General features: G+C 73.9%; 49 protein-coding genes and 2 pseudogenes (1 of these 51 only partly in view). 15 read left to right on the forward strand and 36 right to left on the reverse strand.

Annotated features, from left to right (window positions below; all coding sequences use genetic code 11):
* A protein-coding gene (locus tag BXA10_RS04350; protein ID WP_245828125.1) for an MFS transporter crosses the window boundary here: on the forward strand, positions 1-637 show its 3' portion. It extends 818 nt beyond the left edge of the window; 637 of the gene's 1,455 nt are visible here — the last part of the coding sequence; its start codon lies beyond the left edge, outside the window; the stop codon is at positions 635-637.
* Positions 638-750: 113 nt separating this feature from the next.
* On the opposite strand, the gene BXA10_RS31990 is transcribed toward BXA10_RS04350, so the two are convergent.
* The 5 genes from BXA10_RS31990 to gltB all read right to left on the reverse strand — a co-directional run bounded on the left by BXA10_RS31990 (position 751) and on the right by gltB (position 12,034).
* Positions 751-1,383 (reverse strand): hypothetical protein, encoded by a 633-nt coding sequence (locus BXA10_RS31990; protein WP_245828126.1) that lies wholly within the window; start codon positions 1,381-1,383, stop codon positions 751-753.
* A gap of 3 nt (positions 1,384-1,386) precedes the next feature.
* Entirely contained in the window at positions 1,387-3,894 is a 2,508-nt protein-coding gene (locus BXA10_RS04360; protein ID WP_076467772.1) for an FtsK/SpoIIIE domain-containing protein, read from the reverse strand.
* Between the two features lie 211 nt (positions 3,895-4,105).
* Positions 4,106-5,638, reverse strand: a complete 1,533-nt coding sequence (locus BXA10_RS04365; RefSeq protein ID WP_245828127.1) for an MFS transporter — start codon at positions 5,636-5,638, stop codon at positions 4,106-4,108.
* A 188-nt stretch (positions 5,639-5,826) separates the two neighbouring features.
* Positions 5,827-7,335 (reverse strand): glutamate synthase subunit beta, encoded by a 1,509-nt coding sequence (locus BXA10_RS04370; protein ID WP_076467774.1) that lies wholly within the window; start codon positions 7,333-7,335, stop codon positions 5,827-5,829.
* Positions 7,328-12,034: a glutamate synthase large subunit gene (gltB, locus tag BXA10_RS04375; RefSeq protein ID WP_076467776.1), complete on the reverse strand. Its 4,707-nt coding sequence runs from the start codon at positions 12,032-12,034 to the stop codon at positions 7,328-7,330. The genes BXA10_RS04370 and gltB overlap by 8 nt, the downstream gene beginning before the upstream one ends.
* Before the next feature lie 146 nt (positions 12,035-12,180).
* Here gltB and BXA10_RS04380 point away from each other — a divergent pair, with 146 nt between their 5' ends.
* Positions 12,181-13,026: a GNAT family N-acetyltransferase gene (locus BXA10_RS04380; protein WP_076467778.1), complete on the forward strand. Its 846-nt coding sequence runs from the start codon at positions 12,181-12,183 to the stop codon at positions 13,024-13,026.
* 103 nt (positions 13,027-13,129) lie between these two features.
* On the opposite strand, the gene BXA10_RS04385 is transcribed toward BXA10_RS04380, so the two are convergent.
* Together BXA10_RS04385 and lgt are read right to left on the reverse strand one after the other, a co-directional pair.
* The gene (locus BXA10_RS04385; RefSeq protein WP_076467780.1) at positions 13,130-14,317 is read right to left on the reverse strand and encodes an FAD-dependent oxidoreductase; all 1,188 of its coding nucleotides are present in this window, start codon (positions 14,315-14,317) and stop codon (positions 13,130-13,132) included.
* A 17-nt stretch (positions 14,318-14,334) separates the two neighbouring features.
* The gene (lgt, locus tag BXA10_RS04390; RefSeq protein ID WP_076467782.1) at positions 14,335-15,516 is read right to left on the reverse strand and encodes a prolipoprotein diacylglyceryl transferase; all 1,182 of its coding nucleotides are present in this window, start codon (positions 15,514-15,516) and stop codon (positions 14,335-14,337) included.
* Between the two features lie 102 nt (positions 15,517-15,618).
* Between lgt and BXA10_RS04395 the strand changes: the two genes are divergently transcribed.
* Positions 15,619-16,119, forward strand: a complete 501-nt coding sequence (locus BXA10_RS04395; protein WP_076467784.1) for an NUDIX hydrolase — start codon at positions 15,619-15,621, stop codon at positions 16,117-16,119.
* 138 nt (positions 16,120-16,257) lie between these two features.
* On the opposite strand, the gene BXA10_RS04400 is transcribed toward BXA10_RS04395, so the two are convergent.
* On the reverse strand, positions 16,258-16,740 hold the full coding sequence (locus BXA10_RS04400; RefSeq protein WP_076467786.1) for an RrF2 family transcriptional regulator: 483 nt from the start codon (positions 16,738-16,740) through the stop codon (positions 16,258-16,260).
* A gap of 109 nt (positions 16,741-16,849) precedes the next feature.
* Between BXA10_RS04400 and BXA10_RS04405 the strand changes: the two genes are divergently transcribed.
* Positions 16,850-18,193 (forward strand): NAD(P)/FAD-dependent oxidoreductase, encoded by a 1,344-nt coding sequence (locus tag BXA10_RS04405; protein ID WP_245828128.1) that lies wholly within the window; start codon positions 16,850-16,852, stop codon positions 18,191-18,193.
* Positions 18,194-18,292: 99 nt separating this feature from the next.
* Here BXA10_RS04405 and trpA read toward each other — a convergent pair whose 3' ends face one another.
* From trpA to trpC, 3 genes are read right to left on the reverse strand one after another with little or no spacing between them, the layout of a single operon-like run.
* Entirely contained in the window at positions 18,293-19,096 is an 804-nt protein-coding gene (trpA, locus tag BXA10_RS04410; RefSeq protein ID WP_076467788.1) for a tryptophan synthase subunit alpha, read from the reverse strand.
* A complete protein-coding gene (gene trpB, locus BXA10_RS04415) occupies positions 19,096-20,331 on the reverse strand; it encodes a tryptophan synthase subunit beta (RefSeq protein WP_076467789.1) in 1,236 nt (411 codons plus the stop codon). Before trpB ends, trpA begins: the two co-directional genes overlap by 1 nt.
* 37 nt (positions 20,332-20,368) lie before the next feature.
* Positions 20,369-21,172: an indole-3-glycerol phosphate synthase TrpC gene (gene trpC, locus BXA10_RS04420; protein ID WP_175649107.1), complete on the reverse strand. Its 804-nt coding sequence runs from the start codon at positions 21,170-21,172 to the stop codon at positions 20,369-20,371.
* A 474-nt stretch (positions 21,173-21,646) separates the two neighbouring features.
* Between trpC and BXA10_RS04425 the strand changes: the two genes are divergently transcribed.
* The gene (locus BXA10_RS04425) at positions 21,647-21,913 is read left to right on the forward strand and encodes a hypothetical protein (RefSeq protein WP_076468271.1); all 267 of its coding nucleotides are present in this window, start codon (positions 21,647-21,649) and stop codon (positions 21,911-21,913) included.
* On the opposite strand, the gene BXA10_RS04430 is transcribed toward BXA10_RS04425, so the two are convergent.
* The 5 genes and pseudogenes from BXA10_RS04430 to BXA10_RS04445 form a co-directional block, all read right to left on the reverse strand.
* Positions 21,906-22,487 (reverse strand): Trp biosynthesis-associated membrane protein, encoded by a 582-nt coding sequence (locus BXA10_RS04430; RefSeq protein ID WP_076467792.1) that lies wholly within the window; start codon positions 22,485-22,487, stop codon positions 21,906-21,908. The genes BXA10_RS04425 and BXA10_RS04430 overlap by 8 nt on opposite strands.
* Positions 22,488-22,601: 114 nt before the next feature.
* Positions 22,602-24,155, reverse strand: coding sequence for an anthranilate synthase component I (locus BXA10_RS04435; RefSeq protein WP_076467794.1), 1,554 nt, complete (start codon positions 24,153-24,155; stop codon positions 22,602-22,604).
* Between the two features lie 43 nt (positions 24,156-24,198).
* Entirely contained in the window at positions 24,199-24,630 is a 432-nt protein-coding gene (gene hisI, locus BXA10_RS31995; RefSeq protein ID WP_076468273.1) for a phosphoribosyl-AMP cyclohydrolase, read from the reverse strand.
* Between the two features lie 186 nt (positions 24,631-24,816).
* A pseudogene (locus BXA10_RS32000) lies at positions 24,817-25,506 on the reverse strand (phosphoribosyl-AMP cyclohydrolase); the annotation flags it as partial.
* An 88-nt stretch (positions 25,507-25,594) separates the two neighbouring features.
* The gene (locus BXA10_RS04445) at positions 25,595-26,002 is read right to left on the reverse strand and encodes a MerR family transcriptional regulator (protein ID WP_076467796.1); all 408 of its coding nucleotides are present in this window, start codon (positions 26,000-26,002) and stop codon (positions 25,595-25,597) included.
* Positions 26,003-26,126: 124 nt separating this feature from the next.
* Between BXA10_RS04445 and BXA10_RS04450 the strand changes: the two genes are divergently transcribed.
* From BXA10_RS04450 to BXA10_RS04460, 3 genes are all read left to right on the forward strand, one after another.
* A complete protein-coding gene (locus tag BXA10_RS04450) occupies positions 26,127-26,888 on the forward strand; it encodes an ABC transporter ATP-binding protein (protein ID WP_076467798.1) in 762 nt (253 codons plus the stop codon).
* A complete protein-coding gene (locus BXA10_RS04455; RefSeq protein ID WP_076467800.1) occupies positions 26,885-27,640 on the forward strand; it encodes an ABC transporter permease in 756 nt (251 codons plus the stop codon). The genes BXA10_RS04450 and BXA10_RS04455 overlap by 4 nt, the downstream gene beginning before the upstream one ends.
* Positions 27,641-27,708: 68 nt before the next feature.
* The gene (locus tag BXA10_RS04460; RefSeq protein ID WP_076468275.1) at positions 27,709-28,308 is read left to right on the forward strand and encodes a TetR/AcrR family transcriptional regulator; all 600 of its coding nucleotides are present in this window, start codon (positions 27,709-27,711) and stop codon (positions 28,306-28,308) included.
* Between the two features lie 56 nt (positions 28,309-28,364).
* Here BXA10_RS04460 and BXA10_RS32005 read toward each other — a convergent pair whose 3' ends face one another.
* A complete protein-coding gene (locus tag BXA10_RS32005) occupies positions 28,365-31,001 on the reverse strand; it encodes a discoidin domain-containing protein (protein ID WP_245828129.1) in 2,637 nt (878 codons plus the stop codon).
* Positions 31,002-31,128: 127 nt separating this feature from the next.
* Positions 31,129-32,409: pseudogene (locus BXA10_RS32680) on the reverse strand (discoidin domain-containing protein); the annotation flags it as partial.
* A gap of 150 nt (positions 32,410-32,559) precedes the next feature.
* Here BXA10_RS32680 and BXA10_RS04470 point away from each other — a divergent pair.
* On the forward strand, positions 32,560-33,534 hold the full coding sequence (locus tag BXA10_RS04470) for a LacI family DNA-binding transcriptional regulator (RefSeq protein WP_076468276.1): 975 nt from the start codon (positions 32,560-32,562) through the stop codon (positions 33,532-33,534).
* Between the two features lie 109 nt (positions 33,535-33,643).
* Here the strand turns inward: BXA10_RS04470 and BXA10_RS04475 are convergent, their stop codons facing one another.
* Both BXA10_RS04475 and BXA10_RS04480 read right to left on the reverse strand, forming a co-directional pair.
* A complete protein-coding gene (locus BXA10_RS04475) occupies positions 33,644-35,440 on the reverse strand; it encodes an ABC transporter ATP-binding protein (RefSeq protein ID WP_076467802.1) in 1,797 nt (598 codons plus the stop codon).
* Positions 35,437-37,317, reverse strand: coding sequence for an ABC transporter ATP-binding protein (locus BXA10_RS04480; protein ID WP_076467804.1), 1,881 nt, complete (start codon positions 37,315-37,317; stop codon positions 35,437-35,439). Before BXA10_RS04480 ends, BXA10_RS04475 begins: the two co-directional genes overlap by 4 nt.
* A 215-nt stretch (positions 37,318-37,532) precedes the next feature.
* Between BXA10_RS04480 and BXA10_RS04485 the strand changes: the two genes are divergently transcribed.
* From BXA10_RS04485 to BXA10_RS04495, 3 genes are all read left to right on the forward strand, one after another.
* On the forward strand, positions 37,533-38,162 hold the full coding sequence (locus tag BXA10_RS04485) for a TIGR03085 family metal-binding protein (RefSeq protein WP_076467806.1): 630 nt from the start codon (positions 37,533-37,535) through the stop codon (positions 38,160-38,162).
* Positions 38,163-38,286: 124 nt separating this feature from the next.
* Positions 38,287-39,228 (forward strand): terpene synthase family protein, encoded by a 942-nt coding sequence (locus BXA10_RS04490; RefSeq protein WP_076467807.1) that lies wholly within the window; start codon positions 38,287-38,289, stop codon positions 39,226-39,228.
* 125 nt (positions 39,229-39,353) lie between these two features.
* Positions 39,354-41,180, forward strand: coding sequence for an AMP-dependent synthetase/ligase (locus BXA10_RS04495; protein ID WP_076467809.1), 1,827 nt, complete (start codon positions 39,354-39,356; stop codon positions 41,178-41,180).
* A gap of 54 nt (positions 41,181-41,234) precedes the next feature.
* On the opposite strand, the gene yczR is transcribed toward BXA10_RS04495, so the two are convergent.
* The gene (gene yczR, locus BXA10_RS04500; protein WP_076467811.1) at positions 41,235-42,692 is read right to left on the reverse strand and encodes a MocR-like transcription factor YczR; all 1,458 of its coding nucleotides are present in this window, start codon (positions 42,690-42,692) and stop codon (positions 41,235-41,237) included.
* 58 nt (positions 42,693-42,750) lie between these two features.
* On the opposite strand from yczR, the gene yczE reads away from it, so the two are divergent.
* Both yczE and BXA10_RS04510 read left to right on the forward strand, forming a co-directional pair.
* Positions 42,751-43,404 carry a membrane protein YczE gene (yczE, locus tag BXA10_RS04505; protein ID WP_076467813.1) on the forward strand — a complete coding sequence of 218 codons (654 nt, stop codon included), beginning with the start codon at positions 42,751-42,753 and terminating at the stop codon, positions 43,402-43,404.
* 107 nt (positions 43,405-43,511) lie between these two features.
* The gene (locus tag BXA10_RS04510; protein ID WP_076467815.1) at positions 43,512-43,973 is read left to right on the forward strand and encodes a hypothetical protein; all 462 of its coding nucleotides are present in this window, start codon (positions 43,512-43,514) and stop codon (positions 43,971-43,973) included.
* Positions 43,974-44,003: 30 nt separating this feature from the next.
* On the opposite strand, the gene hisF is transcribed toward BXA10_RS04510, so the two are convergent.
* The 14 genes from hisF to hisD form a co-directional block, all read right to left on the reverse strand.
* Positions 44,004-44,771 (reverse strand): imidazole glycerol phosphate synthase subunit HisF, encoded by a 768-nt coding sequence (hisF, locus tag BXA10_RS04515; protein ID WP_076467817.1) that lies wholly within the window; start codon positions 44,769-44,771, stop codon positions 44,004-44,006.
* A 139-nt stretch (positions 44,772-44,910) separates the two neighbouring features.
* Positions 44,911-45,915 carry an NADP-dependent oxidoreductase gene (locus tag BXA10_RS04520; protein ID WP_076467819.1) on the reverse strand — a complete coding sequence of 335 codons (1,005 nt, stop codon included), beginning with the start codon at positions 45,913-45,915 and terminating at the stop codon, positions 44,911-44,913.
* A complete protein-coding gene (locus BXA10_RS04525) occupies positions 45,912-46,337 on the reverse strand; it encodes an organic hydroperoxide resistance protein (protein ID WP_076467821.1) in 426 nt (141 codons plus the stop codon). The genes BXA10_RS04520 and BXA10_RS04525 overlap by 4 nt, the downstream gene beginning before the upstream one ends.
* A 6-nt stretch (positions 46,338-46,343) precedes the next feature.
* Positions 46,344-46,790, reverse strand: a complete 447-nt coding sequence (locus BXA10_RS04530) for a MarR family winged helix-turn-helix transcriptional regulator (RefSeq protein WP_076467823.1) — start codon at positions 46,788-46,790, stop codon at positions 46,344-46,346.
* Between the two features lie 125 nt (positions 46,791-46,915).
* Complete coding sequence (locus BXA10_RS04535; RefSeq protein ID WP_245828130.1) at positions 46,916-47,461, reverse strand: hypothetical protein; 546 nt, start codon at positions 47,459-47,461, stop codon at positions 46,916-46,918.
* A 52-nt stretch (positions 47,462-47,513) separates the two neighbouring features.
* On the reverse strand, positions 47,514-47,786 hold the full coding sequence (locus BXA10_RS04540; RefSeq protein ID WP_076467827.1) for a hypothetical protein: 273 nt from the start codon (positions 47,784-47,786) through the stop codon (positions 47,514-47,516).
* A gap of 202 nt (positions 47,787-47,988) precedes the next feature.
* A complete protein-coding gene (locus BXA10_RS04545; protein ID WP_076467829.1) occupies positions 47,989-50,739 on the reverse strand; it encodes a helix-turn-helix transcriptional regulator in 2,751 nt (916 codons plus the stop codon).
* A gap of 152 nt (positions 50,740-50,891) precedes the next feature.
* Positions 50,892-51,632 carry a bifunctional 1-(5-phosphoribosyl)-5-((5-phosphoribosylamino)methylideneamino)imidazole-4-carboxamide isomerase/phosphoribosylanthranilate isomerase PriA gene (priA, locus tag BXA10_RS04550; protein ID WP_076467830.1) on the reverse strand — a complete coding sequence of 247 codons (741 nt, stop codon included), beginning with the start codon at positions 51,630-51,632 and terminating at the stop codon, positions 50,892-50,894.
* Positions 51,633-51,647: 15 nt separating this feature from the next.
* On the reverse strand, positions 51,648-51,971 hold the full coding sequence (locus BXA10_RS04555) for a hypothetical protein (RefSeq protein ID WP_076467832.1): 324 nt from the start codon (positions 51,969-51,971) through the stop codon (positions 51,648-51,650).
* A gap of 43 nt (positions 51,972-52,014) precedes the next feature.
* Positions 52,015-52,641, reverse strand: a complete 627-nt coding sequence (gene hisH, locus BXA10_RS04560) for an imidazole glycerol phosphate synthase subunit HisH (RefSeq protein ID WP_245828131.1) — start codon at positions 52,639-52,641, stop codon at positions 52,015-52,017.
* Positions 52,638-52,811, reverse strand: a complete 174-nt coding sequence (locus BXA10_RS31345) for a hypothetical protein (protein ID WP_175649111.1) — start codon at positions 52,809-52,811, stop codon at positions 52,638-52,640. Before BXA10_RS31345 ends, hisH begins: the two co-directional genes overlap by 4 nt.
* Before the next feature lie 46 nt (positions 52,812-52,857).
* Positions 52,858-53,469 (reverse strand): imidazoleglycerol-phosphate dehydratase HisB, encoded by a 612-nt coding sequence (gene hisB, locus BXA10_RS04570; protein WP_076467836.1) that lies wholly within the window; start codon positions 53,467-53,469, stop codon positions 52,858-52,860.
* Between the two features lie 34 nt (positions 53,470-53,503).
* A complete protein-coding gene (locus tag BXA10_RS04575; RefSeq protein WP_076467837.1) occupies positions 53,504-54,574 on the reverse strand; it encodes a histidinol-phosphate transaminase in 1,071 nt (356 codons plus the stop codon).
* 52 nt (positions 54,575-54,626) lie between these two features.
* Positions 54,627-55,949 carry a histidinol dehydrogenase gene (hisD, locus tag BXA10_RS04580; protein ID WP_076467839.1) on the reverse strand — a complete coding sequence of 441 codons (1,323 nt, stop codon included), beginning with the start codon at positions 55,947-55,949 and terminating at the stop codon, positions 54,627-54,629.
* Between the two features lie 107 nt (positions 55,950-56,056).
* On the opposite strand from hisD, the gene BXA10_RS04585 reads away from it, so the two are divergent.
* Entirely contained in the window at positions 56,057-56,758 is a 702-nt protein-coding gene (locus BXA10_RS04585; RefSeq protein WP_076467841.1) for an LON peptidase substrate-binding domain-containing protein, read from the forward strand.
* On the opposite strand, the gene BXA10_RS32550 is transcribed toward BXA10_RS04585, so the two are convergent.
* Positions 56,673-57,629 (reverse strand): DUF2567 domain-containing protein, encoded by a 957-nt coding sequence (locus BXA10_RS32550; RefSeq protein WP_342742853.1) that lies wholly within the window; start codon positions 57,627-57,629, stop codon positions 56,673-56,675. The genes BXA10_RS04585 and BXA10_RS32550 overlap by 86 nt on opposite strands.
* Positions 57,630-57,671: the final 42 nt, after the last annotated feature.

The following is a 57,671-nucleotide window of genomic DNA, read 5'->3' on the forward strand; positions in this document are numbered from 1 at the left end:
GCTCTACGGCGGGTCGATGTTCGCCATCTACGCCTTCGTACCCCAGTTCGTGCAGACCCCGACCAGCGCCGGCTACGGCTTCGGCGCGAGCGTCACCCAGGCCGGACTGCTCATGCTGCCGATGCTGGTCGGCATGTTCGTCGCCGGAATCGCCGCCGGCCGGCTGGAGGCCCGGTTCAGCGCCAAGGCGCAGCTGGCCACCGGCGCGGTCTTCAACGTGGCCGCCTCGGCCATGCTGGCCGTCGCCCACGACACCCGCCTGGAGATCGGTGTGGCCGGCGGTCTCGTCGGCATCGGCATCGGGCTGGCGTTCGCGTCAATGGCCAACCTGATCGTGGCCAACGTGTCACCCAGCCAGACCGGCGTGGCCACCGGAATGAACGCGAACATCCGCACCATCGGTGGCGCGATCGGCGCGGCCGTGGTGAGCAGCGTGATCACCGCCCACCCGCAGGCGAGCGGCCTGCCCCGGGAAGCCGGCTTCACCACCGGCTTCCTGCTGCTGACCGCCATCGCTCTGGCCGCCGCGGTGGCCGCGATGATCGTCCCCTCGGGACGGCGCACGACGGGCCGTCGCCGGCCCGCCCGGCCCACCGGTTCCGAAGTGTCCGGCGGGCTCGCGGCCGCGGGTCGCTGACCCGCCGCCAGGTCGACCCGGCCGCAGGGAAGAGGTGGCCTCCGCCACGGCGCGAGGTCACCCCTTCCCCGCGGCCGCCGCGTCGTTTCCGCCCGCCGCGGTCCGCCCCGCGCTCAGCGCAGGAAGCGGAGCATGAAGAGGTAGCCGCAGAAGACCAGCGGCACCAGCAGGAAGCAGACCGCCACGCCCAGCGCCGGGTAACGGGCGGACGCACCCTGGGCCAGCGGCGCGCGCCCCCACCGGCCCAGCGCGAGCCAACCGGAGATCAACGCCACGGCGGGCAGCCCGGCGCCGAGCGCCCCGACATCCGCGGCGACCACCATCACGAATCCGAGCACCGCGCCCGCCCCCGCCGAGGCCAGGTACACGGCGGCCGCCCGGGCCACCGGCGACCAGGCCGGCAGCAGCGCCGGCCGCCGGGCCAGCAGCTCCGCCTGCTGCCCGTGCCGGTCCGCCTCGTCGGCGTAGCGCCGGGCCAGCTCCAGCTCCACCGCCGGGTCGACCTCCGCGGCACTCCACCGCTCGGACGCGGAATCGACCTCGGTCGGCGCGGAGACCGTGACCGGCTCCCCGATCGCACGGCCCAGCTGGTCGAGACGTGTCCCCTGACCGGCCAGCCGACGGTCGAGGAAGTCGGCGGCGGTGTGCAGGTCACGGCGGCGCTCGGCGGCGGCAACGCCCCGTTCACCGGCCCGCCGCCGCTCGGCGAGCTGCCGGGCCAGGTCCGCGTACTCCTCGAAGGTCATCGTTCAGTCCGCACCGGCGAGGTCGTGCGCGGACCGGGCGAACGGCACGATCAGCCGGACCCGTCGGTCGTGCCGGTCCACCAGCAGTGCCCGGTCGAGGCAGGGCGGGTACGCGACGTCCCGCAGCCCGAGGTGCCGCTCCAGCTCGTCGGCGGGAACATCCAGCGTGACCAGGCAGGCGACCCCGTGGCCGTCGTCGGCCTCGCCGACGTCGTCGGCGAGCCGGTTCGCGCCGCGCCACCAGCCGAGCAGGTGCACCCCTCGGCCCGGGCCGTGGCGAAGCACGGCCCGTAGATCGTCGCGCCCGCGGCGAGCGGTCCGCGGGTCCGCCGGGTCGAGCACGGTCGAGGCGCCGTCCATGCCGAACGCGACGAGGAACGTGCGGCCCGCCGGAGCCGGCGCGGCCGGATCGGCCAGCGTCCGGAGCTGATCCCGCAGGCCGGTCGCGTCGAGCTGGTCGACCCGGTGGCCGGCGGCGGTCAGCGCGGCGGTGGTCTCGCCGGCCACCGGGTCGGCCCCGGCCACCAGCGGGGCGATCAGGAACCGGCACTCCCCCGGCAGGTGCTGGCGGGCCAGGCTCAGCGCCGCGGCGCGGAGCAGGTCCGCGCCGGCCGCCGAGGCGCCCACCACGCCCAGATGCCGGCCGGGCGTGGTGTCCATGATGAACAGCGCGCTGCTGACGTGCACGTCGACGGTCCGGCCGACCAGGGCCAGCGGGCGGCGCCCACCCGGGCGCAGCCCCGAGTAGGTGGCGTCCTCCTCGATCCGGGCGTTCTCGTACCCCCGGAACACCGCGGGTGGTCGTGTCCCGGCCGGCCGGGCCTGCCACAGCTCGCGCCGCAGCCGGGTGAGGGCTTCGGCAGCGGCATCGGCGTCGGGAAGACGGACGACGGTGTCGGCGCCGGCCGCGCCCCCGGCGACGTTCACCGCGGCCGTGCCCGCCGCGAGCGCCTCTGCCGCCTGGTTGTGCGGGTCGAGCACGCCGCCGGCGCCGGAGAGCGCGACCCGGCCGACGAGCGCCGCGCCGCTTGCCCCGAGCGCCTCGACGCCCGTGGCGCCGCGGCCGGCCAGCACCAGGTGCACGCCGCACGCGCCGCCCTTGCGCACCAGTTCGGCCAGCAGGGTCGCCGACTCGCGGGCCGCTCCGTCGTGGCCCGCGAGCAGGACGTCGAATCCGTCGAACACCGTCACGATCCGCGGCAGCGGGGGGTCGGTAGGCAGGTCGGCGAACCGGGTGACGCCGTGCCGCTTCAACGCGGTGGCGCGACGGCGCAGTTCCCGGCGCAGCTCGCGCAGCACGGACACGGCGTACTCGCGGTCCGACTCGATGCCGATCGCCCGGGCGTGCGGCAGCCAGGACTGGTCGTGCCCGGTCGGCCCGAACTCGGCGAAGCTCACCCCGTCGGGAAGACCGAGCAGGTAGAGCTGGAGCTGGGCGGGGGCGTAGCGGGCGACCAACCCGTGCAGCACAGCGGCCAGGAAGGACGCGGTCGCGCCGACGTCGCCACCGCCGACCAGCCAGTGCGGTGTGGTGTCGTCGAAGGAGACGGACACCGGGGTCCGCCCGCTGCGGCCCACGGCGGTACGCAGGCCGCTGCCGGCCGGCTCCGCCCACCGCCGGTCGGGGAGCAGTTCGGCGAACCGCCGCGCGTCCGCGAGCCGGGCGGCTGCGGCGAGCCGCTCGGCGAGCGCTCGCACCGAGGCGGCCGCCGGGTCGTCGTCGAGCCGCACCGGGGCGGCGAGCCCGCCGTCGTCGTCGCTGAACGGGGTGCCGGGCGGGTCACCGACGTACGCGTACCGCTCGGTCATCCGCACGACGGTGGTGGAGGCCAGCGACGGCGGCGGTTCGCCGGCCGACCGGGGTGGGTGGCCGGCGGCCAGGACGCAGACCCCGCCCTGCGCGCCGGCGTGGGTGAGCGCGGCGAGCCGGGCCAGTTCCCGTGGTGGCGCGCCGGCGGCCACCACCAGCAGCAGCCCGCCGCCGGGAGCGCGCCGGGCGGTTCGCACGTGCCGCTCGGCGGCGTCGAGCAGGGCGGTGACCTCGGCGTCGGTAGTGGCGGGCGGGGCGAGCACGCCGACGTCGACCAGCGGACGCAGCGGCCCGAACGTGGCGGTGGACGCGGCGGTGTCGATGCCGACGACCCGCACCTCGCCGGCCGGGGCGGCGGCCAGCAGCCGCAGCACCAGCGACCGCAGCAGCCCGGCCACCCGGGGGTCGCGGGCGTCGGTGTCGATGGCCAGGTGGCGGCCGCCACCGAGCGGGACCAGCGCCGGGAACGCGCCCTCCGGGGTGGACGCCTCCCCGAGACGGATCGCGACCGCCGTGTCGGTGGGCGTTGCCCCGGCGAGCGCGGCGCCCACCTCGTTGAGCCGGCCGACCAGTTCGCCGACGCCCGGTGGGGCGGCCGGCACGGGCACGGCCCGCAGCGCGTGGCGGGCGGCGTCGAGGTGCGCGCGCGCCGCGTGGTGCGCCGCGACCGCCTGCCGGTACGCCGGCGCGAGCCTGCCCACTGTCCGCCTCCCAGGTCACGGGCCATCCGCGAGGACCATAACGGACGGTGGTGAGACCGTGACAGCACCGCGCGGCACGCGTCGTGACGGCCGGCACCCGTTCGCCGCGGCCGCAGCCGCGATCGCTTCGGTCACTGCCGCCGGCCATGACGATTTCCCCCCGTGGTCGTCCGGGTCACCGGCGTCGGACGGCTACCGGGTCGCGCTCACCTCAGGAACCGGGCCGGCCGAGGGCGCCGGCCGGCACGGCGGGCTCCCCGAGCGGCGAGGCCTGATGCGCCGACGACGGTCGGTGCGGGACGTGCGAAGGCTGCGCGGGCGCCGGTCGACCGGCGGCGGGGCGGGGCGGCACCGGCCGGCGGGTGGAGCCGACGGCACCGGCCGGGCGCGGGGCCGGGAAGACCGGCCGCACCGCGCGGGCCAGGGTCGACGCGGGGCGTACGACGCGGGCCGCCGTCCAGGCGACCCGGCGCATCGGACGCCGCACCGCGGGTCCGGCCAGCGCCCCGGCCACCCGGCCCCGAAGCACCCGGCCCCGGAGACCGTCCAGGGCCGCACCGGCGGCGAGGGTGCCGACGGCCGCGCCGACGCCGGCCAGCACCAGCGTCTGCCGGGGGCCGACATGCTCGGAGAGCCAGCCGAGCAGCGGTGCGCCGACGGCCGAGGAGACCGAGCCGGTGACCGCCAGCGCGGCCAGCACCCGCCCGCGCATCAGGTAGTCGGTGTCGAGTTGGGCCCGGGTGCCGACGGTGGTGTCGATGATCACCGCGGCGGCGGCGATCGGCAGGATCACCGCGGCGAAGCTCAGGGTTCCCGGCGCGAGCCCGGCGACGATCTGCAACCCGCTCGCGAGCAGACCCGCGCCGATCAGGACGCCGTAGCCCAGGCTGCGGCTGCGAGCGGCGACGAGCGCGCCGAGCACGGTGCCCACCGCGAAGACGGTGGAGAGGAAGCCGTAGCCGCCGGCGCCACCGCCCAGCGGCCCGTCGCTCATCGCGGCCATGGTCACCTGATAGTTGCGGCCGAGGCTGCCGAGCACGAACGACAGGGCGAGCGCGACGAGCACCACCGGCTGGCCGAGCAGGTAACGGAAGCCGGCCCGGATGCCGCCGTCGTCCGTACGTCCCGGCTCGGCTGGCTGTTCGCCGACGTGCCGCTCGCGCTCGCGTACCAGGAACAGGGCCGCCACCACCGCCACGAAGCTCACGGCGTTGATCACGAACAGCAGCGCGGGGCCGACGGCGGCGACTACGACGGCGCCGGCGCTCATGCCGAGGATGCGGCCGGCGGAGTTGGTGAGCGAGCCGAGCGCGAGGGCGTTTCCGAGGCTCTCCCGGTCCACCAGCGTGGAGGACCACCGGCCCATCACCGGACCCTCGATCGCCGAGACCGCGCCGGCGGCGAGCGAGATCGCGTAGATCGCCGGCAGCCCGCCGGTGCCGGTCAGGGCGACGAACGCCAGGCTCGCCGCCAGCGCCGCGTGCGCCCCCTGCGCTCCGATCAGCAGCGGTTTCGCGGGCAGCCGGTCGGCCAGGGCGCCGCCCCAGACGCTGAGCAGCAGCGTGGGGATGGCCTGCAGGAGGATGGCGAAGCCCATGGAGGTCGCCGAGCCGGTACGCGCCAGCACGTACCAGTTGACTCCGAGCACCTGCATCCAGGTGCCGATCACCGACACGAACCCGGCGACGGCCCAGATCCGGTAGTTCCGGTGACGCAACGCGGCGAACGTGGCACCAAACGCCACGGCACAACCTCCCGACCAGACAGCGTCATGACAGGGCCGGGACGCACGCGATCGGCCGTCGCCAAGTGTGGCGACGGTTGGCCCGATTTGCCCGTCTTCGTGAGCGGGTTCACGCGGCCCGCCCCGGTCCACGAGGAACCGGGGCGGTGCCGGGGCCGATGTGGCGGCTGAGGTGGCCCGGCCCCGCGTCAGCGGGCGGCGAGCGGCTGGGCGGCCGGGTCGACCGGGGCCGGCAGCGTCCCGCCGCCACCGAGGTACGCGTGGACGGCCGCAGCCGCCGCCCGCCCCTCGGCGATCGCCCAGACGATCAGCGAGGCTCCCCGGTGCATGTCACCGGCGACGAAGACCCCGTCGGCGTCGGTCTGCCAGTCCGGCCGCGCGTCCACCGCGCCACGCGCGTTGCGGCGCACCCCGAACTGGGCCAGCAGCGGCTGCTGCTCGGTCCCCTCGAAGCCGATCGCCAGCAGCACCAGGTCGGCGGGCAGCTCCCGCTCGGTACCGGGCACCGGGGTGACGATGCGCCGGCCGTCCCGCTTCTCCACGGTCACCTCGACGATCCGGACGGCCCGTACCTGCCCGGTGCCGTCGTCGACGAACTCCTGCACCGCGACCGCGAAGACCCGCTCGCCACCCTCCTCGTGCGCCGGGTAGCTGCGCAGGATCCACGGCCAGGTCGGCCACGGGTCGCGAGCCTCGTCGCGGGCCAGCGGCGGCTGCGGGTAGAGGTCGAGCTGGTGCACGCCGGCCGCCCCCTGCCGGTGGGCCACCCCGAGGCAGTCCGCGGCCGTGTCGCCACCGCCGATGATCACGATGTGCTTGCCGGCGGCGTCGATCGGCGTACCGTCGGGCAGCACGGCCTTCGCCGGCCGGCCGCCGCCGGCCGCCGCGACCACCCGGTTCGACGCGACCAGGTGCTCCATGGCCTGGTGTACGCCGCGAAGCCCCCGCCCCGGAGTCTCCGGGACGTCCCGGCCGGCCAGCGCGCCGCAGGCCAGGAGCACCGCGTCGTGCCGGTCCCGCAGCTGCTCGGCGGTCACGTCCACCCCGACGGCGACGCCGGTGCGGAACTCGACGCCCTCGGCGGCGAGCTGCGCCAGCCGTCGGTCGATGTGCTGCTTCTCCAGCTTGAAGTCCGGGATGCCGTACCGGAGCAGACCGCCGAGCGCGTCGTCCCGCTCGTACACCGTGACGGCGTGCCCCGCGCGCGCAAGCTGCTGCGCCGCGGCGAGCCCGGCGGGGCCGGAGCCGACCACGGCCACCGAGCGGCCGGTGGCCCGCGCCGCCGGTCGCGGCCGCAGCCCGTCCCGGGCCACCGCCGCGTCGGCGATCTCCACCTCGACCTGCTTGATCGTCACCGGGTCACCCCCGCCGATGCCGAGCACGCAGGCGGCCTCGCACGGGGCCGGGCAGAGCCGGCCGGTGAACTCGGGGAAGTTGTTGGTCGCGTGCAGCGACGCCACCGCGGCGTCCCAGTTGCCGGTACGGACCAGGTCGTTCCAGTCCGGGATGCGGTTGCCCAGCGGGCAGCCGTCGTGGCAGAAGGGAATGCCGCAGTCCATGCACCGGGTGGCCTGCTCGCGGATCAGCTCCTCGCCGGCCGGCGGGTACACCTCGCGCCAGTCGGAGATCCGCACCGGCACCGGCCGGCGGGCCGGCATCCGCCGCGGATAGCGCAGGAAACCGTTCGGGTCAGGCACGAGCCACCTCCTGGGCGGCCGCCCGCGGCGCGGGCGGCACCGGCATGGACGAGGGCGCGGGTTGCGCCGCCGGAGCGGCTGACGCCGCCAGCGCGCTCATCACCGCGTCGTCGACGTCACGGCCGGCGGCTTCGGCGGCCCGCATGATCTCCAGCACCCGGCGGTAGTCCCGGGGCACCACGGCGACGAACTCCGCCACCGCCTCCGGCCAGCGTTTGAGCAGCTCGGCGGCGATCGCCGAGTCGGTCTCGGCGAAGTGCCGCTGCACCAGCTCGTGCAGCACCGCCTGCTCCTCCTCGCGCAACGGCGTGAGGTCGACCATCTCGGCATTGACCTGGGCCCGGTCGAGCCGATGGACGAACGCGGTGCCACCGGACATACCGGCGGCGAAGTTGCGTCCGGTCGGACCGAGCACGACCACCGTCCCGCCGGTCATGTACTCGCAGCCGTGGTCGCCGACACCCTCGACGACGGCCACCGCGCCCGAGTTGCGCACCGCGAAGCGCTCCCCCACCCGGCCGCGCAGGAACAGCTCACCGCCGGTTGCGCCGTACAGGATGGTGTTGCCCGCGACGATCTGGTCCTCGGCCCGCTGCCCGGCTGCGGCGTCCGGGTCGACGAACGGAGCGGCCGGATCCGGACGGACGATGATCCGGCCGCCGGAGAGCCCCTTGCCGACGTAGTCGTTGGCGTCGCCGGTCAGCCGCAGGGTCACCCCACGCGGCAGGAACGCGCCGAAGGACTGCCCGGCGGTGCCGTGCAGCGCGACCTCCACGGTGTCGTCGGGCAGCCCGGCGCCACCACGACGGCGCACCACCTCCCCACCCAGCATCGCGCCGACGCTGCGGTGGTCGTTGCGGATGGCCAGCTCGACGCGGACCGGTGTGCCGTCGCGCAGCGCCGGCTCGGCGAGCCCGATCAGCTCGTTGTCCAGCGCCCGGTCCAGGCCGTGGTCCTGCGCTCGTACGCCGCGGCGGGCCGCGTCCGCCGGCAGCTCGGGCAGGTGCAGCACCGGCGCGAGGTCGAGCCCCTGCGCCTTCCAGTTCTCGATGGCCGGCACCACGTCGAGCAGCTCGCTGTGCCCGATCGCCTCGTCGATCGAGCGGAAACCCAGCTCGGCGAGGTAGCCGCGGACCTCCTCGGCGAGGAAGAGGAAGAAGTTCTCCACGAACTCCGGCGTGCCGGTGAACCGCTCCCGCAGCACCGGGTTCTGGGTGGCGATACCCACCGGGCAGGTGTCCAGGTGGCAGACCCGCATCATCACGCAGCCCGCGACGATCAGCGGCGCGGTGGCGAAACCGAACTCCTCGGCGCCGAGCAGCGCCGCGACAAGCACGTCCCGGCCGGTCTTGAGCTGGCCGTCGACCTGGACGGTGACCCGGTCGCGGAGGTTGTTCAGCAGCAGCGTCTGCTGTGCCTCGGCGAGCCCCAGCTCCCACGGCGTACCGGCGTGCTTCAGCGAGTTCAGCGGTGACGCGCCGGTGCCGCCGTCGTGGCCGGAGATCAGGATGACGTCCGCCTTGAGCTTCGCCACCCCCGCCGCCACGGTGCCGACGCCCACCTCGCTGACCAGCTTGACGTGCACCCGGGCCGCGGGGTTGACGCACTTCAGGTCGTGCACCAACTGGGCGAGGTCCTCGATGGAGTAGATGTCGTGGTGCGGCGGCGGTGAGATCAAGCCGACGCCGGGAGTGGCGTGCCGGGTCCGGGCGATCCACGGCCACACCTTGTTGCCCGGCAGCTGCCCGCCCTCACCGGGCTTCGCCCCCTGAGCCATCTTGATCTGGAGGTCGTCCGCGTTCACCAGGTACTCGGTGGTCACCCCGAACCGGCCGCTGGCGATCTGCTTCACCGCCGAACGGCGGGCCGGGTCGTGGAGCCGTTCGGCGTCCTCGCCGCCCTCGCCGGTGTTGGACTTGCCGCCGAGGCGGTTCATGGCGACCGCCAGGGTCTCGTGCGCCTCCGCCGAGATCGAGCCGTACGACATCGCACCCGTGGCGAAACGCTTCACGATCTCGGTGGCCGGTTCCACCTCGTCCAGCGGCACTGGCGGGCGCACGTCGGCGCGCAGGGCGAACAGGCCACGCAGGGAGCCCGAGTCGGCCGCCAGCGCATCGACCTTCGCGGTGTACCGCTTGAAGATGTCGTACTGGCGGCTGCGGGTGGCGTGCTGCAGCAGGAAGACCGTCTCGGGGTTGAACAGGTGCAGCTCGCCCTCGCGGCGCCACTGGTACTCGCCGCCGACCTCCAGCCGCTCGGCGGCGGGGGCGCCGGGCGCCGGCCAGGCGAGGGCGTGGCGGGCGGCGACCTCGGCGTGGATACCGGCCAGCCCGATGCCGCCGATCTTGCTGGGCGTACCCCGGAAGTAGCGCTCGACCAGGCGGGTGTCCAGCCCGACCGCCTCGAAGACCTGCGCGCCGCAGTACGACGAGACCGTCGAGATGCCCATCTTCGACATGATCTTCAGGACGCCCTTGCCGAGCGCCTTGACGTAGTTGCGGACCGCGGTGGCGGGCTCCACCCCGACCAGCGCCCGCGTGGAGATCATGTCCTCCACCGACTCGAAGGCCAGGTACGGGTTGACCGCCGCCGCGCCGTAGCCGATGAGCACCGCCGCGTGGTGCACCTCGCGGCAGTCACCGGACTCCACGACCAGCGCCACCTGGGTACGGGTCTGCTCCCGGACGAGGTGCTGGTGCACCGCCGCGGTCAGCAGCAGCGACGGGATCGGCGCCAGGTCCGCGTTGGAGTCGCGGTCGGAGAGGACGAGGATCCGTACGCCGTCCTCGATCGCCTCGGAGACGTGCCGGCAGATCTCGGTCAGCCGCGCCTTGATCCCGGCCGCGCCCTCCCGGATGCGATAGAGCCCGGAGACCCGGACGGCCTTGAAGCCGGGCAGGTCGCCGTCCTCGTCGATGGAGAGGATCTTGGCCAGCTCGTCGTTGTCGATCACCGGGTACGGCAGCACGATCTGCCGGCAGCTCGCCGGACCCGGATCGAGCAGGTTCCCCTCCGGCCCGATCCGGGAGCTGAGGCTGGTGACCAGCTCCTCCCGGATGGCGTCCAGCGGCGGGTTGGTGACCTGCGCGAAGAGCTGATGGAAGTAGTCGTAGAGCAGCCGCGGCCGGGTGGACAGCGGCGCGATCGGGGTGTCCGTGCCCATCGAGCCGATCGGCTCGGCCCCGGTACGCGCCATCGGGGCGAGCAGGATCTTCAGCTCCTCCTCCGTGTAGCCGAAGGTCTGCTGGCGGCGGCGTACCGAGTCGTGGGTGTAGACGATGTGCTCGCGGGCCGGCAGGTCGGTCAGCTCGATGAGCCCGGCGTGCAGCCACTCCCCGTACGGCTGCGCGGCGGCCAACCCGGCCTTGATCTCGTCGTCGTGCACGATCCGCCCGGCGGCGGTGTCGACGAGGAACATCCTCCCGGGCTGGAGCCGCCCCTTCGCGACCACCCGGGCCGGGTCGAGGTCGAGCACGCCCGCCTCACTGCCGAGCACCACGAGCCCGTCGTCGGTACGCCACCAGCGCCCCGGACGCAGCCCGTTGCGGTCCAGCACCGCGCCGACGATCTCGCCGTCGGTGAAGGCGACCGAGGCGGGCCCGTCCCACGGCTCCATCAGGCTGGCGTGGAAGCGGTAGAAATCGCGCTTGTCCGGGCGCATGCCCGGGTCGTTCTCCCACGCCTCGGGGATCATCATCAGCACCGCGTGCGGCAGGCTCCGCCCCGCGAGGTGCAGCAGCTCGAGGACCTCGTCGAAGTTCGCCGAGTCGGAGGCACCCGGAGTGCAGACCGGGAAGATCCGCCGGATGTTGCCGGGCAGGTCCGGGCTGCGCAGCAGAGCCTCACGTGCCTGCATCCAGTTCCGGTTACCGCGGATGGTGTTGATCTCGCCGTTGTGGGCGATGAACCGGTACGGGTGCGCCAGCGGCCAGGACGGGAACGTGTTGGTGGAGAACCGGGAGTGCACGAGCGCGATGGCGCTCGCCAGCCGCTCGTCGGTCAGCTCGGGATAGAACGCCGGCAGCTGGTCGGGGGTGAGCATCCCCTTCCAGACCATCGTGCGCGCCGACAGCGACGGGAAGTACGCCGGCACGCCCCGCTCGGCGGTCTCCCGCTCGGCCTGCTTGCGCAGACAGAACGCCACCCGGTCCAGCTCGACCCCGTGCAACGGCGAGCCGGCCGGCCCGGCCGGTGCGTCGGTGAGCCGACGGGCGGCCAGGAAGAGCTGCCGGATCCGGGGCATCGCGGCGAGAGCCGTCTCGCCGAGCCCGCTCGGGTCCACCGGCACATCGCGCCAGCCGAGCACCTCGGCCCCTTCGACCAGGGCGTACTTCTCGACGACGCGACGGGCGAGGGCCTCGGCCGCGTCGCTGTCGGGCAGGAAGACCAGGCCCGTGGCGTAGTCGCCGGCCGGCGGCAGCGGGAAGTCCACCACGGCACGCAGGAACGCGTCCGGCACCTGGATCATGATGCCCGCGCCGTCGCCGGTGTTCGGCTCGGCGCCGCGCGCGCCCCGGTGATCGAGCCGGCACAACGCGGCGAGACCGTTCGCGACGACCGTGTGCGAGCGCCGGCCGTGCAGGTCGGCCACGAAGGCCACGCCGCAGGCGTCGTGCTCGAACGCGGGGTCGTACAGCCCGGCCGTGGGCCCCCCGGGGCCGTGAGTCGGGACCGGCTGCTGCGGGTACGGAAGGGCCACCGGGCCTCCTGTCGTCACTCAGGGTGGATCATGGTGGGGACGACGTCGGCCCGCGTGGGTCTATTGAGTCTACGTTAGGGCGCGACGCGCAAGGCCAGTCCAGATTGATCACACCTTCCAGAGTCTGGGACAGGTAGTCTCGCGCGGTGGATCCTGCGCACAAGGGCCTCTTCGACCGGCTCGAACACTTCTACGACGCGGTGCCCCGTGACGCGGCTCGTGTCGAGGAGCACGGCGCTCTGGTGCTCTTCGTCCGCGACGGAGCCGGATTCCCGTTCTACGCCCGCCCCCGGCTGGGCACGCCCGACCCGCCCTCGCTGGCCGACGTCAATACGGTCCGGGAACGGCAACGGGAACTGGGCCTGCCCGAGGCGTTCGAGTGGGTGCACGAGATCACGCCGGAGTTCCTGCCGGTGGCCCGCTCGGCAGGGTTGTCCGTGCTGGAGGCGCCCCTGATGGTGCTCGACCCGCAGGCGCTGCCCGACCCGGCGACGCTCGGTGACGTACCGGTGCGGGTACTCGAACCGGACGCGCCCGACTTCGCCGCCGCCGTGGCCGCCCGGCGGGCCGTCGCCGCCGTGGCGTTCGCGTACGGCGGCACGGCCCGGGGCGAGGCCGGACCGGCGCAGCGGGACGCGGCCGTCGTCGAACTGGATAACGCCGCGCTCGACGAGGAGCGCGCCCGCATCGCGGACGGCCGGCGGCTCACCGCGCTGGCCGGTACCCCCGCCGAGGGGACGCTCGCCAGCGGGATGGCCATGCGGGTGGACGGCGTCGCCGAGATCGCCGGAGTGGGAGTCCTGCCCGCCGCCCGCCGTCGCGGGCTCGGCGCGGCGGTCACCGCGGCGCTCGCTCGCGAACTGCTCGCGGCCGGCACCGACGTGGTGTTCCTCTCCGCGGGCAGCGAGGAGATCGCCCGCGTCTACCTACGCGTCGGTTTCCGCCGCATCGGCACCGCCTGCATAGCCGAACCCGCCGCGCTGATCTCCTGACCCGGCCCGCCCGCGACGCCGAGGCACCGGTCCGACCCGGTCCGCCCGTGACGCCGGGGCACCGGTCCGACCCGGTCCGCTCAGCCGGGCCGGGACGGGTCGGTCAGGTCGGGGGACGCCACTGGGCCGCGTTGGTGGCGGCGGTGTTGATCAGCCGCGGCGTGAGCGTGCCCAGCGCCGCGTCGCGGGCGCGCAGCGCCAGCCGGCCCCGGGCCTGCAGCACCGCCGACATCCGGCGGGTCTGCCGGACCATGCCGGCCGCACGGGGCCGGCGCACCCGGTCGTACGCGGCGACGGCGTCCGGCAACGTCGACTCCCGCAGCAGCCCGGCGAGGGTGGCCGCGTCCTCGAACGCGAGGCAGGCGCCCCGCCCGAGGTGGGGCGGCATGGCGTGCGCGGCGTCACCGAGGAGCACCACCCCACCCGGGCCGGCCGGGAAGCCGTACGCGCGCGGCAGCGGGCGCAGCTCGCGGATCTCCTGCTGGACCAGATCGGCCGGGTCGGTGGCCTCGAGCAGTTCCCCGATCGGGGCCGGCCAGCCGGCGTACCAGCGGCGCAGCAGCGCGAGCTGGGTCTCCGGCGGCTCGGGGCGGGCCGCGCCGGCCGCGGTGGCCACCCAGTAGATGCCACCCCGGGTGGAGCCGCCCGACGACCCCCGGTCGCCGAGCGAGGCGGAGACGAAGCGGTAGCCGGCACCGAGCACCTCGCCGCCGACCCGCTGGCCGGTGGGCAGTTGGGGCGCCCGGTACCACGGGATGACCGCGCGCCACGCCGCCGAGCCGGAGCTGACCACCTTCGCGGCGGGTGCGAGCCGCTGACGGATCTGGCTGTCGGCGCCGTCGGCGGCGACCACCAGGTCGGCCTCGAAGGTCTGCCGGCCGTCCCCCACCGCCGGCCGCTCCCCCGCGTCGGCGCGTACGGTCCGCACTGTCACGCCGGTACGCAGCTCGACCCGGTCGCCGAGCCCGGCGATCAGGGCGTCGTGCAGGTCCTCCCGGTGCACCACGACCGGCATCCGATCGGCCGGCAGGGCCTGCGGCTGCACCAGCCAGTGCCCGTCGGGGCGCCGGATACCGCCGTCGGGCAGCGGGGTGGCGATCGCGTCGAGCCCCGCGCCGAGGCCGAGCGCCAGCAGCGCGCGCACCCCGTTGGGCCAGAGCACCACCGCGGTCGGCTCGGGGCGCACCCGGTCGGACCGTTCCAGCAGGGTGACCTGCCAGCCGGATCGGGCCAGCGCGCCGGCGACCGACAGGCCGCCGATGCCGGCGCCGACCACCACCGCGCTACGCATGGGGTCGCTCTCCTCCGTCAGCTCTCGCGGTCGGCCGGGCCGGGGCCGTTCGCGCCGGCCCGATCGTCCTCGCGGGGCGACTCGGCGTCGTCGCGGCGCGGCTCTTCGTCGTCGCGGCGCGGCTCTTCGTCGGCGGTGGCCCGGATCGCGTCGGCCTGCGCACCGGCCTCCGGTTCGGCGGGAACCGCGCCGGTCTCCTGGTAGGCCCGGAACTGTTCCTCGGTGACCACGCGGTAGCCGTCGGGCGCGGCGGGGCGTGGCCCGGCCTCGCGGGCCGAGAGGTCGACCTGGGAGACGTCGGACCCGGTCGGCGCGGCGGGGACCGTGGCGGGGGCGTTCAGCGGGATCATGTACTCGCGGGGACCGCGTACCCGCACGAAGTAGATCAGCGCCCCGAGGAAGACCAGCCCCGCGGTCCAGACGTTGAGCCGGACGCCGAGGATGGTGTTCGCCTCGTCGGTGCGCATCATCTCGATCCAGAACCGGCCGGCGGTGTAACCCATCACGTAGAGCGCGAACGCCCGGCCCCGGCCGAGGCGGAGCTTACGGTCGAGCAGGAACACGAGCGCCGCGACGCCGATGTTCCAGATCGCCTCGTAGGCGAACGTCGGGTGGAAGAGGCCCGGTTCGAGGATCGGCTGACCGGTGTCATCGCGCAGCGCGTGCCCGGGATTGTCCGGGTCCATCCGGTGGACCTGCAGGCCCCAGGGCAGGGTGGTGGGGCCACCGAACAGCTCGTTGTTGAACCAGTTGCCGAACCGGCCGATCGCCTGCGCGATGGGCAGACCCGGCGCGAGGGCGTCCGCCACCACCGTGAGCGGGATGCCCAGCTGCCGGGCGGCGATCCACGCGCCGATCGCGCCGCCGGCCACCGCGCCCCAGATGCCCAGGCCGCCCTCCCAGATGGCGAACGCCTTCATCGGGTCGCCACCGGCGCCGAAGTACTTTTCAGGCGAGGTGATCACGTGGTAGATCCGGGCGCCGATGATGCCGGCCGGGACGGCCCAGACCGCGATGTCCAGCACCGCACCCGGCGCCACCCCACGCCGGCGCAACCGGTATTCGGTCACCAGGCAGGCCACCAGGATGCCGACGATGATGCAGAGCGCGTACGCCCGCACCGGCAGCGGCCCGAGCTGCCAGACGGCGGTCGTCGGGCTGGGCAGGGCCGCCTGGGGGGACAACGAGGCGAGGGTCACGGTTGCACACGGTACCGCTGTGAGGCCCCGGAGTGGCACCCCGGGCGGAGCGTCGGGCCGTCGCGATGACTTCTGGTTTGCGTCGCCGTAGGCTCTTTGTCCATGAGTCGGCTCACCTGGGCGGTGGCCGCGGTCGTCACCGACGACACCGGCCGGGTGCTGCTCTGCCGGCAGGGCCGCGGCGAGCGCCCGCACGCGCTGCCCGGGGGACGGCTGCACCGGGCGGAGAGCCCGCTGCCCGCGGCTCTCCGGGACGTCCGCGTCGAGACCGGCTGGGAGATCGAGGTGGTCGATCTGGTCGGCCTCTACCAGCTGAGCGACCCGGCGCCGCCCGGGCGAGCCGGGCCGCCGTCGGACGTCCTGGTGCACGTGTTCCGGGCCCGGACGCAGGGCTCCGGGCCGACGGCCCAGCCGGCGGGAGGTTGCCTGATCTCCTGGCACGAGCCCGCCGCGTTGCCGGAGGCCCTCACACCGACCACCCGCGCGGCGCTCACGGACGCGCTCGCCGGCCGCTCCGGGGTGCTGCGCGCCACCCCCGTCCCGCTCCGCGCCCCCAACCAACGCGCTCAGCGACCACCGACAGAACCCGCCCCACACCCCTGACCACCCCCACCCCACCTCCACGCCCGGACGTCGCGCAAGTTCACGGAAAGAGTGCCCATCCGCGCCGGGATGGGCACTCTTTCCGTGAACGAGCGCGCCGAGGTGGGGGGTGGGGGGTGGGAGCGACGGGATGGGGGGTCAGGGGAGGGGGGAGCGCAGCCAGTCGCCGATCCGGGCCAGCACGTCGACGCCGTGGTCCTCGCCCACCGCGCTGCGCAGGTCGGCTATGGACACCTCCCGGAGCGCGGCGCGCCAGGCACGGTCGGCTGCGGTCATGGTGCGGGCGATCACGCAGGATACGGTGCAGTCGTCGGGCGACACGGCCAGCGGGCCCCGCTGCCGGATCTCGGTGCAGACGAACGTCGACCGGGGGCCCTCGATCGCCTCGACCACGTCCAGGACCGTGATCTCCTCCGGCGAACGTGTCAACACGTACCCGCCGGCCTTGCCCTGCACGGAGTGCATCAACCCCGCTCGGGACAGTGCCTGCAGGTGCTTGGCGAGGTACGTCGCCGAGACGCCGTGCAGCTCCGCCAGCCGGGCCGCGGGCACCGGGCCATCCGCCGCGGTGAGCGCCACGCAGCAGTGCAGCGCCGATTCGACTCCGCCGGACAGTCTCACGCTCTGAGCGTAACGACGGCGGTTGATTCGGACAACATCTATCCGAGTATTATTCGGATAGGAGTAATCCGAGTTTGCCGGCGGTACGTCCGGCGGAGGGGAAAACCCCGTGAACATCACGCGCAAGATACTGATCGTCGGTGGCGGCTACGCCGGCTTCTACACCGCCTGGAAACTCGAGCGGAAGCTCCGCCCGGGCGAGGCCGACATCACCCTCGTCGACCCCCGCCCGTACATGACGTACCAGCCGTTCCTGCCCGAGGTCGTGGCCGGCTCGATCGAGGCGCGGCACGCCGCCGTGTCGTTGCGGCGGCACCTGCGCCGCACCCACGTCGTCGCCGGAACGGTGACCGCGATCGACCACGAACACCGGGTGGTCACCGTGCAGCCCGCCATCGGAGACAGCTTCGAACGGAGCTACGACCTGATCGTCGTGACCGCCGGCGCCGTCACCCGGAAGTTCCCCGTGCCCGGCATCGCCGAGCAGGCGATCGGTCTCAAGCACGTCGAAGAGGCGGTCGCGATCCGGGACCGGCTGCTCACGGCGTTCGACCAGGCCGCCACCCTCCCGCCCGGGCCGCAACGCCAGCGGCTGCTCACCGTCACCTTCGTCGGCGGCGGCTTCTCCGGGGTCGAGGGCTTCGGCGAGCTGCTGTCCCTGGCGACCGCGCTGCTGAAGCGGTACCCCGAGCTGGATCGCGAGGAGCTCCGCTTCCACCTCGTCGAGGCGTCCGGCCGCATCCTCCCCGAGGTCACCGACAAGCCGGGACGCTGGGTGGTGCGCTCGTTGGAGAAGCGAGGCGCGAAGGTCCACCTCAACACCCAGGTGACCTCCGCGGTCGGCGGGCACGTGGTGCTCTCCACCGGCGAGGAGTTCGACTCGGAACTGATCGTGTGGACCGCCGGCAACGGCGCCAACCCGGTCATCAGCCGGCACACCGACCTTCCGGTCGACGGACGCGGCCTGATCGTCGTCCGGCCCGACCTGCGGGTCGGCACCGACGACGAACCGGTGCCCGACGCCTGGGCCGCCGGCGACGACGCGGCGGTACCCGACCTCGCCTCGCCCGTTCCGGGTGCGCGCACCGTGCCCAACGCGCAGCACGCCTACCGCCAGGGCAAGCTCCTCGCCCGCAACATCGCGGCCAGCCTGCACGGCAAGAAGCCGAAGAAGTACCTGCACCACAGCCTGGGCTCGATCGCGACCCTCGGTCTCGGCCGCGGCATCTTCCAGTACCGGGGCATCGTCATCACCGGCCTGCCGGCGTGGCTCATGCACCGGGGCTACCACGTGCTGGCCGTGCCCAGCTGGGAGCGGAAGTCCCGGGTCCTCGCGATCTGGCTGACCGCGGCGCTGTTCGGCCGCGACATCCTGTCGCTCGCCTCGGTGCAACGCCCCCGGGACGCGTTCGTCTCCGGTGGCGATCCGGCCGCCCACGCGGGCCGGGAATGACAACTACCAGTCGGACGGACGTCGTCCGCACTGGACCGGAAGACCCTGCGCGCCCGCCCGGCGCGCAGGGTCCGCGCGGCGTCGTGGCGTCGCGGCGGCTCAGCGAACGGGGTTACGAACACCCTCGGCGAGTTCGGCGCTGAGCGTACGCAGCGCGGCCAGCCCGGCGTCGAGGTCGGGGGTGTCGAGCAGGCAGCGGATCAGGGCGCTGCCCACGATCACGCCGTCGGCGTACCCGCCCACGGTGCCGGCCTGCGCCCCGGTGCCCACGCCGAGGCCGACGCCGACCGGGATCTCGGTGACCTCCCGGACCCGGGAGACCAGGACCGGCGCCGCATCGGAGGTCTGCGCCCGCGCTCCGGTGACCCCCATGATCGCCGTCGCGTAGACGAAGCCCCGGCAGTGCTCGACGGTCATCGCCAGCCGCGCGTCGGTGGAGGACGGGGCGACCAGGAAGGTGCGGTCCAGCCCGTACGCGTCCGAGGCGGCCAGCCACTCGTCGGCCTCCTCGGGGATGAGGTCCGGGGTGATCAGGCCGGTGCCGCCGGCGGCGTCCAGGTCGCGGGCGAACGCGTCGACCCCGTACCGCTCGATCGGGTTCCAGTAGGTCATGGTGACCACCGGCGCACCGGTGGCCGCGACCGCCTCGATGATGCGCAGCGTGTCGGCGGTGCGTACGCCGCCGGCGAGCGCGATGTCGCTGGCCTTCTGGATGACCGGGCCGTCCATCACCGGGTCGGAGTACGGGATCTCCACCTCGATCACGTCGACCCCGGCCTCGACCATCGCGGTCATCGCCGCGATGCTGCCCTCGACGGTGGGGAAACCGGCCGGCATGCAGCCGACCAGCAACGCCCGTCCCTCCGCCCGCGCCTTCTCGAAGGCGATGCCGATCCGGCTCATCACTGCTCCTTGCCGAGGATGCCGAAGTACTCGCCGGCGGTGTGCACGTCCTTGTCGCCCCGCCCGGAGAGGTTGACCAGGATGGTGGGCTCCCGGCCCAGCTCGGCCGCGAGCTTCGGGGCGATCGCGGCGGCACCGGCGAGAGCGTGGGAGCTCTCGATCGCCGGGATGATCCCCTCGGTACGGCAGAGGAGTTCGAACGCGGCCATCGCCTCGTCGTCGGTGACCGGCAGGTAGCTGGCCCGGCCGGTGTCGTGCAGCCACGCGTGCTCCGGCCCGACGCCAGGGTAGTCCAGGCCGGCGGAGATCGAGTGCGACTCGACCGTCTGCCCGTCGGCGTCCTGGAGCACGTACGTGCGGGCGCCGTGCAGGACGCCGAGCGAGCCACCGGTGATGCTGGCCGCGTGCCGGCCCGTGGCCAGCCCGTCGCCGCCGGCCTCGAAGCCGTACAACCGCACGTCCGGATCCCCGACGAAGGCGTGGAAGATGCCGAGGGCGTTGGAGCCGCCACCGACGCAGGCGGCCACCGCGTCGGGCAGCGCGCCGGTCTGGTCGAGGCACTGCTGACGGGCCTCGTCACCGATGCCGCGGACGAAGTCGCGCACCAGGGACGGGAACGGGTGCGGGCCGGCGGCCGTGCCGATCAGGTAGTGGGTGCCGTCGACGTTGGCGACCCAGTCCCGCATCGCCTCGTTCATGGCGTCCTTGAGCGTGCGGGAACCGGTGGTGACCGGGACGACGGTGGCCCCGAGCATCCGCATCCGGGCCACGTTCAACGCCTGCCGCTCGGTGTCGACCTCGCCCATGTAGACCACGCACTCCAGGTCGAAGAGCGCGGCCGCGGTCGCGGTGGCCACCCCGTGCTGCCCGGCGCCGGTCTCCGCGATCACCCGGGTCTTGCCCATCCGCCGGGTCAGCAGCGCCTGGCCGAGCACGTTGCGGACCTTGTGCGCGCCGGTGTGGTTCAGGTCCTCACGCTTGAGCAGCACCCGGGCGCCCAGCTTGGCGGAGAGCCGCTCGGCCGGGTAGAGCAGCGACGGGGTGCCGGCGTAGTCGCGCAGCAGGGCGGCGAACTCGGCCCGGAACGACTCGTCGGCCATGGCCGTGCGGTGCGCCTCGGTCAGCTCGTCGAGCGCGGCCACCAGGGCCTCGGGAACGAACCGACCACCGAGGCGGCCGAAGTGACCGGCCGCATCGGGATGGGAGCCGGTGGTGGCCAGCGCGTCGGCGCTCATAGCAAGATCCTCTCGGTGCTGGCGGGCCGGCGCGGGATCAGCGCACCGGACGGGGCGTGGCCGGGTGGTTGCCGGCGTTGACCAGCTCGGCGACCGCCTCCCGAGGGCTCTTCTGGGTGACCAGACCCTCGCCGACCAGGACCGCGTCGGCCCCGGCGGAGGCGTACCGGATGAGGTCGTGCGGGCCACGCACGCCGGACTCGGCGATCTTCACGACGCTGCTGGGCAGGCCGGGCGCGATCCGCTCGAACACCGAACGGTCCACCTCAAGGGTACGCAGGTTGCGGGCATTGACCCCGATGACCTGAGCGCCCGCCTCCATCGCCCGGTCGGCCTCCTCCTCGTCGTGCACCTCGACCAGCGCGGTCATGCCCAGCGACTCGATCCGCTCCAGCAGCCCGACCAGTGCGTTCTGCTCCAGCGCGGCGACGATCAGCAGCACCATGTCGGCGCCGTACGCCCGCGCCTCGTGCACCTGGTAGCTGGAGATCACGAAGTCCTTGCGCAGCACCGGAACCTGCACTGCCGCGCGGACCGCGGCGAGATCGTCCAGCGATCCGCCGAACCAACGCCCCTCGGTCAGCACGCTGATCGCCCGTGCGCCACCGGCCGCGTAGTCGCCGGCCAGGTCCGCCGGGTCGGCGATCTCCGCGAGCTGACCCTTCGACGGCGAGGAACGCTTCACCTCGGCGATCACCGCGACACCGGGCCGCCGCAGGGCCGCGTACGCGTCCAGCGGCGGTGGCGCGGCGGCGGCCGACTCCCGGATCCGCTCCAACGGAACCCGTTCCTGTCGGCGGGCGACGTCCTCGCGCACCCCCGCCAGGATCTCGTCGAACACGCTTACGGACGCTGCCGAATCGGCCCCGTCCCCCTCCGCGTGCGCATGCTCAGCAGTCACCAACGGACTCCCCTCTCCGGGTGTCATGGGCCGATGCTAGGCGGCTCCACCTGGCACCAGACGGCGGGGGTATGGCGCTGCTCACGAAACGGCCTGCGGCATAATGGCCGACCTGCCGTGAAGGGTCTGTCACGCAGCGCCACCTCCATCACCCGCCGCGTCCGCGCCGGAAACCCCCGAATCGCATCGATGCGGACCCATCGACCACGCCCGGGAGCGACCCGGGGGATCGATCCATGTTCACCGATTCTGTGAGGAAGCTCAAAACCGGACGGCCCTGCCCTGGTCCCGACGCCGAACAGGCCGTTGATGCGACGGACACCACGGCGAAACGTGAGCCGGTGAGCATCGATGTCGGGCAGACTCGATAGCGCGCTGCCCCAGCCCTCGCCAGACTCCTCGTACGGGGTGACCATGAGCACTGCCGGCCCGAACCCGAACATCGGCCTGACCACCATCTCGCGGACCGTCGCGTCCCTCGCCGTCGGCGTGGTGCACACGCTGGAACGCGCGGTCGTCGGCGAGGCTCGGACGCGCACGGCCCGCGGCAACGCCTGGGAGGCGGTCTGCGCCGACCGGGCCCGGGCCGACCGGCGTGCCGAGCTGAACCGACTCGTCGCCGAACTGGCCGCCACGGGCGCCGCCGCCCGGCAACAGCGGGAGCGGCAGCCGATCAGTTGACCGTCGGGTCCTCGCCCCGGTCCAGCGCGTCCCACGCCTCGGTGGTGCGCCGGCCGGTGACCGGGCCCGCGGCACCAGACGGCGCGGCGCCGCTGCGCGCCGGCCGCTCGTAGCGGGCCCCCATCGCCGGCCAGGCCCGTCCACGCAGCGCCGTCAGCAATCCACCCGCACCGGCCAGCAGACCACCGACCAGGCAGAGCGCCGGCCACTGCCGGCTCACCGCCCCCTCGAACCCGGCCGCGAGGCCGTAACCGCCACCGATCGCGACCGCCAGCCCGAGCAGGGCGAGCAGGCCACCGAGGAACTGACGCACCCGGCCCCGGGTGGCGAGCACCGCTCCCCCACCGGCCAGCCCGACCACCGCCAACGCGGACAGCCACGGCAACAGCGCGGTACCGGTGCGGGCCACCCGCTCCGGCGGCAGCGGCGACGGCCGAACGGTCAGCTCGACCGACCAGGTCCGGGTCGCCGCCCAGAGCGCCAGGCCCGCGCCGGCCAGGCTGAGCAGCACGGCGTACGTCAACTCGCGCCGACCGGCACCGGCCCGCGCGTCCCGCTCCACCTCCACGCTCACCGGACCACCCTTCCGTTCGCGACTGCGGGGCTCCGCCGCGCTGCACTCCTCGCGCTCACCGGACCGCCCCTCCGTTCGCGACTGCGGGGCTCCGCTGCGCTGCACTCCTCGCGCTCACCGGGCCGGCCTCAGCGTCTCCGCGGCGGCGATGGCGGCGAGCACGGCGGCGGCCTTGTTCCGAGTCTCCTGGTCCTCGGCGGCCGGGTCGGAGTCGGCCACGACACCCGCGCCGGCCTGCACGTACGCGCGGCCGGCCCGGATCAGCGCCGTCCGGATGGCGATGGCCATGTCCAGGTCCCCGCCGAAGCCGAAGTAGCCGACGGTGCCGCCGTAGACGCCACGCCGGACCGGTTCCAGCTCCTCGATGATCTCCATCGCGCGCACCTTCGGGGCACCGGAGAGGGTGCCGGCCGGGAACGTCGCGGCCAGCGCGTCGAACGCCGTGCGGTCCTCCCGCAGCGTGCCGACCACGGTGGAGACGATGTGCATGACGTGGCTGTACCGCTCGATGGTGGCGAACTCCGGCACCTCGACGGTGCCGGGCTGGCAGACCCGGCCCAGGTCGTTGCGGCCCAGGTCGACCAACATGACGTGCTCCGCCCGTTCCTTCGGGTCGGTGATCAGTTCGGCGGCGAGGCGGGCGTCCTCGGCCGGGCTCGCGCCGCGCGGACGGGTGCCGGCGATCGGGTGCAGCAGCGCACGCCGCCGGCCGCCGGCCTCGGTGGTCACCTTCAGGTGCGCCTCGGGCGAGGAGCCGACGATGTCGAAGCCGTCGAACCGCAGCAGGTACATGTACGGGCTCGGGTTGGTGGTGCGCAGTACCCGGTAGACGTCCAGCGGATCGGCGTGGGTGGACCGCTCGAAGCGCTGCGACAGCACGATCTGGAAGCACTCGCCGGCCCGGATCGCCTCCTTGGCCACCTCCACGGCCTTCGGGTAGCCACCGTCGGGCGTCCGGCTCACCACGTCGCCCGCGGGCGGCCGGTCCACCGACGAGATCATCGGCGGGATCGGCCGGGACAGCGCGGTGGTCATCGCGTCGAGCCGACCCACCGCGTGGTGGTACGCCGCGGCGACCAGCTCGTCCCGCGCCGGCTCGTCCAGCGGGGGCAGGAGCGCGTTGGCCACCAGGATCGCCGAGCCGTCGTAGTGGTCGAGCACCACCAGGTCGGTGGCGAGCATCATGCCCAGCTCCGGCACGCCCAGGTCGTCCTCGGTCAGCTCGGGCAGCCGCTCGAAGCGGCGTACGAGGTCGTAGCCGAGGTAGCCGACCATGCCTCCGGTGAGCGGCGGCATTCCGCTGGCCGGATCCCAGGCCGGCCCGGCGAGAGCCGTGACGGTCTCCCGCAGCACGTGGACCGGGTCACCGCCGGTGGGCAGCCCGGCCGGCGGCCGGCCCAGCCAGGCGGCCGTCCCGTCCCGCTCGACGAGCGTGGCGCTGCTGCGTACGCCGATGAACGAGTACCGCGACCAGGTCATGCCGGCCGACCCGGCGCCCTGCTCGGCGGACTCCAGCAGGAACGTGCCCGGGCCACCGGCCAGCTTGCAGTAGACCCCGACGGGAGTCTCCGCGTCGGCCAGCAGCCGCCGGGTCACCGGCACCACGCGCCAGCGGGCCGCCAGCTCGGTGAAGGTCGCCTGATCGGGGCTGACCACGCCATCGGTCATGACCGCTGCCGCCTCCCGTCCACCCGCCGGAACGCCGCCGCACTCACGGCGCGTCCGCGCCGGTGACCGGCAGCTCTTCGAAGAAGCAGGTGCGGTGCCCGGTGTGGCAGGCCGCGCCGACCTGCTGCACGGTCACCAGCAGCGCGTCGCCGTCGCAGTCGAGCGCCACCGAGCGGACGTACTGGTGGTGACCGGAGGTGGCCCCCTTGACCCAGTACTCCTGGCGGCTGCGCGACCAGTAGGTGGCCCGCCCGGTGGTGAGGGTGCGGTGCAGCGCCTCGTCGTCCATCCAGGCGACCATCAGGACCTCGCCGCTGTCGTGGTCGCGTACCACGGCCGCCACCAGCCCGTCGGCGGTGCGCCGCAGCCGCGCCGCGACGGCCGGGTCGAGCTGCGACGGACGGGACGGGCCGGGCACCGGCGGCTCGCTCACTGGGACAGGGGCGCCGGTCACGGGCGCGTCAGGTACGGGCACAGTTACCCATTCTCCCGCACGCGGCGCGGGCACCGCCGACGCCTCCCGCCGAGGTCGGGGCGGACCGTCCGACGCCCGGGTGAGCTGGGCGACGTAGCTGTCCAACCGGCCGTCGAGCAGCGCCTCGGCGAGGTCCGTCCCGGCGGCCTCGGCGATCCGTTCGGCGTACGGTCGGATGAGCGGCAGCGACCCGGTGACCAGCCGGACGGCCGCGGCCCAGAGCTGCCCGGGAGCACCCGGGCGCAGGCCGAGGCAGAGCAGCATGTCCTCCCGGTAGCCGGGCGGGGCGACCGGGAGGTTCAGGGCGGTCTCGGCGGCGGCCCGGCGCGAGGCGACGCGTACCGACGGGTTGGCCAGCCGTAGCACCGACGGGCAGAGCCGGGCCAGGTCGGCGGCGGCGAGGCGGATCCCGAGATGGTCCCCGGCGACCCGGGCCCCGGCCACCTTGCCGAGCGTGGCGATCAGCTCCTCCAGCTGCGGCTCACCGGCCGGCTGGCAGAGCACCGGCAGGTCGATCCGGCGTCGCCAGTAGGCGTCCGCCCAGAGCAGCCGGGCCGGCGCTAGGACCGGCAGGCCGAACGCCCAGTCGGCCGGTTCGCCGAGCCGGGCCACCCAGGAGCGGACGTCCCGGGCGGCCACCGAGACGTGCGTGAGTCGGCCGGGCGTCCGGGCCAGGTACGCCCGCCTCGCCGCGTACGGCGCGCCGCCGACCAGCACGTCGAGGTCGACGTCGCTGTGCTCGGTGGCGGCCTGCCGGGCGTGGCTGCCGCGCAGCATGATCCCGACGACCGGCCGCTCGCCGAACCTCCGCAGCCGGGCCGCCCAGTCGTCGAGGAACCCGGCGTATGGCAACGGAGCGTGATCCACGTCCGCCATCGTGCCGTACCGGCGGTGTCCGATGCCGCACGCGGTGTCCGAATCAACGTCTCAATGACCGAGAGTTCTCATCGCCCGGCGTCTCCGTTCACCGTGCCACGCACACGGAGGGCTGGGACTCCTCCGCCCGGCGGTAAGCGTCGATCTTGTGGTCGAGCATCTTCAAGTCCTCCTCGAGCTCGGCCATCCGTGCCAGCACCCGCGCGCGGTGCGCCTCGAACAGCGCCCGCCGGGCAGCGAGGGTGCGGTCGCCCTGCCGGGCGAGCTCGGCGTAGCGGCGCATGTCCCGTACCGGCATGCCGGTGCGGCGCAACCGGGTGAGCAGAAAGAGCCACTCGACGTCGCCGGCGGTGTACCGGCGCCGCCCGGCCGAGTCGCGCCCGACCGGCGCCACGAGGCCCTCCTGCTCGTACCAGCGCAGCGTGTAGGTGGTGAGGCCAACCCGCTCGGCCGCTTCGCCGACGGTGAGGGTGCTCTCGATCGTGCTGATGTCCACGGCTCCCAGGCTTGCAGGCTTGCAGGTCTCCGGCTCGAGCGGGGTCGAAGTCAACTGTTGCGCGCGAGCGAGTAACTCACCTAGCGTTGAGTTTCAACGGGTGATGAATTTTTCGGGAGGAACGATGGAGGATGCGATAGTGCTCCGTGACCTGGTCGTCGACCGGGGGCGGCGGCGCGTGCTGCACGGCATCAGCTGCGCGGTGCCGCGCGGCGTGGTCGCCGGGCTGTTGGGCCCGAGCGGCAGCGGCAAGACCACCCTCATGCGCGCCGTGGTCGGGGTACAGACGGTCGGTGGCGGCACGGTGACCGTGCTGGGCCGCCCCGCCGGCTCGACCGACCTGCGCCGACGGGTCGGCTACCTGACCCAGGCGCCGAGCGTGTACGCCGACCTCACGGTGCGGGAGAACGCCCGCTACTTCGCCGCCCTGCACGGGCGCAGCCGGGCCGACGCCGACCGGGCGGTCGCCGACGTGGGCCTGAGCGCGGCGGCGGGGCAACTGGTCGGCACGCTCTCCGGCGGGCAGCGCAGCCGGGCCTCGCTCGCCTGCGCCCTGGTGGGCGAGCCGGAGCTGATCGTCCTCGACGAGCCGACCGTCGGCCAGGACCCGGTGCTCCGCGCCGACCTGTGGGGCCGCTTCCACGAGCTGGCGGCGAGCGGGGTGACGTTGCTGGTGTCGAGCCACGTGATGGACGAGGCGAGCCGGTGCGACCGGCTGCTGCTCATCCGGGAGGGACGCCTGATCGCCGACGACACCCCGGACGCGGTCCGCGCCGCCGCCGGCGTGTCCGACCTCGACGAGGCGTTTCTGCGCCTGATCAGGGCGAGCGAGGCCGGCTCCGCGGTGGCGGCCGGCGCGGTCGGCACCGGAGGGGAGGCGTCGTGAACCCGCGGATCCTGGCGGTCACCACCGGCCGCATCCTGCGCCAGCTGCGCCACGACCGGCGTACGGTGGCGCTGCTGCTGGTGGTGCCGGCGCTGCTGCTCACCCTCGTCTACTACATGTACGCCGACCAGCCCGCCCCGCCCGGTGGGGTCTCCACCTTCGACCGGATCGCGCTGGTCATGCTCGGCTTCTTCCCGTTCGTCATCATGTTCCTGGTGACCAGCATCGCCATGCTGCGTGAGCGCACGAACGGCACCTTGGAACGCCTGCTCACCACGCCGCTGGCCAAGGCCGACCTGCTCTTCGGCTACGGCATCGCGTTCGGGCTGGCCGGGGCGGTGCAGGCGACCGTCGCCTCGGCGCTGGCGTACTGGGTCTTCGACCTGAACACCGCGGGCGGCAGCGAACTCGTGATCATGATCGCCGCGCTGAACGCGGTGCTCGCGGTCGCGCTCGGCCTGTTCTGCAGCGCCTTCGCCCGCACCGAGTTCCAGGCCGTACAGTTCATGCCGGTCGTGGTCGCCCCCCAGCTGCTGCTCTGCGGGCTCTTCGTGCCCCGCGACGAGATGGCCGGCTGGCTGCAGGCGGTCAGCGACGTACTGCCACTGTCGTACGCCGTCGAGGCGTTGCAGGAGGTCGGCGCGCACGCCGAGCCGACCGGCACGATGTGGCGGGACCTGACGGTGGTCGTCGGCGCGACGGTGCTCGCGCTGGTGCTCGCCGCGGCCACGCTGCGGCGGCGCAGCGGCTGACCGACGGGTTCCGCTCGCCGGGCCGGGGCCCCGGCGGGCGGAAGCGAGGAACGGAGTGAATGGCGGCGATGGCGCGACGGACCGGCCGGCGGCCCGGCAACCCGGACACCCGGGAGGCGATCCTCTCCGCGGCGCGGTCCGCGTTCGCCGAGCGGGGCTTCGCCGCGGCCTCCATCCGGACCATCGCCGCCGCGGCCGGGGTGGACCCGGCGCTGGTGCATCACTACTTCGGCAGCAAGGACCAGCTCTTCCTGGCCGCGATGCAGGCGCCGGTCGACCCCCGCGAGTTGCTCCCAGGGGTGCTCGCCGGTGACCGCGACGGCATCGGCGAGCGTCTGGTGCGCACCTTCCTCGGGGTCTGGGACTCCCCGGCCGGCACCGCCGGCGTGGCGCTGATGCGCTCGGCGGTGAGCAACGAGTGGACCGCCCGCCTGCTGCGCGAGTTCGTCGTCACCCAGGTGCTGCGCCGGGTGCTGGAGCACCTCGACATCGACCCGGCCGAACTGCCGCTGCGCGGGTCGTTGGTCGCCACCCAGCTGGTCGGGCTGGCGATGATGCGGTACGTGATCCGGCTGGAGCCGGTCGCCTCCGCCGACCCGGCGACCCTGGTCGCCGCCGTCGGCCCGACCGTCCAGCGCTACCTGGTCGGCGAGCTGGCCACCGGGTAGACCCGCCGTGCCGACGGGTGCGCCGGTCGCCGCAACGACGACCGGCGCACCGTCACTCAGCCCGCCGAGTTGTACGCCCGTGCCGATACCTGCACGCGGCCCCGCACGTCCAGCCGCGCCGGCCAGGCGATCTCCACCAGGCGCGACTCACCCGGCAGGAGCCAGAAGTAGTTCTCGTCGTACCGGGCCGGCAGCACCCGGTCGCCACGGGAGTCGCGCACGCTCAGCCGGACCAGCGCGGCCACCGTGTCGCCCTCGTTGCGCACCGTCGTGGTGACCGTGGCCCGACCGCCGCTGGTGCGTACCCCGCCGGTCTCCGTCGACAGGCGCGTGCGCCCGAGGTCGTTGAGCGCGCGCATCTCCTCGGCCGCGCCGTAGCGCCAGTAGGTGTTCTCGGAGAGCAGCCGGCCGCGGCTGTCGCGCAGTTCCAGCAGCACGAGGTGCAGCCCGGCGCCGTCCGGCGCGGGCACCGTGAACGCCGCCGAGGTGGCCGAGGCCGCCACGTCCACCCGCTGGCTCTGCGGCGTACCCAGCGACCGGCCCCGCAGGTCGTAGCGGCGGGCGGTGACGGTGGCGCCGGTGAGGGCCGTGGTGGTGTGGTTGACGGCCCGGACCCGCCAGGTGCCGGGGTCCGCCTGTACGTGCAGCGGCTCGCAGCCCTTGCGGGTGCCGAAGTAGGCGCCGTTCACGTCCAGGTCGTAGTCGTACGTCTGCCAGACGGTGCTGTGCCACGCCGGGTGCGACATCCACAGCAGCAGGCCGGTGGCGTCCTGCCACAGGTTGGCGTTCCACGCCTCGAACATGGCGCGGTGGCTCTCGTAGTTGACGAACTGCGCCCGGGTGGCGAACTCGTCGAGGGAGCCGGACTCGCCGAGCCGGGCGTCGATCGCCTCCTGGTACGTGTCGACGCGCTGGTTGCCGACGGTCGACCAGTCGTGGTGGTTCCAGACCACGCTCGGCGGCCACTCCGGCTCGTCGCCGACGAGGTTGCGCATGCTCTCGACGACCGAGACCACCGGCATGCCGATCTCGGTGTGGAAGCCGAAGGAGTCGGCCTCGTAGATCTTGTTGTCGACGTACGTCGCCGGGTCGACCCAGTGGTACGGCCCGCGCCCGCTGACGATGCCGCTCGCGGAGTTGGGGATGTAGAGGATCTCCGGGTGCTCGGTGGCGACCGCCTGCTTGAGTCCCGCGTCGACGATCGGCGGCGGGTCGCCCTCGTTGGCGCCGCACCAGACGACGATGCTCGGATGGTGGCGGTACCGCCGGATCGTGTCGGCGGCGATGTCGACGTAGCCGGGCGGGTTGGGCAGGAACTGGCCGGCCTGCCAGAAGTCGTTCCAGACGAGGATGCCCTGCTCGTCGCAGGCCTGGTAGAGCTCCTCGCGGTTGCTGCTGCCCAGCCAGTTGCGGATCATCGTGAAGTTCATGTCGCGGTGCATCTCGACCGTGTCGGCGAGCCGGTCGGGCAGCACCCGGCGCAGCAGCTCGTCCCAGCCCCAGTTGCCGCCGCGGGCGAACACCGGCACACCGTTCACGTTGATCTTTAGCTCGGTGATCTTGTTGCTCACCGACTTGACGTCGGTCCACCGCTGCCCGTCGTCGGAGACCTGGATGACGAAGTCGCGGGCGTACGCCTGCTCCCAGACGATGGCCACCTGGTCGAAGGTGGCCGGTTGGGCGAAGTCGACCTGGATCCACTGGCCGTCCTCCGCCTTCGACGCCCACCGGGTACGCGGGTTGCCGTCGACGGCCTGCTCGGGACCGGTGGAGTCGCTGTCCGCGGAGGACGCCTGCACGGAGGCGTGCAGGGCCAGATCGACGTCCGGTTCCGCCTGCCGCTGCACGGAGAGCGTCCACATCGACACGCCCCACGAGGTGGCCCGCGTACCGGCCTGAATGCGCAGGTGTCGCGCGGTCTGCTCGGGGAACGTCTCGACCTGGGTGGCCCGGCTGCCCAGCGGAGTCTCGTTGCTGACCGACTTCACGTCGGTGAAGGACTCCCCGTCGGTGGAGACCTGGACGCGGTAGTCGAGGGCGTACGCCTGTTCCCAGACGATGGTGACCCGGTCGAAGTCGACGGCCGCGCCGAGGTCGACCTGGATGTACTGGTCGTCCTCGTACTTCGAGGCCCAGCGGGTCGTGGGATCGCCGTCGACGGCGTTACCGGGCCCGTTGGTGTCGTTCTCGGAGCCGGAGGCGGTGGCGGCCTTCCCCCGGGCCAGGTCGGGGCCGTCACCCTCGGCGACCGACAGCGACCACATCGAGACGCCCCACCCGGTGGCGCGCCGGCCGGCCTGGATGCGGACGTGCCGGGCATGCTGGCGGTCGAAGGTGACGGTCTGCGTCGCCGCACCGTCGACGAAGTCCAGCGGGGGCGTGGCGGCGGGCGAGATCTGGATCGGCTGGTGCCAGTCGTAGCCGAACTCACGGATGCCGAACCGGACGCCACGGCTGTCGCTGGCCTTCCGCCCGACGGTGGCGGTGAGCTTCAGATCGTAAAGGTGTGGCTCGCCGTAGCCGTTGGGCCACCAGAGCCGGGGGTTGCGCAGCCGCAGCGCGTGGAAGCGCTCCGGCGTGAACTCCACGGTGGTGTTCCCGCCGGCGGGTACGGTCACCGTGGTCTCGACCTTGACCTTGTCGAACTCCGCGCGGACGGTCACGGTGGTGGCCGTGGCGGCCGCGTTGCGCACCCGGTACGGCGATGGTGACCTCGGCGGTGCCGGTACCCGGCAGGTCCGGCAGTGTGGTCTTGACGTACGGGTCGCCGAGGACGGCCGCGCCGGTGCTGCGGAGCCGGACGTGGTTCCAGATGCCGGTCACCCGGTCGCGGACCGCGGGCATCCAGTCCCAGCCGGAGACGGCGAGGTAGGTCGGCGCGTCGAGGTAGTGGTGGGCCGACTGGAGGAAGGTCCGGCCGTCGGCGCCCTTGTCGCCCGGAGTTCCCGGGTGCGGCATCGGGGTGACCTGGACGGCGACGACGTGCTCGGCGTGACCGGCGAGGGCGCCGGTGATGTCGAGGGCCGCCCGGGCGAACGGGTGCTTGACGTCGCCCACCCGCTTCCCGTTGACCCAGACGGCGGCCTCGTGGTTGACGCCGTCGAACTCGAGCCACACGTGTCGGCCGGCCGAGGTGTCCAGCCCGCGGGGCAGCCGCAGGGCACGGCGGTACCACCACGCATGCCGGGAGAGCGCCTCGGGGATGCGCATGTTGTTGAAGCCGGAGACCGGATCGGGCAGGTGGCCCCGCTCGACCAGGGTGCCCAGCACCGTGCCGGGCACGGTGGCGGGCAGCCAGTCGCGCACGTCGACGCCGCCGGTGGAGAGTTCGGCGCCGTCGGTGGTGCCGGCGAAGTCGTCCATCGTCAACGACCAGCCGGACTCCAGCGGCACGGTCCCGTCGGCGGCGACCTTCAGCTCGGGCGCGGGCCGGGTGTTGCCCCCCGCCCAGTCGGTCCAGCCCTCGGCCCGCGGCCGGGCGGCGAGGGCGGTGCCGTAGACCTGGAACCCGTTGAGCCCGACCGGGTTGCTGTTCGACCGCTTCGTGGCGGTCATCCGGATCCATCGCGCGGTGGCCGGCTCCGAGAGTCGGATGGCTTGGACGCCGCCCTTGCCCTCGGTGGTCTCGTACGCGGTCCGCCAGGTCTGGCCGTCGGAGGAGACCTCGAGCCGGTACGCCACGGCGACGCTGGAGAGGATCTCGTCGCCGTCGGTGTCGGTGTAGTTGCCGTCGAACGGCCCGTCGGCGAGGGTGGCCTCGAAGACCAGCGTCACCGCCTCGATCCGGCAGGGCGCCTGCAGGTCGACGGAGATCCACTGTGGGTCGCCGGCGGCGGCCCGCCAGCCGCTGCCGCGTACCCCGACCTGCGGCAGTCCGTCCACGGCGAATGCACCCGGCGTCGGCGCGTAGTCCGTCGAGGAGACGTTCACCGGCCGGTAGCGGGCCAGTTCGGTGGTCCCCGTTCCGCTCGGCGGCCCGGCGGGCCCGGCGGGCGCGGCGCTGGCGGCCCCGGGCAGCGCGGCGGCCACGCCGACCGAGGCGAGCAGCGTGGCGCCGGTGGACAGGAAGGTTCGCCGCGACATGGACGCGGGCTCGGACATGGTGCCTCCCCGATCTGACAACGTTGTCAGATCTTCGCGGGGAAAGATCAAATGTGTCAAGGAGTTGTTCCACGCTTGATCCACCCGTCGCACGGGGGCGGTAAGGTCTCGCAGGTGACCAGCGCTCCCGCCCGTACGAAGCGACCCACCATGGTGGACGTGGCCGCCCTCGCCGGCGTGAGCGTGAAAACCGTCTCCCGGGTAGTCAACAACGCGCCCTACGTGCAGCCGGAGGTGGCGCAGCGGGTCCTCGCCGCGGTAGCCGAACTCGGCTTCCGCCGCAACCACCTGGCCAGCTCGCTCCGCTCCGGCCAGGCCACGGCGACGATCGGGCTGCTCATCGAGGAGATCGCCAACCCGTTCTACGCCACCATCGCCGGCGCCGTGGCCGAGGTCGCCTCGGAGCACGACACGATGCTGCTCATCGCCAGCTCGGAGGAGAACCCGGCCCGGGAGCAGCAGTTGCTACGAGACCTGTGCGCCCGCCAGGTGGACGGCCTGCTCGTCGTACCCGCCGGCGAGGACCACGCGTTCCTGCGCAGCGAGGTGGAGCGCGGCACCCCGGCGGTGTTCCTCGACAGGCCGGCCGGCGGATTGCCGGCCGACACGGTGCTGATCGACAACCGGGGCGGGGCCCACGCCGGCGTCCGGCAGCTGGTCGAGCGTGGGCACCGCCGGGTCGGCATCCTGCTCGACTCCACCGCCATCTACACGATGCGGGAACGGCTGGCCGGCGCGCAGGACGCGCTCGCCGCCGCCGGGTTGGCGGACGACCGCCTGATCCGCTACGGCATCCGGGACCCGGAGACGGCCGCCCGCGTCGTCGGTGACCTGCTCGACGAGCCCGACCCGCCGACCGCCTTCTTCGCCCTCAACAACCGCATCTCGCTCGGCGCGGTCGAGGAACTCCACCGCCGGGGCAGCGACGCCGCCCTGCTCGGGTTCGACGACTTCGACCTGTCCCGGCTGCTGCCCTATCCGTTCACCGTGGTCGCCTACGACACCCGCACGCTCGCGCGGACGGCCGCCGAGTTGCTGTTCCGCCGGATCAAGGGCGACCGCTCCGCACCTCGCGACCTGCTGATCCCCACCGAACTCGTCAACCGCGGCCTGCCCCGGCACTGAGCCCCACGGCGGTTCCAACGAGGTGCCGGTGATTTGCGACGAGCAACTCGTCGTGGAGTACCACCCCCGCTGACTTCGCCGCCCCGGCACGGTCGAGACCCGTGCCGGATCAGCGGGTCTGCTCCAGCCACGAGGCGTAGAGCAGGCCGTAGGTCGACTCGGGGTCGCGGACCAGTTCGTCGTGCGGGCCGCGCTGCACGATCCGGCCCCGGTCGACCACGATCACCTCGTCCGCGGCCTGCGCGGTCGAGAGCCGGTGCGCGATGGCGAGCGTGGTCCGGCCCCGGGTCACCGCGTCCAGGGTGCGTTGCAGGCGCACCTCGGTGGCCGGGTCGACGGCGCTGGTCGCCTCGTCGAGCACCAGCAAATCCGGATCGGCCACGTAGGCGCGGGCCAGCGCCACCAGCTGCCGCTCCCCCACACTCAGCGCCTCGCCGCGCTCGCCGACCGGCGTGTCCAGCCCGGCGGGCAGACCGTCCAGCCAGTCGGCCAGACCCAGTTCGGTGAAGGCCGCCGCGAGCTGCTCGTCGGTGAGCTCCGGACGGGCGAACCGGACGTTCTCCCCCACCGTCGCGTCGAAGAGGAAGCCGTCCTGCGGCACCATCACCACCCGGGCCCGCAGCGAGGCGAACCGCACCTCGTTCAACGGCACCCCGGACAGCAGCACCGCGCCGTCGGTCGGGTCCATCAGCCGGGTGAGCAGTTTGGCGAACGTCGTCTTGCCGCTGCCGGTCTCGCCGACCACCGCCACCCGGCTCTTCGCCGGGATCTCCACGTCGATGTCGTGCAGCACCCGCGCGCCGCCCGGGTACGCGAAGCCCACCTCGGCGAAGCGGATGTCCAGCGGGCCCGACGGCAGCTCCCGCCCCTGCTCACCGGGGTCGGCCACGTCCGGCGCCACGTCGAGGACGTTCAGCACCCGCCGCCAGCCGGCGATGGCGTTCTGCGCCTCGTTGAGCACCTCGGTGGCGATCTGCACCGGCTGGATGAAGAGGGTGACCAGGAAGAGGAACGCGGTCAGCTGGCCGATGCTGAGCGTGCCCCCGACGCCGAGAACCACCCCGAGCGCCACCACGCCGGCCAGCGCCAGCCCGGCGGCCAACTCGCCGACCGAGCTGCCCATGATGCTGATCCGGATGGCCCGCTGCTGCGCCCGGCGCTGGCCGTCGATCGCCTCGTCGAGACGACGCGCGGTACGTCCCGCGATGCCGTACGCGCGGATCACCGGCGCGCCGACCACGCTCTCCCCGATCGCGCCCAGCAGCGCCCCGGTGCGCTGCCGGACGATGCCGTACGCGGTGCCGAGGCGACGCTGCAACGACCGGATCACGAAGATCGCAGGCAGGAAGGCGGCGAAGACCATCAACGTCAGCTGCCAGGAGTACGCCAGCATCACGATCGTGGTCACCACCAGCTGACCAAGATTGACCAGCAGGATCACCCCGCCCCACTGGAGGAACTGGGTGATCTGGTCGACGTCGCTGGTGACCCGCGAGACCAGCGAGCCACGCCGCTCGGACTGCTGGTGCAGCATCGACAGGTCGTGCACGTGCCGGAACGCCCGGATCCGGACGTTCGCCAGCGCGGTCTCGCTGACCGTGAACAGCCGGCGCATCATCAGGTAGCCGCAGAGTGTGGTCACTACCAGGATGGCGGCGGCGACCGCCACCACCGTCCAGACCACGTCCAGGTCGAGCCCGCCGACGATGCCGTTGTCGATGCCCTGCTGCACGGCGACCGGCACGGCGACCCGACCGACCATGTAGACCAGGGCGAGGGCGAGCGTACCGAGCAGCCCGGTACGCAACTCCGGAGAGAGCGCCAGGCCGCGCCGCAGGGTCTGCCAGGTCGTCTCGGTCGGCTCGGGCGCCTCCGCCTCCCGCCGCGCCGTGCTGCTCGCGCTCACCGGTCCACCTCGATCTCCAGGCCCGAGTGCAGCGGATCCGCCTCGGGGTCGTACGGCTGCTCCTGGACGCGTTCCACCTCGGCCTGCTCGTACGCGGTGACCAGGTCCGCGTAGCCGGGCACGGTGGCGAGCAGCTCGGTGTGGCTGCCGCGCGCCACCACGCGGCCCTGCTCGACGTAGATCACCTCGTCGGCCAGCGCGATGGTCGCCCGCCGGTACGCCACCACGAGGATGGAGGCGGGCGCGCCGCCGGACCGGTCGGCGGACCGCAACCCGGCCAGGATGGCGGCCTCCACCCGCGGGTCGACCGCGCTGGTGGCGTCGTCGAGCACGAGCAGCCGCGGCCGGCCCGCGAGGGCACGGGCCAGGGTGAGCCGCTGCCGCTGCCCACCGGAGAGCGAGGTGCCCCGCTCCCCGACCATGGTGTCCAGCCCGTCGGGGAGCGCGGCCACGAAGCCGTCCGCCTCCGCCAGCCGCAGCGCGGCCCACACGTCGTCGTCGCTGACGCCCGGGCGGTCCAGCGCGATGTTGGCCCGGACGGTGTCGTCGAAGATGAACGGCACCTGGGCGACCAACGCCGCGGTACGCGCCAGCGACGCGCTGGTCAGTTCGCGTACGTCCACACCGTCCAGGGTGACCGTGCCGGAGCGCGGATCCACCAGCCGTACGGCCAGCGAGGCGATCGTCGACTTGCCGGCACCGGTCGGTCCGACCAGCGCCACGGTCTTTCCGGCCGGCACGGTGAAGGAGACCTCGCCGAGCACCTCGGCGCCGGGCAGGTGCGCCTCGGCCGGCTCGTAGGCGAAGGACACGTCGCGGAAGGTGAGCGTGGCCGGCGCCGGGTCGGCCGGGTCGAGTTCACGGTCGCCGTACGGCATCTCGCCGGTCGCGTCAAGCACCCGGCGCAGCCGGTCCCAGCCGGCGACGCTGCGCGGCAGCTCGGCCAGCACCCAGCCGATCGCCCGCACCGGGAAGGCCAGCACGGTGAAGAGGAACGCCACGCTGACCAGGTCGGCGACGCCGATCGCGCCCTGCCGGAGCCGGAACGTGCCGACCACCAGGACGGCGAGGGTGCCGAGGCTGGGCAGGGTCTCCAGCATCGGGTCGAAGACGCCGCGCAGCCGGCCCACCGAGATGAGCGAGTCCCGCAGCTCGCCGGCCCGGCCGGCGAAGCGGCTGGTCTCCTGCGCCTCCCGCCCCATCGTCTTCACGACGAGCGCGCCGTCGAAGCTCTCGTGCGCGATCCCGCTGACCTCGGCCCGCAGCCGCTGGGCGCGCGCCTGCCGGGGCGCCATCCGGCGGGAGTAGACCACGTTCAGCACGAACAGCGCCGGGAACACGGCGAGCCCGACCAGGGCGAGCGCCCAGTCGGTGACGAAGAGCGAGGCGACCGCGCCGACCAGCATGACCAGCGTGCCCACCGCGAACGGCAGGGGCGCGATCGGGTACCAGGCGGCCTCGACGTCGGAGTTCGCGTTCGAGAGCAGCGTGCCGGTGGAGTTGCGGTGGTGCCAGGCCAGCGGCAGCTCCAGGTAGCGGCGGGTGACCCGGCGGCGGTACGCGGCCTGGAGCCGGTACTGCATGTAGCCGGCGCCGAGCCGGCGTCCGAAGATGCCCACCACCCGCAGCACGCTGATTCCGAACAGCGCCACCGCGGCCAGCGCCAGGGTGCCCGCAGCGACCGAACCGCGTTCGATCGACGGTACGACCACGTCCCCGACCACCGCGCCGACCACGTACGCGCTGGCGATCACCATGGATCCGAAGAGCACGCTGCCGGCGACCGCGACCGTGAAGATCCGTGGCTGCTCCCGGATGGCCCGCCCGAGAACCGCCAATCCCCGACCGACCACGTCCCGACTTGTACTGCCCGCCACGTTCTCCCCCGCCGTGAGCCCCGATTGTCTCCCCCATCCTTACCGGTCCGGGGGTGGCCCCGCCGTCCGCCCGGATATGTCGACGGTCACGTGGACGACCTCGTGTCGGATCGTGGCGGGTCCGGGACGCTGCGCCATCCCGGCCCCCTCCGCCGACGTGCCGATCCGCCGGTGGCGGGCGCGCCGAGGGCCGGGCAGCGGCTTACCATCGGGTCATGCCCCGGTACGCCCGGGCCGAGCGCGACGCGCTGGCCGATCTGATGCTGACCGTGGGGCCGGACGCGCCCACCGTGAACGAGGGCTGGTCGACCCGCGATCTGGCCGCGCACCTGGTCGTGCGGGAACGCCGGCCGGACGCCGCCGGCGGCATCATGCTCCCGCCGCTGCGCGACCACGGTGAACGGGTCCGCCGACGCGTCGCCGCGCGCCCCTTCGCCGAGCTGGTGGCCCAGGTGCGCCGGCCGCCGATCTGGAGTCCGGTCAGCAATCCGCTCACCGACGAGCTGGCCAACACGATGGAGTTCTTCATCCACCACGAGGACGTGCGGCGGGGCGGCGCGGACTGGTCGCCTCGCGACCTTCCCGCCGGGTTGCGGTCCGCGCTGTGGCGGCGGGCCGGCCCGCTGGCCCGGCTGGCGCTGCGCCGGTTTCCGGCGGAGGTCTACGTGCAGGCGCCCGGTCACGGGCAACTCTCGGTCGGGCGGGGCGGCGAGCAGCTGCGGCTGGTCGCGGCGCCCGGCGAACTCACGCTGTTCCTTTCCGGACGGCAACGGGTGGCCCGGGTGCAGTTGGACGGCCCGAGAGAGTTGGTCCAGCGGCTTCGCGGCGCCGACCTGGGGATATGACTGACTGCACATAATCGGTCACTCACCGACCGTCCCGCGATGTGCACCCAACGAACCGAACCGATCTCTGCTCCCGTACGCTTTCCCGCGTCGTTCGCTCCGCAACAGCGCGACTGGGGGCACCATGCGGACCTTCGCGGTCTCGGCGCTGCGGGAACCCCCCTTCCCCGCACGACGCCATGACACCACCGATCGGCTGGCGGGGGAGAGCACAGCCTGGGCGCTGAGCTTCGGGCTAATCGATTCCGGACATCGGTTGAGCCGGCTGCGCCGGGCCGACGCGGCCGGGCTGGCCGGGCGGGCGGCCCCCGACGGGCCGGTCGACGAGGTCCGCCTGCTGACCGACCTGATCTCCTGGCTGTTCGTCATGGACGACGCCTGCGACGAGGACGGCCTCGGCACCGCACCCACCCGGCTCGCACCGGTCGTGGCGGACCTGCTCGACGTGCTCGACCGGCACGGCGACGGCCCGGGGAGGCCGGACGACGGCCCGCTCGGCGCCGCGCTGCACGACCTCTGCCGCCGGGTACGCGCCCGCGGACGCTCGGCCCTGCTGCTGCGCTTCGTGAGCCGGGTACGGGACTACCTGCTCGCGCTGCTGTGGGAAGCGAGCAACCGGGAGCACGGGCGGGCCCCCGGGGTGGCCGAGTACGTACAGATGCGCCGGCACACCGGCGGCGTGCACCCCAGCTTCGCGCTGACCGACCTCGCCCTGGCCGGCCTGCCCGGCGCCACGGCGAGAACCGAGCCGACGCTGCTCGCCCTCGACACACTCGCGGCGGACCTGGTCTGCTGGTGCAACGACGTCTTCTCCTACTCGAAGGAACGCACCGCCCCGGACGGGCACAACCTGGTGACGGTGATCGCCCGCGAGTCCGGCCACGACGAGATTGCGGCACTGAGGGTGGCGGCGGAGCGATTCAACGAGGCGCTGTCGGCGTACCTGACGGCGGAGGCGAAGCTCCTCGCGGAGGGCGACCCCACGGTCCACCCGGTGCTCGCCGCCCGGCGCAACTGGATCCGGGCCACCTACGACTGGTCGCTCGTCGCCGCGCGGTACGCCTGAACGGCCGCTCCGCCTGCCCTCTCGGACGATCACCGGGGGTAGCCCCGGCCGGGGTGCCGCGCATACCCTTCGGTAACCACCATGACGTGACGATCGTCACGCCACACCCCGAAGGCGGCACAGCGATGGCTCTCGATGTACCGTACCGTTCCATCCCTGACATGTTCCTCAAGCGCGTGGCGGCGACCCCCGACCGTCAGGCCTTCGCCCACCCCGCCGCCGACGACTCCGGCCCCGTCTGGCTGACCTGGTCCCAGATGGGGCGGCGCGCCAAGGCGATCGCCGCCGGGCTGCACGGCCTCGGCGTGGGCTTGGAGAACCCGGTGGCGATCCTGGCCAACACCCGGATCGAGTGGGTGCTGGCGGACTTCGGGATCATGTGTGCCGGCGGCGCGACGACGACGGTCTATCCCACCACCGAGCCGGAGGACGCGATCCACATCGTCGCCGACTCGGGCTCGCGGGTGCTCTTCGCGGAGAACCCGGCGCAGGCCGCCAAGATCGCCGGCGCCGACCTGCCCGCGCTGACCCACGTGGTGCTCTTCGACGGCACGCCGGACCCGGCCGCCGCCCTCCCTCAGCTCACCCTCGCCGATCTGGAGGAGCGCGGCGAACGAGCCCTCGCCGCCGAGCCGGACCTGATCGACATGATCGTCGCCGGCATCGGGCCGGACCACCTGGCCACCCTCATCTACACCTCGGGCACCACCGGTCGCCCCAAGGGCGTCGAGTTGCTGCACGGCGGCTGGTGCTGGGAGGGTGTGGCGCAGGCCCACCTGGGACTGCTGCGCGAGGACGACCTCCAGTACCTCTGGCTGCCGCTGTCGCACTCGTTCGGCAAGACCCTGCTGTGCGGCGCGACCCACGTCGGCCTGCCGACGTACGTGGACGGTCGGGTGGACAAGCTGGTCGACCTGCTCGGCGTGATCCGGCCGTCGCTCATGTGCGGCGCACCGCGCGTCTTCGAGAAGGTCTACAACAAGTCGGTGACCACCGCGCAGAGCGGCGGCGGCGCGAAGGCGAAGATCTTCGCCTGGGCGGTCGAGGTCGGCAAGCGCAAGGTCGCCCTGGAGCAGGCCGGCAGCGCGGTTCCGGCCGGGCTGAGGTTGCGCTACCGGGTGGCCGAGAAGCTGGTGTTCAGCAAGCTCCAGGCCCGACTCGGCGGGCGGATCCGCGTACTGGTCTCCGGCGCCGCGCCGCTCAGCCCGGAGATCGCCACGTTCTTCGCCGCCGCCAACCTGCCGATCTCCGAGGGCTACGGTCTGACCGAGACCAGCGCCGGCAACTTCGTCAACCCGCCGGACGGGCTGCGCATCGGCACGGTCGGCAAGGCGATGGGCGACCTGGAGTGCCGGATCGACGCCGACGGGGAGATCCTGGTACGCGGCCGGCCGGTGATGCGCGGCTACCACAACCTGCCCGAGGAGACCGCGGCGGCGTTCACCGAGGACGGCTTCTTCCGCACCGGTGACATCGGCACGCTGGACGCCCAGGGCTACCTGCGGATCACCGACCGGAAGAAGGACCTGGTCAAGACCTCCGGCGGGAAGTACGTCGCCCCCTCTCACATCGAGGGGATGTTCAAGGCGATCTGCCCGTACACCTCGCAGGCGGTCGTGATCGGCCAGGCCCGCAACTACTGCACCATGCTGGTCACGCTCGACCCGGACGCGATCAAGGGTTGGGCGGCCGGCACCGAGCTGGCGGGACGCGACTACGCCGAGATCGTGGCCGCACCGGAGGCGCAGGCCATGGTCGAGGAGTACGTCGCCCAGCTCAACAGCAAGCTCAACCGCTGGGAGACCATCAAGAAGGTCACCATCCTGCCGCGGGACCTGACCATCGAGGACGGCGAGATCACCCCCTCGCTGAAGATCAAGCGTCGCGGGGTGGAGACCAACTTCGCTTCCGAAATCGACAAGATGTACGCGGGTACGCTCGCCGAGCTCTGAACCGGTCGCCGCCGGCCCTCCTCACCGCATCTGCGGGCGGGGGCCGGCGGCGGTTCAGGCGATGACCGCCGGTTCCCGCCACTGTGGACGGGCGGCGCGATCCAGGTCGTAGCGTACTGCGGCGATCCGGCCGACCGCGTCGACGAGCTCGGCCGCCGGCAGGGTGAACGGCAGCCGGAGGAACCGCTCCAGGGTGCCGTCCAGGCCGAACCGGGGACCCGGTGCCAGCCGTACGCCGACCTCCTCCGCGGCCCGGGCCAGCGCGCTGGAGATCGGCCCGTCGAGCTCCGCCCAGAGCGTCACCCCGCCGCGCGGCACGGTGACCCGCCAGTCCGGCAACCGCTCGGTGAGCGCGCCGAGGAGGGCGTCACGCTGGACGGTGAGCTGCGCCCGGCGTTCCGCCACGATCGCCGGCGCCTCAGCCAGCAGGTGCACCGCCACCAGCTGGTCCAGCACCGGACTGGCCATGTCCACGCCGACGCGTGCCGCGGCCAGGCGCTGCACCTGCGGGGCGGAGGCGCGTACCCAGCCGATCCGCAGACCACCCCAGTACGGCTTACTCATCCCGCCGATCGAGATCACGCGGGAGTGCCGGTCGAACGTCGCCACCGGAGGCGGCAGCGGCGTGCCGTCCAGCGGCAGGTCCACGAAGGACTCGTCGACCACCAGGTCGGTGCCCGCGGCGTGGGCGGCGGCCACCACCCGCTCCCGCAGGTCGGCCGCCATCAGGTGCCCGGTCGGGTTCTGGAACTCCGGGATCAGGTACGCCAGCTTCGGCCGGCCCTGCCGGATGCTGCCGAGCAGCAGGTCCGCGTCCCAGCCGGCGCCGTCCGAGGCGAGCCCGTGGGTGGCGATCCGGGCCCGGCGGGCGGCGAGCGCGGCCAGCGCGTTCGGGTAGGTGGGCGACTCGACCAGCACGCCGGCGCCGGGCGAGACGGCGAGCCGCAGCACCAGGTCGAGGGCGTGCTGGGTGCCGCTGGTGACCATGATCTGGTCGGGTGAGGTCGGCAGGCCCCGGTCGGTGTAGCCGCGGGCGACCGCCTCGCGCAGCTCGACGATCCCCGTCGGGTGGTACCCGGCCCCAGCCAGGTAGCGGGGCAGGTCCTCGGTGGCGGCCCGGGCGGCCGGCACCAGCTCCGCCGGTGCGGCCAGCGCGGCCACCCCGAGGTCGATCATGTCGACGTCGTCCTGGGGCGTCCACAGCCCGGAGCTGGTCACCCGGTGGGTGCCGGGGAGCATGGTCCAGCTGCCCGCTCCCCGCCGGCTGGCCAGGTGCCCGCTCTCCCGCAACTGCCGGTATGCCGCGGTGACGGTGGTCCGGCTGATCTTCAGCGCCTCGGCCAGTTCCCGTTCGGCGGGCAGGCGTACGCCCAGCGGCAGCCGGCCGTCGGCGAGCAGTCCGCGGACCGCCCCGGCGAGCGCGGCGTAGTCGGGGCTGCGGCGACGACCGGGTAGCGAATGCCACTGCCCGAGCAGTCGGGCCAATTGGACTCCTCGAACCTGACTTGTCATAGCCACCTCCCCCAGATTGGCTCTATCACTCGAAGAATTGGCACCTAGGGTGGCATGCATGGCAGCGATTGGCAATCTACGGAACCGGCCGGTCCGCCGACTGACCCAGCTCTTTCTGGGCCTGGCCCTGTACGGCATCAGCATGGCGCTGATGATCCGGTCCGGGCTGGGCCTCAACCCCTGGGACGTGTTCCACCAGGGGCTCTCCGAGCGCACCGGGCTCTCCTTCGGCACCGTGACCATCGCCGTCGGCGCGGTCGTCCTGCTGCTCTGGATCCCGCTGCGGCAACGCCCCGGCCTCGGCACCGTCAGCAACGTGGTGGTCATCGGGCTGGTCGTGGACGCGACGCTCGCGCTGCTGCCGGCGGGCGGGCCACTATGGATCCGAATTGGACTGCTGATCACCGGGATCGTGGCCAACGGCGCGGCCACCGGCCTGTACCTCGGCGCCCGCCTCGGCCCCGGCCCGCGCGACGGTCTGATGACCGGCTACGTGGCCCGTCGGCCGAACCGCTCCATCCGGCTGGTGCGCACGGTGATCGAGATCACGGTCCTGGCCCTGGGGTTCCTTCTCGGTGGCACGGTCGGCCTCGGCACGGTGGCGTACGCGCTCGCCATCGGGCCGCTCGCCCAGCTCTTCGTACCGATGTTCGCCGTTGCGCAGCCCGGAGACGTCGGCACCGGGCGGGTGGCCACGCAGACGGCGGGATGAGCGCCGCCGCCGGTCGGCCGCCTGCCGGCAGCAGCGTGTTCACCGGCGGGAAGCGCGGCCGACGATCAAGTGTTTCCTTCCGCGATCCGGACCGGCATCATCTCTGCATGGGGGAGAACGGATGGCGCTGGAGCGACGCCTGGATCTTCGTGTCGTTGGTCATCGCGAGCGGCGCCGGTCGGCACCGCCGGTCCGCGTCCAGCCGGCGCCCCGAGGGCGTACGCCTGGCCGACGTGCTCTCCACCGCCGACCACCTGAACCGGGCGATCCCGCAACGGGGCGAGGTCGAGACGGCGGTGCGCCGGCTGCTGGGCGCCGGTCTGGTCAGCGTCAGCGACGGCTGGTTCCGGATCACCGCCGACGGTGAACGGCTCTGGCGCGGCCGGCCGAGTGCCGGGGTGGCGACCACCGTGGACACCGTGCAGGGCGTGCTGGACCGGCGGCACACGCCGGGCAGCGCCGACTGGACGCTGGACGAGGCCGACCACGCGGCGGCCGTGCAGGAGTACCTGGTGCGCTCGATCCCGAGCCCACGCCGCTCGCCCGAGGGGCACCCGGACCGCGACTGAGCGCTCGACCGGGGCGTCCCGGGCCGGAGGTCAGCGGACGGGGTGGCCGTCTCGGCGCAGCGCGTCCTTCACGTCGGCGACGGTCAGCTCACCGAAGTGGAAGACGCTCGCGGCGAGCACCGCGTCCGCGCCGGCGCCGATCGCCGGGGGGAAGTCCGCCGCCTGTCCGGCGCCACCGCTCGCCACCACCGGCACGTCCACCACGTGCCGGACCGCCCGGATCAGCTCCAGGTCGAACCCAGCCCTGGTGCCGTCGGCGTCCATCGAGTTGACCAGCAGTTCCCCGGCGCCCAACTCGGCGGCCCGGCGGGCCCAGTCGACCGCGTCGATGCCGGTGCCCCGGCGGCCGCCGTGCGTGGTCACCTCGAACCCGCTGGCGGTGGCGCCACCCGGCGCGCGGCGTACGTCCAGCGAGAGCACCAGCACCTGCCGGCCGAACCGGTCGGCGATCTCGGCGATCAACTCCGGGCGGGCGATCGCCGCGGTGTTCACCCCGACCTTGTCCGCACCGGCGCGCAGCAGGGTGTCCACGTCGGCGACGCTACGTACGCCGCCGCCGACGGTGAGCGGGATGAAGACGGATTCGGCGGTGCGCCGCACCACGTCGAGCATGGTGCCGCGGTCGCTGCTCGACGCGGTGACGTCGAGGAAGGTCAGCTCGTCCGCGCCGGCGCGGTCGTACGCCGAGGCCAGCTCCACCGGGTCGCCGGCGTCGCGCAGATCGACGAAGTTGACTCCCTTGACCACCCGCCCGGCGTCCACATCCAGGCAGGGGATGACCCGTACCGCCACCGTCATGCCGCCGAGCCTATCCTTCCGCACCGGGCCGGCCACGCGCCGAGCGCGTCGCGCGTGCCACCAGCGGTGTGAACCCCGCCACCGGCTGCGCCGGGAGGGGCCCCTTCGTCACCGGAAACGGTGGGAAGGGGCCCTTACCTCACAGGCGGACCAGCATCTTGCCGAGGTTGTCCCCGCGCAGCAGGCCGAGGAACGCCGACGGGGCGTTCTCGACACCGTCCACGACCGTCTCGTCGTACGACACGCGCCCCTCCCGCAGCCAGCCGGCCATCTCCTGGACGAACTGGTCGCGCAGGCCCTGATGGTCGCCGGCCAGGAAGCCGCGCACGGTGAGGCGCTTGCCGATCACCTGCGCCAGGTTGCGTGGCGCGGCCGGCGGCACCTCGTCGTTGTACTGGGCGATCATGCCGCAGAGCGCCACTCGCCCGTGCGGCCGCAGCGCCGAGATCGCGGCCTCCAGATGGTCGCCGCCCACGTTGTCGAAGTAGACGTCGATCCCCTGCGGGGCGGCCACCTTCAGCGACTCACGGATCGGGCGGTCGTGGTAGTCGAACGCCGCGTCGAAGCCGAGCGCGGTCAGCCGCTCGACCTTCGCGGCCGAGCCGGCGCTGCCGACGACCCGGGCGGCGCCCCGGAGCTTGGCGATCTGCCCGACCAGGCTGCCCACCGCGCCGGCCGCGGCGGAGACGAAGACCGTCTCCCCCGGCCGCATCCCGGCCACCTCCAGCAGCCCGGCGTACGCCGTCAGCCCCACCATGCCGAGCACGCCGAGGTAGGCGCTCACCGGCGCCAGGTCCGGGTCGACCTTCCGGGCGGAATGCGCGTCGACCAGGGCGTACTCGCGCCAGCCGAGCCCGTGCAGCACGGTGTCGCCGGGGGCGAAGCCGTCGGCCTCGCCGGCCACCACCTCGCCGACCGCGCCGCCGTCCAGGGGCGCGTCGAGCGCGTACGGCGCGACGTACGACTTCGCGTCGTTCATCCGGCCGCGCATGTACGGGTCGACCGACATGTACCGGTTGCGGACCAGGAGTTGCCCCGGCCCGGCCTTCGGCACCTCGGTCTCGACCAGCCGGAAGTTCTCCGCCGTCGGCCAGCCCTGTGGGCGGGACGCCAGGTGGATCTCCCGGTTCACCGTCGCGGTCACGCCGCGGCCCGGAGCCGGAGCGCGACCTCGACGTTGCCGCGGGTGGCGTTGGAGTAGGGGCAGACCTGGTGCGCCTGGGACATCAGCTCCTCGGCGGCCGCCCGCTCGACGGCGGGCAGGTCGACGACGAGCGCGACGGTCAGCCCGTAGCCGCCCGCGCCGTTCGGACCGATGCCCACCTCCGCCTCGACGGCGGAGTCGGTCACGTCCGCCTTCGTCCCGCGGGCCACGGCCCGCAGCGCGGAGTGGAAGCAGGCCGCGTAGCCGGCGGCGAAGAGCTGCTCGGGGTTGGCGCCGCCACCGGCGCCGCCCATCTCCTTGGGAGGCACGAGGTCGAGGTCGAGGATGCCGTCGGCGGTCCGGACGTGGCCGCTGCGGCCGTCACCGGTGGAGGTGGCGGACGCGGTGTAGAGCACCTGCATGAGGGGTCACTGCTCCTTCTGTCGGTGGACGGTCTCGGTGACCCGGGTGAGGGTGTCGCGGAGGGCGACCAGCTCGGCCTCGGAGAGCCCGGTGGCCCGGGCGATCCGGAGCGGCACGTCCTCCACCCGTTGCCGCAGCGCCCGGCCGGCGTCGGTCAGTTCCACCTCGACCCGTCGCTCGTCGCGCGTCGACCGCCGCCGGACCACCAGGCCCGTCTCCTCGAGCCGCTTGAGCAGCGGGGAGAGGGTGCCGGAGTCCAGCCGCAGCTCGGCGCCGAGATCGGAGACGGTGCGGGGGTCGCCGTCGTGCTCCCACAGCACCAGCAGGACGAGGTACTGCGGGTAGGTCAGCCCGACGGCGTCGAGGATGGGCCGGTAGACGTCGGTCATGGCCCGCGACGCCGCGTAGAGCGCGAAGCACACCTGACGGCGCAACACCAGGTCATCGGTCACCCCAGAAAAGTAGCGCGCAACTAAATTGTGCGCAACCCTTCCTGTTCGATCGCCGACCACCGATCTGCTCCCGGCCACGCCGCCGCCGGGGAACCGTCCGGCTCGACCTGTCGGTCCCCCCCGGTTCAGATCCGGCCGGCCACCGTGCCGGCGATCCGCTCCAGCGGCTCGCGGTTCTCCTCCGGGTCGTTGAGCCGGACCAGACGCACCGCCACCCACAGCCCGGAACGGTTGACGAAGGCCGCCTCGAAGCTCACGTACGTCTCGTCACCGACGCCGGCCAGCGGTCGCAGCTCGTGGCCGAGCTCCCGCTCGATGTCGAGGTACTTCTTCGCGCCGTCACCGACGAAGACCTCCACCTGGGCCGTCGGCCCGCTCGCCGGGGCGGTGTAGGTGCACGACTCGCGTACCGGCACGGCGTCGTCCAGCTTGGTGCCGGCCAGCTCCTCCGCCTCCTTCTTCGTCACCAGGGCGCACACGTCGACGGCGGCCGGCGCCTGCGTGGTGGGCGAGGGCTCGTCACTGGTGGCCGGCGCCTCGGGCAGCGGCGCCTCGACCGCCGCCGGTGGCACGTCGTCCCCGCCGGAACCGCAGCCGGCCGCCGAGCCGACCAGCAGGGGCAGCAGACCGGCCAGCAGCAGGGCGGCCATCCGCGGGCGGAGCTGTCTCATCAGGACCTCCAAGACGGTTCAGGCGGGGGCGGGACATCAGTGGGCCGGCCGGTCACGACGGGTCACCCGGCGCTGCCGTGCCCTCCGGCGCGACGATCCACTCGGCCGTGCCCAGCCGGTCCACCCGCCACCCGGCGGCGGCCGCCACCGCGGCCACCGTCTCGGCGTCGGGCCCCTCGACCAGGGCGAGCACCACGTCGTCGGCCGGGATCCACACGGCGCCCCGAAGTCGGGTCGTGCCGGTGGTCAGCGCACCGACCGGCTCGTCGGCGGACTCTCCCGGAACGCGGTCGTAGCGCTCGAGGACGAAGAGTCGACTGGACATGCGTCGACGCTAGGCCCGCATGCGGGCCGGGTAATCGGGCGTTTCCCTATCCTTCGACGGCCACCTGCGACGTCGTCCGCTGGGCGCTCGGCGGGGCGCCGCATCGCCGCCGCGCCGGCGCGCGCCCCGGCGATCGTGCTGGCGCAGGCCCGTCCCTGCCCGTGGCCCGACACCGCGGCAAGCAGCCGCGCCCCGCCGGTGCTCAGCCGTCGCCGATCACCCCACGGGCCATCGTGGCGCCCAGCTCGGCGCGGCTGGTCACCCCGAGCTTCCGGTAGATCCGGGCGAGGTTGGCCTCGACCGTCTTCGGGCTGATGAAGAGTGTGTCGGCGATGACCCGGTTGGTCCGGCCGGCGGCCGCGAGGCGGGCCACCTCCAGCTCGGTGCCGGTGAGCTGACGCGGCGCGACCCGGCCGCCGGTGCGTTCCGCCTCGGCGCGGGCACGGGCGGCCAACGCCTCCGCGCCGAGCGCGTCGAACTCGGCCGCGGCTCCGGTCAGCGCGTCGCGTGCCTCCCGCCGCCGGCGTATCCGCCGGTACGCGACGCCGGCCACCAGCAGGCAGCGAGCCCGGTCCAGCGGGAGCACGTCGGCGGGTACGGCCGCCCGGGCGGCGTCCAGCTCCACCAGCGCGTCGGACGGGTCACGCCCGAGCGCACCGTCGAGCAACACCCGGCTGCGGGCCAGCCCCAGGGCGGTCCACGGCCGGGGCAGCCGCCGGTGCCGTACCGCCAGCCGCTCGAGGACCGCCTCGGCGGTGGCCAGGTCACCGGCCCCGACGCAGGCCTCCAACCAGTCCGGTTCGAAACGCTGGGCCAACGGCTCGACCAGTCCCAACTCGTCCACGGTGGCCGCCAGCACGCCGAAGTGCCGGGCCGCCTCCGGCAGCCGCCCCCCGGTCAGCGCCGCGTAGCCGGCGAGCTGGGTGTGGATCCGGAGCCGCCACCGATCGTCCAGCTCGTCGGCGCGACCCAAGCCCTCCACGGCGATCCGGGTGGCCTCCTCCAACCGTCCTCGGTACGCCAGCAGCAGACCCTCCAGCCACTCCACCCCCGCCGAGTCGGCACCGTACTGCTCGCCCAGTTCGCGCGCCTCGGCGATGTGGGTGGCGGCGTCCGCCCACCGGCCGGCGAGCAACTCGGTCTCGCCGAGGTGACACAGCAGTTCGTGCTGGGACGGCTCGTCGCCGCGCCCGACCGCGCGGTTCAGCAACCAGTGCAGCCGTTCACGGGCCCGCTCGTGCTCGTCCAGCCCCCTCCACCAGATCGCCGGCACGGTCCCGGCCAGCCAGGACGGCTCATCCCCTTCCGCCGCCAACGCCTGCTCCAGCAGCTCCGTCCGCGCGGTGAGACCCGCCCGTACCTCGTTGAAGAACAGGAGCATCAACGCCGCGGCGTACACCGGGCGGTCGTCGGGGCTACCCGCCAGCAGCGCGGCGGCGTGTTCCGCGTGCCGCCGAGCCGGGTCCGGCGCGTCCTCGAACATGCCGAGGTGCGCGTGGATACGCCCGGCCAGCGCCGTGTCGGGCGGGGCGGCGGCCAGCGCCCGTTCGGCGATCGCCATGATCTTCTCGGGTGATTCGTCCGCACTCCAGCCGATCACGGCCCGAAGCAACAGCGCCTCACCCCGCGCCGGCCCGGTCAGCTCCTCGACCGCCTGTTCGGCCGCGACGCGGGCGGCGGCGTAGTCGCCACTGTCGTACCTGCACTGCGCGGCGGCCAGTCGCCAGCGGGCGTGCTCCGCGACGGTCTCCGGCGGGCCGAGGCGCGCTGCCGTGTCGTACAGCCCCGCGGCGATCTCCGGGGCGCCCCGGGCCTGCTGGCGGGCGGCGGCGGCCGCGATCTCCGCCGCCGCCTCCGGAGCCGGCGCGCTCGTGCACCGGGCCAGTTGCCGGGCCCGCTCGTCCGGGTCCCGTGCGGTGTCGGCGAGCAGCCGGTGCAGGCGCCGACGCACCCCGGTGGGCACGTCGGCACGGACCGCCGCGGCGTAGACCGGGTGCGCGAAGCTCACGTCCTCCCCGGCCACGGCCACCAGCCCCGCCTCCTCCGCGGGATCGAGATCGGCGGCGGCCACCCCGGCCCGGGCCAGCCCGTCCAGAGTCGGTACGCCGGAGAGCGCGGCGAGCCGGATCGCGTGCCGGGTCGGCGGCGGCAGGGCGGCCAGCCGGTCGGCGATCAGGTGCCGCAGCGACGGCGCGGCCGGTAGATCCGCACCCGGGGCCGGCTGCTGTGGCAGCCGCAGCACCGCCCGGGCCAGCTCGATGGCGAGCAGTGGATTGCCGCCGGACTCCTCGGCGATGCGGACCAGCAGCGGCCGGGGCAGGGCGGTGCCGGTCGCCGCGCGCAGCACGTGGTGGAGCGCGCCCACGCCGAGCGGGCCGACGGTGACCCGGTCCAACAACGCGCCGGTGGCGCCGTGGTCGAGGCCGAGCGGTGCGGGCATCGCCTGCGGTCGATCTGATCGCGCGGTGACCAGCACGGCGATCCTCGGCACCACGCGGCGCAACGCGAAGCGCAACGCCCGCTCGCTCGGCGGGTCCAGCCACGGCGCGTCGTCCACCGCGACCAGCACGTGGGGCCGTTCCGGCCTGGCGACCGCCTCGAACAACGCCCGGGTGGCCGCGGCCACCGCCCGCTCGTCCACCGGCTCGGTCACCTCGCCGGAGAGCAGCACCCCGGCCAGGGCCGTGCGCTGCGGCGGCGGTAGCTCCGCCGCGCGGTCGGCGAGGGGCGCGAGCACGTCGGCCAGCGCGGCGAAGGGCAACGCCCGCTCGGCCTCCGTCGGCGCGCAGCACAACAACAGCCAGCCGTCCCCGGCGGCGGCGTCGAGCAGCGACCGGTGCACCGCCGTCTTGCCGATGCCGGCCGGCCCCTCCAGGAGCACCGGCCGACCGTCGTCCAGGGACCGCCGGGCCTGACCCAGCACAACGTCCCGGCCGATGACCACCCCGCCCACCCGGTCAGTCTCGCAGCCGGTGGGCCGGCCGGTCGAGCACCGTGCAGCGGGTCGGACGGTGTCGTCCGGACGGCCGTGCGCGCAGCGGCCGTGAAGTCGCCGCGGCCCTGCGGACGGACGGTCGGAGACCGTCGGGAAACCCCGCTGCCGGGTTACCCGACGGTCTCTCCGGCGGCGGCCAGCGTCTCGAGCGCCTCCGCCACGGTGAACGCGCCCGCGTAGAGCGCCTTGCCGGCGATCACGCCCTCCACCCCGATCGGCTCGAGCACCGCCAGCGCGCGCAGATCGTCCAGGGTGGAGACGCCGCCCGAGGCGATCACCGGCGCGCCGGTTCGGGCGCAGACCTCACGCAGCAGCTCCAGGTTCGGCCCGCGCATCGTGCCGTCCTTGGTGATGTCGGTGACCACGTACCGCGCGGCACCTGCCTTGTCGAGCCGCTCCAGCACCTCGAAGAGGTCGCCGCCGTCACGGGTCCAGCCGCGGGCGGAGAGCGTACGACCACGAACGTCCAGCCCGATCGCGACCCGGTCGCCGTACTCGCCGACGATCCGGTCGCACCAGGCCGGATCCTCCAGCGCGGCGGTGCCGATGTTGACCCGGGCCGCTCCGGTGCCCAGCGCGGCGAGCAGCGACTCGTCGTCACGGATGCCACCGGAGAGCTCGACCTTCACGTCGAGCTGGCGGACCACCTCGGCGAGCAGGTGCGCGTTGGACCCGCGACCGAACGCGGCGTCGAGGTCGACCAGGTGGATCCACTCCGCACCGTCGCGTTGCCAGGCCAGCGCCGCCTCCAGCGGGTCGCCGTAGCTGGTCTCGCTGCCGGCGGCCCCCTGTACGAGGCGGACGGCCCGACCGTCGGCGACGTCCACGGCGGGCAACAGGGTGAGGCTCAACGTCTTCTCCTAGCGTCAGGTACGACGGTCCAGGGCGATCACCACGATCGCCGGCAGTACGAGCAGCAGCAGCACGACCAGCGCGATGCGCAGCGCCAGGTCGTCCACGAGGGCCCAGATCAGGATCAGCGACGCCAGGGTGAGCAGCACGATCCCGGCGCGCTCGGTACGGCTGTGCCGAGCCAGACGGCCGGCGCTGCGCCGACGCGACTGCGGCGTGAGCCGACGCACCAGCTTGCGCCGACGCTCCCGGCGGGCCACCCGACGCCGGCGGACGGCACGTTCCCGGGCCAGCTCGGCCTCGCGCGCCGCCCGGCGGCGGGCACGTTCCTTGCTCACACCGCACCGCGCCCGGCCGCAGCGGGCGTCGGCTCGACCGCGCTCACAGCGTGGCCAGCCAGTTGCGCAGCAGCCTGGCCCCGGTGTCGGCCGACTTCTCCGGGTGGAACTGGGCGGCGGAGAGCGGACCCCGCTCGACGGCCGCCACGAAATCGGCGCCGTGGTGGGCGGTGGTGACCGTGGCGCCGGCCGAGGCCAGCGAGCCGGGCTCGGTGACCGCGTACGAGTGGACGAAGTAGAACCGGCTCTCCGGCGGCAGGCCGGTGAAGAGCGCCGACGACTCGGGCGCGCGCACGGTGTTCCAGCCCATGTGCGGCAGCCGGGTCGCGGGAAGCTTCGTCACCCCGCCGGGCAGCAGCCCGAGCCCCTTGGTGACCACGGCGTGCTCCTCGCCGTGTTCGAAGAGCACCTGCATCCCGACGCAGATGCCGAGCACCGGGCGACCGGCGGCCACCCGGTCGGCGATGACCGGGCCGGCCCCGAGCCCCTCGATACCGGCCATGCACGCCGCGAACGCGCCGACGCCGGGCACCACCAGCCCGGCCGCGGCCGAGGCGGCCGACAGGTCGTCGGTCACCCGTACCGTCGCCCCGGCGGCGGCCAGGGCGCGTTCGGCCGACCGGAGGTTGCCCGACCCGTAGTCGAGCACCACCACGTCCGGGCCACTCACCGGCCCGCCCCCGGCAGCAACCACAACACTCCGCCCGCCGTGGCGAGCACCGCGAGCACGGCGGTCAGCAGCACCGCGCCCCGGGGCGCGCCCTGCCGGTGCAGCGACCAGACGCCGCCCACCAGCACGCCGGCCAGCACCAGCAACAGGATCGGCAGGACCGCGTTCACCGCAGCCACCCGCCCGTACGCCGCCGTGCCACGTTCCGCACGCTCATCAGAGCGCCCCCTTCGTGCTCGGTACCACCCCGGCCGACCGGGGGTCGATGGCGGTGGCCTCGCGCAACGCCCGCGCCACCGCCTTGAACTGCGCCTCCACCACGTGGTGCGCGTCCGGGTGTCCACCGGGCCGGGCCGCCCGCAACACGTCCACGTGCAGCGTGATCCGCGCCGCCTGGCCGAAGGACTCCCAGATGTGCCGGGTCATGCTGGTCGGGTAGACCGGACCGATGTACGGCGCGAGCGCCGGCTCGTCGTGCAGCACGTACGGCCGGCCGGAGAGGTCGACGGCGGCCCGGACCAGCACCTCGTCCATCGGCACGGTGGCTGAGCCGTACCGCCGGATGCCGGCCTTGTCGCCCAGCGCCCGGTCGAGTGCCGCACCGAGGGCGAGGGCGGTGTCCTCCATGGTGTGGTGCGCGTCGATCTCGAGGTCACCGACCGTGTGCACGGTCAGGTCGAAGCCGCCGTGCCGGGCGATCTGGTTGAGCATGTGGTCGTAGAAGCCGACGCCGGTCTCGATGTCGGCCTTGCCGGTGCCGTCAAGCTCGATCTCGACGAGAACCTTGGTCTCCTTGGTGATCCGCTCGACCCGTGCGGTGCGGCTCATTGCTCGCCTCTCGGTCGCGGGGCTGACGCGCCCACTACAGCTTGTCCATGGCGGTGAGGAAGGCATCGGTCTCGACGGGCGTGCCTGCGGTGACCCGCAGCCACCCGGGCAGCCCGACGTCCCGGACCAGCACGCCCTGGTCCAGCAGCGCTCGCCAGGCCACGGTCTGGTCGCCGCCGACGGCGAAGAGCACGAAGTTGGCGTCGCTGTCGGCGACCCGCAGGCCGCGGGCACGCAACTCGGCGACGATCCGGTCGCGCTGCTCCTTGATGGCCGCCACCGTGCCGAGCAGGGCGTCGCGGTGGGCCAGCGCCGCGCGAGCCGCCGCCTGGGTGAGCGCCGAGAGGTGGTACGGCAGCCGGACCAGCTGCACCGCCTGCACCACCGCCGGATCGGCGGCGAGGTAACCCAGCCGGCCGCCGGCGAACCCGAACGCCTTGCTCATCGTCCGGGTCACCACCAACCGGGGGTGGTCGGGCAGCACCGCGAGGGCGCTCACCGTGCCGGGGCGGGCGAACTCGGCGTACGCCTCGTCGACGATCACCATCCCCGGCGCCGCGTCGAGCACGGCGCCGATCACCGCCGGGTCGAGCGCCGTGCCCGTGGGGTTGTTCGGCGAGCAGAGGAAGACCACGTCCGGGGAGTGCTCGCGGATCTGCGCCACCGCGTCCTCGGCGGTCAGCCCGAAATCGGCGCCGCGCCGCGCGGGCACCCAGCGGGTGCCGGTGCCGAGCGCGAGCAGCGGATGCATCGAGTACGCCGGGACGAAGCCGAGCGCGCTGCGCCCCGGCCCGCCGAACGCCTGGAGCAACTGCTGCTGGACCTCGTTGGAGCCGTTGGCCGCCCAGACCTGTCCGACGGTGAGCCCGTGCCCCAGGTAGGCCGCCAGGTCGGCGCGGAGCGCCACCGCGTCCCGGTCCGGGTAGCGGTTGAGGTCGCGCAGCTCGGCGGCGAGCGCCTTGCCGATCGCCTCGACCACCGGCTCGGGCACCGGATAGGAGTTCTCGTTGGTGTTCAGCCGCACCGGCACGTCCAGCTGGGGCGCGCCGTACGGCGTGCGACCGCGCAGGTCGTCGCGGATCGGCAGGTCGTCGAGGGTGGTCACGCCACCACCCCGCGCCGCACGTCGGTCCGCAGCGGCGCGGCCGGCCGGCCGGTCACGACAGCGTCCCGGGGAAGCGGGCGCGGACCGCCTGGCCGTGCGCCGGCAGGTCCTCCACCGTCGCCAGGGTGACCACGTGCGGGGCGACCTCACGCAACGCGTCCTGCGAATACTCGACGAGGTGGATACCGCGCAGGAACGACTGCACCGACAGGCCGGAGGAGTGCCGGGCGCAGCCACCCGTGGGCAGCACGTGGTTGGAGCCGGCGCAGTAGTCGCCGAGCGACACCGGCGACCACGAGCCCACGAAGATCGCCCCCGCGTTGCGTACCCGCAGCGCCCACTCGCGGGCGTCCCGGGTCTGGATCTCCAGGTGCTCCGCGGCGTACGCGTCGACCACCCGCAGCCCGGCGTCGAGGTCGTCGACGAGCACGACGCCGCTCTGCTCGCCGGTCAGCGCGGTGGTGACCCGCTCCGCGTGCTTGGTCGCCGGCACCTGCCGAGCCAGTTCCCGCTCGACCGCCTCGACCAACTCGACCGACGGCGTGACCAGGACGCTGGCCGCGAGTGGGTCGTGCTCGGCCTGACTGATCAGGTCGGCGGCCACGTGCGCCGGGTCGGCGCTGTCGTCGGCCAGGATGGCGATCTCGGTGGGACCCGCCTCGGCGTCGATGCCGACCACACCGCGCAGCAGCCGTTTGGCGGCGGTGACCCAGATGTTGCCCGGACCGGTGATCATGTCGACCGGCTCGCAGCGCGCGCTGTCCTCGGCGTCCACGCTCGCCCCGTAGGCGAGCATCGCCACCGCCTGGGCGCCGCCGACGGCGTAGACCTCGTCCACGCCGAGCAGCGCGCACGCGGCGAGCACCCGCGGATCGGGCAGGCCGCCGTTGTCCTTCTGCGGTGGGCTCACCACCACCAGCGAGCGGACGCCGGCCTCCTGGGCGGGCACCACGTTCATGACGACTGTCGACGGGTACATCGCGAGGCCGCCGGGGACGTAGAGGCCGACCCGTTCGACCGGCACCCAGCGTTCGGTCACCGTGCCGCCCGGCACCACCTGGGTGGTGTGGTCGGTACGCCGCTGGTCCGCGTGCACCCGGCGGGCGCGGCGGATCGACTCCAGCAGCGCGGCGCGTACCTCCGGATCGAGGGTGCTCTCCGCCGCGGCGATCACCTCGGCGGGCACGCGCAGCACCTCGGGGCTGATCCCGTCGAAGCGTTCACTCGCCTCCCGGATCGCCGCGTAGCCATGCTCCCGGACCGCCTCCACGACCGGCCGGATCCGCTCGACGGCGACCGACACGTCGAGTTGGGCACGGGGCAGCAGGCGGCGCGGATCAGGGACGCCGCCGCGCAGGTCGATCCGATTCAACACCCTTGCGAGTCTAGGCGGCCGGTCAGCGGGTCGACCGGCAGCGCCCGTACGGCGGGACGGTGAGCCGGGACACGCCGCCGACGGCGGATCGGGCTAGGCTCGACGGCGTGACTGCGCGGTTGCCGGTGTTCCCGTTGGGGACTGTGCTCTTCCCCGGTCTGGTCCTCCCACTGCACATCTTCGAGGAGCGCTACCGCGCGCTGGTCCGGCATCTGGTGGAGCTGCCCGAGGGCGCCCCGCGCGAGTTCGGCGTGGTGGCGATCCAGGCCGGCTGGGAGGTCGCCGCGACCTCGCCCGACGGCCGACCGCTGCCCGGCGGCGAGGTCACCCTGCACGAGGTGGGCTGCACCGCGGAGCTGCGGCAGGTCACCGAACTGCCCGACGGCGGCTTCGACATCGTCACGGTCGGCCGGCGCCGCTTCCGGATCGCGGAGGTGGACCGGGGCGCGGCCCCCTACCTGACCGCCGAGGTGGAGTGGCTCCCCGAGCCCGGCGGCGCCGACGAGGCCGCCGAGCTGCTGGCCGCGCGGGTGATCTCCGTGTTCCGGCAGTACCTCGGGATGATCCGGCCGGACCAGCAGGACCTCTCCGAGCAGCTCCCGGAGGATCCGACGGTGCTGTCCCACCTGGTCGCCGCCACGGCCGCGCTCACCGTCGAGGATCGGCAGCGGCTGCTCGCCATCGACGACACCGCGGCCCGGCTCCGCGCCGAGCTGCGGCTGCTCAACCGCGAGGCGGCTCTGCTGCGCCAGGTGCGGGCGGTTCCGGTGCCGTTGGGGGAGCTGGCGTCGCCGCCGACACCCAACTGAGCGCGGCCGGGTCGGGCTGCGGCTCGGGGCGCAGCGACGGCCAGCGGGACCAGCCGGCGAGCAGGGTGTACGTGACGGCCGCGCCGAACGCGGGCAGCAGCAGGTTGCCGTGCGGCACCGGCAGCACGCCGAAGAGCCAGTCGATCCCCCCGGCTCGCAGGTCGGCCGGCTTGCTGAAGGCCTGCCCCTCCGGTGCGGTGGCCAGCAGCCGGTCGAACTCGGCCAGCCCGATCCGCCGTCCCACCTGCCAGGCCACCACCGCGGCGGCGAAGGCGCCGAGCACGGCGCTGGCCAGCCCGACCGGGCCGCGCCGCCGGCGCAGTACGAACCAGAGCGCCAGGGCGGCGAGCACACCGAAGCCGAGCCCGAGCAGGCTGAACCAGCCGTCCGCCGCGATCGGCTGCTCCGGCTGCGGCTCGGCGTAGACGGCGCCCAGAGTTGCCTTGATCACCGGGGTGCCCGGGGCGACCGCCGCCCAGAGCAGCCCGAGCGGCGCGCCGAGAACCGCCAGCGCCAGCCCCGCGCCGACCGCGCCGGCCCAGGCCCGCCGCGGCGTGTCGGTCACCGCGACCGGGTCGGATTCGGCAGCCGGACGGGCCGACGTACCTCCGGTCGCCGGCACCGCCTGCCCGGTACCGGGTCGCGCGCCGATCGGGTCGGTCCCGGGGGACGGCGAAGCGGCGGTCGACGCCGGGCCGCCACCGGTGGCGGGGTCGGCGTCCGACGCGGACCGGAAGGGCTGCGCGGCGTGCGGGTCCGCGCCCGCGGGGTCCCCGGGGCGCGGGTCGGCTCCGGTCACGGTCGGGTCGACGTGCTCGGGCTCGGCGGGGTGGACGACGGGACGGTCGGGGTCGGGGGTGTCCGGACTCACCCGATGATCCTCTCAGGCGGGCGAACCGGCGGGGGCGCCGGT

This window comes from Micromonospora avicenniae (assembly GCF_900156065.1).
Lineage (GTDB): Bacteria > Actinomycetota > Actinomycetes > Mycobacteriales > Micromonosporaceae > Micromonospora > Micromonospora avicenniae.

Bases quoted from the DNA above. Each gene is read 5' to 3' on its own strand.
- BXA10_RS31990 (WP_245828126.1), bottom strand. From the start codon at position 1,383: ATGACCTTCGAGGAGTACGCGGACCTGGCCCGGCAGCTCGCCGAGCGG.
- BXA10_RS04385 (WP_076467780.1), bottom strand. From the start codon at position 14,317: ATGCGTAGCGCGGTGGTGGTCGGCGCCGGCATCGGCGGCCTGTCGGTC.
- BXA10_RS04395 (WP_076467784.1), top strand. From the start codon at position 15,619: ATGAGTCGGCTCACCTGGGCGGTGGCCGCGGTCGTCACCGACGACACC.
- trpA (WP_076467788.1), bottom strand. From the start codon at position 19,096: ATGAGCCGGATCGGCATCGCCTTCGAGAAGGCGCGGGCGGAGGGACGG.
- trpB (WP_076467789.1), bottom strand. From the start codon at position 20,331: ATGAGCGCCGACGCGCTGGCCACCACCGGCTCCCATCCCGATGCGGCC.
- BXA10_RS04425 (WP_076468271.1), top strand. From the start codon at position 21,647: ATGAGCACTGCCGGCCCGAACCCGAACATCGGCCTGACCACCATCTCG.
- BXA10_RS04435 (WP_076467794.1), bottom strand. From the start codon at position 24,155: ATGACCGATGGCGTGGTCAGCCCCGATCAGGCGACCTTCACCGAGCTG.
- BXA10_RS04450 (WP_076467798.1), top strand. From the start codon at position 26,127: ATGGAGGATGCGATAGTGCTCCGTGACCTGGTCGTCGACCGGGGGCGG.
- BXA10_RS04460 (WP_076468275.1), top strand. From the start codon at position 27,709: ATGGCGCGACGGACCGGCCGGCGGCCCGGCAACCCGGACACCCGGGAG.
- BXA10_RS04470 (WP_076468276.1), top strand. From the start codon at position 32,560: ATGGTGGACGTGGCCGCCCTCGCCGGCGTGAGCGTGAAAACCGTCTCC.
- BXA10_RS04485 (WP_076467806.1), top strand. From the start codon at position 37,533: ATGCCCCGGTACGCCCGGGCCGAGCGCGACGCGCTGGCCGATCTGATG.
- BXA10_RS04490 (WP_076467807.1), top strand. From the start codon at position 38,287: ATGCGGACCTTCGCGGTCTCGGCGCTGCGGGAACCCCCCTTCCCCGCA.
- BXA10_RS04495 (WP_076467809.1), top strand. From the start codon at position 39,354: ATGGCTCTCGATGTACCGTACCGTTCCATCCCTGACATGTTCCTCAAG.
- yczR (WP_076467811.1), bottom strand. From the start codon at position 42,692: ATGACAAGTCAGGTTCGAGGAGTCCAATTGGCCCGACTGCTCGGGCAG.
- yczE (WP_076467813.1), top strand. From the start codon at position 42,751: ATGGCAGCGATTGGCAATCTACGGAACCGGCCGGTCCGCCGACTGACC.
- BXA10_RS04510 (WP_076467815.1), top strand. From the start codon at position 43,512: ATGGGGGAGAACGGATGGCGCTGGAGCGACGCCTGGATCTTCGTGTCG.
- hisF (WP_076467817.1), bottom strand. From the start codon at position 44,771: ATGACGGTGGCGGTACGGGTCATCCCCTGCCTGGATGTGGACGCCGGG.
- BXA10_RS04525 (WP_076467821.1), bottom strand. From the start codon at position 46,337: ATGCAGGTGCTCTACACCGCGTCCGCCACCTCCACCGGTGACGGCCGC.
- BXA10_RS04535 (WP_245828130.1), bottom strand. From the start codon at position 47,461: ATGAGACAGCTCCGCCCGCGGATGGCCGCCCTGCTGCTGGCCGGTCTG.
- BXA10_RS04540 (WP_076467827.1), bottom strand. From the start codon at position 47,786: ATGTCCAGTCGACTCTTCGTCCTCGAGCGCTACGACCGCGTTCCGGGA.
- hisB (WP_076467836.1), bottom strand. From the start codon at position 53,469: ATGAGCCGCACCGCACGGGTCGAGCGGATCACCAAGGAGACCAAGGTT.